Annotated in this window: 62 protein-coding genes and 1 tRNA gene (1 of these 63 cut by a window edge); 29 read left to right on the top strand and 34 right to left on the bottom strand. The window is 61.3% G+C overall.

Translation table 11 applies throughout. The annotated features are described in order from the left end of the window. Positions 1–5 precede the first annotated feature (5 nt). On the top strand, positions 6–227 hold the full coding sequence (locus SynA1562_RS08720) for a hypothetical protein (protein ID WP_255445618.1): 222 nt from the start codon (positions 6–8) through the stop codon (positions 225–227). Here SynA1562_RS08720 and SynA1562_RS08725 read toward each other — a convergent pair. After that, positions 206–1,768: a SulP family inorganic anion transporter gene (locus SynA1562_RS08725; protein WP_186493556.1), complete on the bottom strand. Its 1,563-nt coding sequence runs from the start codon at positions 1,766–1,768 to the stop codon at positions 206–208. The genes SynA1562_RS08720 and SynA1562_RS08725 overlap by 22 nt on opposite strands. A gap of 30 nt (positions 1,769–1,798) precedes the next feature. Beyond that, a complete protein-coding gene (locus SynA1562_RS08730) occupies positions 1,799–3,004 on the bottom strand; it encodes an FAD-binding oxidoreductase (protein WP_186493557.1) in 1,206 nt (401 codons plus the stop codon). A 48-nt stretch (positions 3,005–3,052) separates the two neighbouring features. Between SynA1562_RS08730 and SynA1562_RS08735 the strand changes: the two genes are divergently transcribed. Further along, complete coding sequence (locus tag SynA1562_RS08735) at positions 3,053–4,150, top strand: sirohydrochlorin chelatase (protein ID WP_186493558.1); 1,098 nt, start codon at positions 3,053–3,055, stop codon at positions 4,148–4,150. Between the two features lie 405 nt (positions 4,151–4,555). Then, the gene (locus SynA1562_RS08740; protein ID WP_186493559.1) at positions 4,556–4,822 is read left to right on the top strand and encodes a DUF2811 domain-containing protein; all 267 of its coding nucleotides are present in this window, start codon (positions 4,556–4,558) and stop codon (positions 4,820–4,822) included. Here the strand turns inward: SynA1562_RS08740 and SynA1562_RS08745 are convergent. From SynA1562_RS08745 to SynA1562_RS08770, 6 genes are all read right to left on the bottom strand, one after another. Beyond that, a complete protein-coding gene (locus tag SynA1562_RS08745; protein ID WP_186493560.1) occupies positions 4,803–6,446 on the bottom strand; it encodes a GMC oxidoreductase in 1,644 nt (547 codons plus the stop codon). The two genes, SynA1562_RS08740 and SynA1562_RS08745, sit on opposite strands and share 20 nt — an antisense overlap. Positions 6,447–6,505: 59 nt before the next feature. Beyond that, positions 6,506–6,582 (bottom strand) — tRNA-Met (locus SynA1562_RS08750). Positions 6,583–6,627: 45 nt separating this feature from the next. Beyond that, positions 6,628–7,596: an asparaginase gene (locus SynA1562_RS08755; RefSeq protein WP_186493561.1), complete on the bottom strand. Its 969-nt coding sequence runs from the start codon at positions 7,594–7,596 to the stop codon at positions 6,628–6,630. 16 nt (positions 7,597–7,612) lie between these two features. Beyond that, complete coding sequence (locus SynA1562_RS08760) at positions 7,613–8,107, bottom strand: CGLD27 family protein (RefSeq protein ID WP_186493562.1); 495 nt, start codon at positions 8,105–8,107, stop codon at positions 7,613–7,615. Positions 8,108–8,118: 11 nt separating this feature from the next. Beyond that, positions 8,119–8,475, bottom strand: a complete 357-nt coding sequence (gene rsfS, locus SynA1562_RS08765; protein ID WP_006850633.1) for a ribosome silencing factor — start codon at positions 8,473–8,475, stop codon at positions 8,119–8,121. Further along, the gene (locus SynA1562_RS08770; protein ID WP_011364772.1) at positions 8,468–9,103 is read right to left on the bottom strand and encodes a DUF3318 domain-containing protein; all 636 of its coding nucleotides are present in this window, start codon (positions 9,101–9,103) and stop codon (positions 8,468–8,470) included. Before SynA1562_RS08770 ends, rsfS begins: the two co-directional genes overlap by 8 nt. Positions 9,104–9,207: 104 nt before the next feature. On the opposite strand from SynA1562_RS08770, the gene carB reads away from it, so the two are divergent. Genes carB through SynA1562_RS08785 form a run of 3 tightly spaced genes read left to right on the top strand, consistent with a single transcriptional unit; the run spans position 9,208 to position 14,641 of the window. Then, a complete protein-coding gene (gene carB, locus SynA1562_RS08775; protein WP_186493563.1) occupies positions 9,208–12,531 on the top strand; it encodes a carbamoyl-phosphate synthase large subunit in 3,324 nt (1,107 codons plus the stop codon). A gap of 35 nt (positions 12,532–12,566) precedes the next feature. Next, positions 12,567–13,232: a DUF3386 domain-containing protein gene (locus SynA1562_RS08780; RefSeq protein ID WP_186493564.1), complete on the top strand. Its 666-nt coding sequence runs from the start codon at positions 12,567–12,569 to the stop codon at positions 13,230–13,232. A gap of 56 nt (positions 13,233–13,288) precedes the next feature. Next, entirely contained in the window at positions 13,289–14,641 is a 1,353-nt protein-coding gene (locus SynA1562_RS08785; RefSeq protein WP_186493565.1) for a sodium:alanine symporter family protein, read from the top strand. Between the two features lie 59 nt (positions 14,642–14,700). Here the strand turns inward: SynA1562_RS08785 and SynA1562_RS08790 are convergent, their stop codons facing one another. Then, positions 14,701–14,931 (bottom strand): DUF6447 family protein, encoded by a 231-nt coding sequence (locus SynA1562_RS08790; protein WP_006850098.1) that lies wholly within the window; start codon positions 14,929–14,931, stop codon positions 14,701–14,703. A 49-nt stretch (positions 14,932–14,980) separates the two neighbouring features. Continuing rightward, positions 14,981–16,726, bottom strand: coding sequence for an ABC transporter ATP-binding protein (locus SynA1562_RS08795; RefSeq protein WP_186493566.1), 1,746 nt, complete (start codon positions 16,724–16,726; stop codon positions 14,981–14,983). Between the two features lie 39 nt (positions 16,727–16,765). Between SynA1562_RS08795 and SynA1562_RS08800 the strand changes: the two genes are divergently transcribed. Genes SynA1562_RS08800 through SynA1562_RS08815 form a run of 4 tightly spaced genes read left to right on the top strand, consistent with a single transcriptional unit; the run spans position 16,766 to position 19,530 of the window. Continuing rightward, the gene (locus SynA1562_RS08800; protein ID WP_041435023.1) at positions 16,766–16,963 is read left to right on the top strand and encodes an RNA-binding S4 domain-containing protein; all 198 of its coding nucleotides are present in this window, start codon (positions 16,766–16,768) and stop codon (positions 16,961–16,963) included. 32 nt (positions 16,964–16,995) lie between these two features. Beyond that, entirely contained in the window at positions 16,996–17,727 is a 732-nt protein-coding gene (gene tpiA, locus SynA1562_RS08805; RefSeq protein ID WP_186495377.1) for a triose-phosphate isomerase, read from the top strand. Further along, on the top strand, positions 17,705–18,550 hold the full coding sequence (gene folP, locus SynA1562_RS08810) for a dihydropteroate synthase (protein ID WP_255445619.1): 846 nt from the start codon (positions 17,705–17,707) through the stop codon (positions 18,548–18,550). The genes tpiA and folP overlap by 23 nt, the downstream gene beginning before the upstream one ends. Further along, positions 18,547–19,530: a GlcNAc-transferase family protein gene (locus tag SynA1562_RS08815; RefSeq protein ID WP_186493568.1), complete on the top strand. Its 984-nt coding sequence runs from the start codon at positions 18,547–18,549 to the stop codon at positions 19,528–19,530. Before folP ends, SynA1562_RS08815 begins: the two co-directional genes overlap by 4 nt. Before the next feature lie 86 nt (positions 19,531–19,616). Here the strand turns inward: SynA1562_RS08815 and SynA1562_RS08820 are convergent, their stop codons facing one another. Further along, positions 19,617–23,627, bottom strand: a complete 4,011-nt coding sequence (locus SynA1562_RS08820; RefSeq protein ID WP_186493569.1) for a magnesium chelatase subunit H — start codon at positions 23,625–23,627, stop codon at positions 19,617–19,619. Between the two features lie 117 nt (positions 23,628–23,744). Here SynA1562_RS08820 and dapB point away from each other — a divergent pair, with 117 nt between their 5' ends. From dapB to SynA1562_RS08845, 5 genes are all read left to right on the top strand, one after another. Then, positions 23,745–24,578 (top strand): 4-hydroxy-tetrahydrodipicolinate reductase, encoded by an 834-nt coding sequence (gene dapB, locus SynA1562_RS08825; RefSeq protein WP_186493570.1) that lies wholly within the window; start codon positions 23,745–23,747, stop codon positions 24,576–24,578. A 10-nt stretch (positions 24,579–24,588) separates the two neighbouring features. Beyond that, positions 24,589–25,245, top strand: coding sequence for a hypothetical protein (locus SynA1562_RS08830; protein ID WP_186493571.1), 657 nt, complete (start codon positions 24,589–24,591; stop codon positions 25,243–25,245). 79 nt (positions 25,246–25,324) lie between these two features. Then, positions 25,325–25,576, top strand: coding sequence for a high light inducible protein (locus SynA1562_RS08835; RefSeq protein ID WP_186493572.1), 252 nt, complete (start codon positions 25,325–25,327; stop codon positions 25,574–25,576). A 41-nt stretch (positions 25,577–25,617) separates the two neighbouring features. Next, complete coding sequence (locus SynA1562_RS08840) at positions 25,618–26,763, top strand: FAD-dependent monooxygenase (protein WP_186493573.1); 1,146 nt, start codon at positions 25,618–25,620, stop codon at positions 26,761–26,763. A gap of 20 nt (positions 26,764–26,783) precedes the next feature. Next, positions 26,784–26,996 (top strand): DUF2949 domain-containing protein, encoded by a 213-nt coding sequence (locus SynA1562_RS08845; protein ID WP_011364787.1) that lies wholly within the window; start codon positions 26,784–26,786, stop codon positions 26,994–26,996. On the opposite strand, the gene SynA1562_RS08850 is transcribed toward SynA1562_RS08845, so the two are convergent. Next, the gene (locus tag SynA1562_RS08850) at positions 26,987–27,541 is read right to left on the bottom strand and encodes an adenine phosphoribosyltransferase (RefSeq protein WP_186495378.1); all 555 of its coding nucleotides are present in this window, start codon (positions 27,539–27,541) and stop codon (positions 26,987–26,989) included. The two genes, SynA1562_RS08845 and SynA1562_RS08850, sit on opposite strands and share 10 nt — an antisense overlap. 7 nt (positions 27,542–27,548) lie before the next feature. Between SynA1562_RS08850 and SynA1562_RS08855 the strand changes: the two genes are divergently transcribed. The 3 genes from SynA1562_RS08855 to SynA1562_RS08865 are packed head-to-tail and all read left to right on the top strand — an operon-like array spanning position 27,549 to position 29,147. After that, positions 27,549–28,097: a DUF3038 domain-containing protein gene (locus SynA1562_RS08855; protein WP_186493574.1), complete on the top strand. Its 549-nt coding sequence runs from the start codon at positions 27,549–27,551 to the stop codon at positions 28,095–28,097. Between the two features lie 7 nt (positions 28,098–28,104). Further along, entirely contained in the window at positions 28,105–28,719 is a 615-nt protein-coding gene (locus tag SynA1562_RS08860; protein WP_186493575.1) for a DUF4335 domain-containing protein, read from the top strand. 59 nt (positions 28,720–28,778) lie between these two features. Further along, on the top strand, positions 28,779–29,147 hold the full coding sequence (locus SynA1562_RS08865) for a hypothetical protein (protein ID WP_186493576.1): 369 nt from the start codon (positions 28,779–28,781) through the stop codon (positions 29,145–29,147). On the opposite strand, the gene SynA1562_RS08870 is transcribed toward SynA1562_RS08865, so the two are convergent. Further along, positions 29,144–29,596, bottom strand: coding sequence for an EF-hand domain-containing protein (locus SynA1562_RS08870; protein ID WP_186493577.1), 453 nt, complete (start codon positions 29,594–29,596; stop codon positions 29,144–29,146). The genes SynA1562_RS08865 and SynA1562_RS08870 overlap by 4 nt on opposite strands. 136 nt (positions 29,597–29,732) lie before the next feature. On the opposite strand from SynA1562_RS08870, the gene SynA1562_RS08875 reads away from it, so the two are divergent. From SynA1562_RS08875 to ppk2, 3 genes are all read left to right on the top strand, one after another. Then, a complete protein-coding gene (locus SynA1562_RS08875; RefSeq protein ID WP_186493578.1) occupies positions 29,733–30,458 on the top strand; it encodes a response regulator in 726 nt (241 codons plus the stop codon). A 1-nt stretch (position 30,459) separates the two neighbouring features. Continuing rightward, positions 30,460–31,785, top strand: a complete 1,326-nt coding sequence (locus tag SynA1562_RS08880) for an ATP-binding protein (RefSeq protein ID WP_186495379.1) — start codon at positions 30,460–30,462, stop codon at positions 31,783–31,785. Positions 31,786–31,943: 158 nt separating this feature from the next. Next, positions 31,944–32,768, top strand: coding sequence for a polyphosphate kinase 2 (gene ppk2, locus SynA1562_RS08885; protein WP_255445783.1), 825 nt, complete (start codon positions 31,944–31,946; stop codon positions 32,766–32,768). Positions 32,769–32,887: 119 nt separating this feature from the next. On the opposite strand, the gene SynA1562_RS08890 is transcribed toward ppk2, so the two are convergent. Then, positions 32,888–33,199: a hypothetical protein gene (locus SynA1562_RS08890; RefSeq protein WP_186493579.1), complete on the bottom strand. Its 312-nt coding sequence runs from the start codon at positions 33,197–33,199 to the stop codon at positions 32,888–32,890. Between the two features lie 162 nt (positions 33,200–33,361). Between SynA1562_RS08890 and SynA1562_RS08895 the strand changes: the two genes are divergently transcribed. Continuing rightward, positions 33,362–33,574, top strand: coding sequence for a hypothetical protein (locus SynA1562_RS08895; RefSeq protein ID WP_011364797.1), 213 nt, complete (start codon positions 33,362–33,364; stop codon positions 33,572–33,574). A 165-nt stretch (positions 33,575–33,739) separates the two neighbouring features. On the opposite strand, the gene SynA1562_RS08900 is transcribed toward SynA1562_RS08895, so the two are convergent. The 3 genes from SynA1562_RS08900 to SynA1562_RS08910 form a co-directional block, all read right to left on the bottom strand. Continuing rightward, positions 33,740–33,961: a hypothetical protein gene (locus SynA1562_RS08900; protein ID WP_041435027.1), complete on the bottom strand. Its 222-nt coding sequence runs from the start codon at positions 33,959–33,961 to the stop codon at positions 33,740–33,742. A 129-nt stretch (positions 33,962–34,090) separates the two neighbouring features. After that, complete coding sequence (gene arsJ / locus SynA1562_RS08905; RefSeq protein WP_186493580.1) at positions 34,091–35,341, bottom strand: organoarsenical effux MFS transporter ArsJ; 1,251 nt, start codon at positions 35,339–35,341, stop codon at positions 34,091–34,093. Beyond that, positions 35,338–36,360, bottom strand: a complete 1,023-nt coding sequence (locus SynA1562_RS08910; RefSeq protein WP_186493581.1) for an ArsJ-associated glyceraldehyde-3-phosphate dehydrogenase — start codon at positions 36,358–36,360, stop codon at positions 35,338–35,340. The genes arsJ and SynA1562_RS08910 overlap by 4 nt, the downstream gene beginning before the upstream one ends. Positions 36,361–36,420: 60 nt before the next feature. Here SynA1562_RS08910 and SynA1562_RS08915 point away from each other — a divergent pair, with 60 nt between their 5' ends. The 3 genes from SynA1562_RS08915 (at position 36,421) to SynA1562_RS08925 (ending at position 38,448) form a co-directional block, all read left to right on the top strand. Then, complete coding sequence (locus SynA1562_RS08915; RefSeq protein WP_186493582.1) at positions 36,421–36,738, top strand: metalloregulator ArsR/SmtB family transcription factor; 318 nt, start codon at positions 36,421–36,423, stop codon at positions 36,736–36,738. Between the two features lie 2 nt (positions 36,739–36,740). Then, positions 36,741–37,358 carry a DUF938 domain-containing protein gene (locus SynA1562_RS08920; protein WP_186493583.1) on the top strand — a complete coding sequence of 206 codons (618 nt, stop codon included), beginning with the start codon at positions 36,741–36,743 and terminating at the stop codon, positions 37,356–37,358. Positions 37,359–37,422: 64 nt separating this feature from the next. Beyond that, a complete protein-coding gene (locus SynA1562_RS08925; RefSeq protein ID WP_186493584.1) occupies positions 37,423–38,448 on the top strand; it encodes a mechanosensitive ion channel family protein in 1,026 nt (341 codons plus the stop codon). Here SynA1562_RS08925 and SynA1562_RS08930 read toward each other — a convergent pair. Then, entirely contained in the window at positions 38,409–38,723 is a 315-nt protein-coding gene (locus SynA1562_RS08930; RefSeq protein ID WP_186493585.1) for a Tat pathway signal protein, read from the bottom strand. The genes SynA1562_RS08925 and SynA1562_RS08930 overlap by 40 nt on opposite strands. 38 nt (positions 38,724–38,761) lie before the next feature. Beyond that, entirely contained in the window at positions 38,762–39,151 is a 390-nt protein-coding gene (locus SynA1562_RS08935; protein WP_186493586.1) for a hypothetical protein, read from the bottom strand. Positions 39,152–39,221: 70 nt separating this feature from the next. Here SynA1562_RS08935 and purS point away from each other — a divergent pair, with 70 nt between their 5' ends. From purS to SynA1562_RS08955, 4 genes are read left to right on the top strand one after another with little or no spacing between them, the layout of a single operon-like run. After that, on the top strand, positions 39,222–39,476 hold the full coding sequence (gene purS, locus SynA1562_RS08940; RefSeq protein WP_011364806.1) for a phosphoribosylformylglycinamidine synthase subunit PurS: 255 nt from the start codon (positions 39,222–39,224) through the stop codon (positions 39,474–39,476). Beyond that, a complete protein-coding gene (gene purQ / locus SynA1562_RS08945) occupies positions 39,473–40,123 on the top strand; it encodes a phosphoribosylformylglycinamidine synthase subunit PurQ (RefSeq protein WP_114987919.1) in 651 nt (216 codons plus the stop codon). Before purS ends, purQ begins: the two co-directional genes overlap by 4 nt. Further along, positions 40,123–41,076 (top strand): LD-carboxypeptidase, encoded by a 954-nt coding sequence (locus SynA1562_RS08950; RefSeq protein WP_186493587.1) that lies wholly within the window; start codon positions 40,123–40,125, stop codon positions 41,074–41,076. Before purQ ends, SynA1562_RS08950 begins: the two co-directional genes overlap by 1 nt. Positions 41,077–41,120: 44 nt before the next feature. Then, the gene (locus tag SynA1562_RS08955; RefSeq protein ID WP_255445622.1) at positions 41,121–42,269 is read left to right on the top strand and encodes a CARDB domain-containing protein; all 1,149 of its coding nucleotides are present in this window, start codon (positions 41,121–41,123) and stop codon (positions 42,267–42,269) included. An 82-nt stretch (positions 42,270–42,351) separates the two neighbouring features. On the opposite strand, the gene fba is transcribed toward SynA1562_RS08955, so the two are convergent. From fba to SynA1562_RS09030, 15 genes are all read right to left on the bottom strand, one after another. Then, positions 42,352–43,425 carry a class II fructose-bisphosphate aldolase gene (gene fba, locus SynA1562_RS08960; protein WP_114987921.1) on the bottom strand — a complete coding sequence of 358 codons (1,074 nt, stop codon included), beginning with the start codon at positions 43,423–43,425 and terminating at the stop codon, positions 42,352–42,354. Positions 43,426–43,485: 60 nt separating this feature from the next. Beyond that, the gene (locus SynA1562_RS08965; protein ID WP_186493588.1) at positions 43,486–44,571 is read right to left on the bottom strand and encodes a Gfo/Idh/MocA family protein; all 1,086 of its coding nucleotides are present in this window, start codon (positions 44,569–44,571) and stop codon (positions 43,486–43,488) included. A 1-nt stretch (position 44,572) separates the two neighbouring features. After that, complete coding sequence (locus SynA1562_RS08970) at positions 44,573–44,944, bottom strand: hypothetical protein (RefSeq protein ID WP_186493589.1); 372 nt, start codon at positions 44,942–44,944, stop codon at positions 44,573–44,575. Continuing rightward, entirely contained in the window at positions 44,941–45,822 is an 882-nt protein-coding gene (gene accD / locus SynA1562_RS08975; RefSeq protein ID WP_186493590.1) for an acetyl-CoA carboxylase, carboxyltransferase subunit beta, read from the bottom strand. Before accD ends, SynA1562_RS08970 begins: the two co-directional genes overlap by 4 nt. A 56-nt stretch (positions 45,823–45,878) precedes the next feature. Then, a complete protein-coding gene (locus SynA1562_RS08980; RefSeq protein WP_186493591.1) occupies positions 45,879–46,676 on the bottom strand; it encodes an A24 family peptidase in 798 nt (265 codons plus the stop codon). Further along, positions 46,664–46,951, bottom strand: coding sequence for a hypothetical protein (locus SynA1562_RS08985; protein ID WP_186493592.1), 288 nt, complete (start codon positions 46,949–46,951; stop codon positions 46,664–46,666). The genes SynA1562_RS08980 and SynA1562_RS08985 overlap by 13 nt, the downstream gene beginning before the upstream one ends. 67 nt (positions 46,952–47,018) lie before the next feature. After that, positions 47,019–47,921: a phosphoribulokinase gene (locus tag SynA1562_RS08990; RefSeq protein WP_114987927.1), complete on the bottom strand. Its 903-nt coding sequence runs from the start codon at positions 47,919–47,921 to the stop codon at positions 47,019–47,021. A gap of 64 nt (positions 47,922–47,985) precedes the next feature. After that, positions 47,986–49,059 (bottom strand): 3-isopropylmalate dehydrogenase, encoded by a 1,074-nt coding sequence (gene leuB / locus SynA1562_RS08995; protein ID WP_186493593.1) that lies wholly within the window; start codon positions 49,057–49,059, stop codon positions 47,986–47,988. A gap of 32 nt (positions 49,060–49,091) precedes the next feature. Next, the gene (gene lpxD / locus SynA1562_RS09000; protein ID WP_186493594.1) at positions 49,092–50,135 is read right to left on the bottom strand and encodes a UDP-3-O-(3-hydroxymyristoyl)glucosamine N-acyltransferase; all 1,044 of its coding nucleotides are present in this window, start codon (positions 50,133–50,135) and stop codon (positions 49,092–49,094) included. Between the two features lie 35 nt (positions 50,136–50,170). Further along, complete coding sequence (proB, locus tag SynA1562_RS09005; RefSeq protein WP_186493595.1) at positions 50,171–51,244, bottom strand: glutamate 5-kinase; 1,074 nt, start codon at positions 51,242–51,244, stop codon at positions 50,171–50,173. Further along, positions 51,241–51,762 carry a YqeG family HAD IIIA-type phosphatase gene (locus SynA1562_RS09010; protein WP_186493596.1) on the bottom strand — a complete coding sequence of 174 codons (522 nt, stop codon included), beginning with the start codon at positions 51,760–51,762 and terminating at the stop codon, positions 51,241–51,243. Before SynA1562_RS09010 ends, proB begins: the two co-directional genes overlap by 4 nt. Continuing rightward, on the bottom strand, positions 51,750–52,304 hold the full coding sequence (locus tag SynA1562_RS09015; RefSeq protein ID WP_186493597.1) for a DUF3727 domain-containing protein: 555 nt from the start codon (positions 52,302–52,304) through the stop codon (positions 51,750–51,752). Before SynA1562_RS09015 ends, SynA1562_RS09010 begins: the two co-directional genes overlap by 13 nt. A gap of 20 nt (positions 52,305–52,324) precedes the next feature. Beyond that, positions 52,325–52,801, bottom strand: a complete 477-nt coding sequence (ruvX, locus tag SynA1562_RS09020; RefSeq protein WP_186493598.1) for a Holliday junction resolvase RuvX — start codon at positions 52,799–52,801, stop codon at positions 52,325–52,327. After that, entirely contained in the window at positions 52,801–53,832 is a 1,032-nt protein-coding gene (locus SynA1562_RS09025) for a hypothetical protein (RefSeq protein WP_186493599.1), read from the bottom strand. Before SynA1562_RS09025 ends, ruvX begins: the two co-directional genes overlap by 1 nt. A gap of 38 nt (positions 53,833–53,870) precedes the next feature. Beyond that, on the bottom strand, positions 53,871–54,315 hold the end of the coding sequence (locus SynA1562_RS09030) for a F420-0:Gamma-glutamyl ligase (protein ID WP_186493600.1). Its footprint extends 716 nt past the window's final position; 445 of the gene's 1,161 nt are visible here — the last part of the coding sequence; the start codon falls outside the window, past its right edge; it ends in the stop codon at positions 53,871–53,873.

Genomic DNA, 54,315 nt, shown 5'->3' on the forward strand with positions numbered 1-54,315 from the left:
ACAAGATGGCGCTGTTGAGCTTTCTTCTCGAGAGTGCTCAGCAACGGGCTGGCAGTGATGTTCAGACCCTTTGCATGTTGATGAGCATCAGCAAGGACGTCACCGAGCGGTACGTGGCGACCAACCCCGAGGACGTGCAGATTCAGCAGAGGCTCATGGCGATGCGCCAGGACCTCAGGGCCTGTCTCGCCAACCAAGCAGAGGCTCATGCATGGGCTGATTCCTGACCGCCGATCCGCTCGAACAGATCAAGGCTTTCCTCGTTCAGGCCAATCACGCTGACAACAGACCCACCGCTGCGGTACTTCCGGATGACCTGATCCAGAGCAGCCACGCCGCTCTGGTCCCAGATATGGGCTTGAGAGAGGTCAATCGTGATGCGCTCGGGATGGTCGTGAAGGTCGAATCCCTGGAGGAAATACACCTTGCTGACGAAGAACAGCTGCCCCTGCACGCGGTACAGGCGCTCCAGATCACTGACCTCGACTGCTTCCACCTGGATCACCTTGGCCACCTTGCGGCTGAACAGAATTCCTGCCAGCGCCACACCAGCCAGCACGCCTAGGGCGAGGTTGTGAGGGGTGGTGAGCATCGTGACGGCGAAGGTCATCAGCATCACCGAGGTGTCGCTCTTGGGGATGCGACGCAGGTTGCGCAGACCGTTGATGTCAGCGGTGCTGACGGCGATGCTGATCATCACGGCCACCAGGGCCGCCATCGGAATTTGCTTGAGCCAGGGCCCAGCCAGCAGGATCATCGCCAGCAGGCTCACCCCTGAGAACAGGGTCGACAGTCGCGTGCGACCGCCGTTGTCCACATTCATCACGGACTGGCCCACGAGGGCACAACCGGCCATGCCACCAAACAGGGACGAGACGATGTTGGCGATGCCTTGACCCCGGGCCTCGACGTTTTTGTTGGTGGTGGTGTCGGTCTTGTCGTCGAGGATGTCCTGGGTCAGGAAGGTTTCCATCAGACCCACCAGGGAGATGGCCAAGGCGGTGGGAAGCACCAAGCCAAGGGTGTCCAAGCTGAAGGGAACACCGCCTTCACTGAAGGGAAGACTGAAGGAGGGCAGACCTGCAGGAAGGGTGCCGAGGCTGCTGACCGTGGGGATGTCGAAGCTGAATCCCACGCTGATGGCGGTCAACACAATGATGGCCACCAGCTGTGAAGGCACCACCCGGGTCAACCGGGGAAGGCCATAAATGATCACCAGGCCCAGCAGGACCAAGCCCCAGACGACGGGAATCTGGACGCCATGGGGAAGCAACGACGAGGCCCCATGGTCACCATCTCCAGCGTGAAGGTTGAGGCCGAGCTGGGGCAGCTGGGCCTGAAAAATCAGCAAGGCCAGCGCATTGACGAAACCGCTGAGCACCCCTTGGGGAACAAAGCGCATCTGATAGGCAAGACGCAGATACCCCCAGAGGATCTGCAGCAGACCCGTCACCAGTCCCGCCACCATCAGGTACTGGACGCCCAGGCCTGGCCCCCGGGCTTCACCGGTGGCCACAAGACCTGTCATCAACAGGGCCGTGGAGCCAGTGGCAGAGGTGATCATGGCCATGCGACCACCCACGACGGCGATGGTCAGCGACAGGCAGAAGGCTCCGAACAGGCCAACTTTGGGGTCCACCCCAGCGATCCCCGAGAAGGCAATCGCCTCAGGAATCATCGCGAAAGCCACCACCAGACCCGAGAGCAGGTCTTTGCTGGGGTTAGCCAACCACTGATTTGCCAGGGTTGGTTTGGATCGCTTGGCCATCAATGGATGCCGGTTAGCGGCGACCGTAAATCAGAGCGTCGGCAGGGTGCCTGCTGGATCCAAGCGCTGTTTCAGATTTCGCAAGTCGGACAACCAAGGGCCGAACGCTGCCTCCAACTCCTTGTGATGGAAGGGCAGATGGTCATGAAACTGCGCCAGATGCACACCAGGGCAGACCGGCTTGAGGATCTGCCAGACCGCCTCCAACCAAGCAAGGCTGCGCCTTTGGCCATGGGCATCTCCCGGAGTCCAGGCGGCCGTGATCCATGGTTTCCACTCGGCATTGCGGTGCACGAACGAGCTGGTCTCCACGGCAGCCTTTTGCGTCGCGCCCCCAAGCTGCTGGCAGGCCAGGCTGCAGAACGGATGAGGACGGTGCTGCAGCAGACGGCGTAAATCCGGCATCAAAGCTCCCCAGAGCTCAGCAGCTGCCGGCCCCAGCAAACCAACCACCTCCGTATGAGATCGAGGAGGCATCGGGGCTGATCCCCGCAAGGGTGGGAGCTGATGCAGGCCTTCGATCTTCTGTGCATTGGTCCAAGGGGCATCAGCAATCCGGAGCAACTGCACCGCGTCAGCGCTCTCCCAATGCCACTGCAAACAGGCGCTAAAGTCGTTCTTTTCCGCCTGGAGCATGAGCTCAGGCAGTTGGTTGGGAGACACCACGCGTTGCTCCAGCCAAAGCGGCACGAGCGGCTGGGTGGCCATGCGCAGCGCGCTCACCACGCCCAGAAATGGCGCAGCACCACAGAGGCCCCTCCACTCCAACGATCCAGCATCGACCACACGAGACAACGCAAAGGGGCTGCCATCACCCCAGACCCCCTGGATCTCGAGCACTTGATCAACCGCGAGACCCACCTGCCGGCTCAGCGGCCCCATGCCGCCCGTGAGCACGTAGCCAAGCCCAGGCAACCCAGACAAACCCGCAGCCACGGTTCGGCCATGGGGAAGCAAAGCCTCCAACACCGCTCCCATGCGGCAGCCCGCTCCAATCCAGATCGACTGATCCGCGGGCTGCCACTGCAGACGTTGGAAATGGGTTTGAAGATCGAGGGTCCAGTGGTCAGCCACAGCGGCGCGAGATGTGGTGCCCCCGCCACAGATACGGAGCGGCCGGGGGCCGGACCAGTTCTGAACCAAAGCCGCCAACTCCGCTGGCCGGGGGGAGAGCAGACCGGATCGCCGCGCATCAGCCGCCTGCGCACTGAAGAAAACGGGACGGTCTGAATCCATTGCGATGCGACCGATATCGTCAAACCATTGGAACAGCAGAGCGACCTTTTGGCCGAACAGCACGCGGAAACTGGCAACGAGCGTCTTGGCGTTCTGATCTGCGGCCACGGCAGTCGCAACCGACTGGCCGTTGAAGAGTTCGCCCAGATGGTGGACGCCCTGCGACCTCGGCTCGCCCCGATGCCGGTGGAACACGGCTACCTGGAATTTGCCCATCCCATCCTTCGCGATGGCCTTGAAGCCCTGCGGCAGAAAGGCGTCACCAAGGTGCTGGCCATACCAGCCATGCTTTTCGCCGCAGGGCATGCCAAGAACGACATCCCCTCTGTTCTGAACACCTACACGGCCGAAACGGGTTTACCGATCGATTACGGCCGGGAACTGGGTGTAGACCGGTTGATGGTGTCGGCCGCCGGAGCCCGAGTTCAGGAGTGCCTGGATGCGGCAAAGCACGACGTTCCTCTAGCCGAAACCCTGCTTGTGGTGGTGGGTCGAGGTTCCTCGGATCCAGACGCCAACTCCAACGTGGCCAAGGTGACGCGGCTGTTGGTGGAGGGATTTGGCTTTGGCTGGGGAGAAACGGTGTACTCGGGCGTGACCTTCCCCCTGGTGGAACCGGGGCTGCGTCATGCCGTGAAGCTGGGCTTTCGCCGGGTGGTGGTGGTGCCCTATTTCCTCTTTTCAGGGGTTCTGGTGAGCCGAATCCGCCAACACACCGAGCTGGTGGCTGCTGATCATCCCGAAGTGGAGTTTCTCTCTGCGGGCTATCTGGGCGATCACACCCTGGTGGTGGACACCTTCAAAGAACGGGTCGATGAGGTGTTGCGGGGGGACACCGCCATGAACTGCTCACTCTGCAAGTACCGCGCCCAGGTGCTGGGCTTCGAACAGGACGTGGGACGTGCCCAGGAAAGCCACCACCACCACGTGGAGGGACTTGCGGAAAGCTGCACGCTCTGCGAACTGGAGTGCACGGGTGCCTGCCAACCCGACGGGATCCCGATTGCCCATGACCACAGCCACCCTTCAGACCACAGCCATGGTTCAGACCACAGCCATGACCACCACCATCCCCCTTATCCCCACGCCGACCATCCCCTGGGACCTACCACGCTGAGGCGGAACAATGGCATCCCTAAAGATTGATTCCATGGATCCAAAGAGAACCTGCTGCTGACTTGTCGCCAATGACACGGTTCTCGAAAGCGACAGCAGCGACGGAGCAAAGATCAGGCTTTCTTATCGAAATCGCTTCGCCAAGTTTCGCCCGCTTTTTCCACACAAAAAACGTCTTTTTCCACAGGCCGAAGTTGCATTGCCGGCTGTGACGGTCAGCCTGTGAATTTCCGAGGGAATCGCGCCACCGGGTTGACAGACCGTCTATCCGGCCTATATCAACCCAGCTTCGGCATTTTCCATGCGCTCAAACCCAGTCGCAGACTGCTGTCTCATCTCGTCTCACCTGCAATTCAACAAATGGCGACGGCTTTGACGCAAGCACCTGTTGTGTGGCTTTCTTGGTGAGCGTTGGACAGGGACAAGCTGTACGGAATGGATCGAAATCACCTTGAGCGATGCCATGAAATGGGGGCCACGGAGCGCGGGAGCGCTTCAAAAGCCAACTACGTGAGCCTCGAGACGGAAATCCCCGAGGTGCTCTATCGAGGCATGAAGGATTTCATCGGGGAGAACCCCACCTGGGACCAATACCGCGTGATGAGTTCTGCTCTTGCCCACTTTCTGTTTCAGAACGGCTGTGACGACCGCGCTGTGACCGAGCGCTATCTCGACGATCTGTTCATCCGCCCCGACCACTGAGGGCCAACAGGCAGGCCCGACGGCTTAAGGCCATCATCGTCAGCGTTGGGCTCTGCCAGGCCGACGTGGGCCAGCAGGCACCATCCACAACAAGAACGTTGGGAGCACGCCAGAGACGGTTGGAGGAATCAACGACGCTGCTGCCCTCGCTTAGCCCCATCGCAGCCCCTCCCACCTCATGGATGTAATAACCCGGAGGAGCTGCCCCTTCAGACAGCGCAACAGCACCTTCCAAAAAAGGCTCAACCAAGGGGAGGCGAAAGAGGTCTTTGATCGATTTGGCTTCGCCCCCGGCGGCGGTAATGCAGGCCTGGATCGAGGTGCGCATGTGCCTCACCATGGCCAATTCATTGCTGCTCCAACGGCAGGCAATCGAGGGGACACGCACGCCCCAGCGATCCGTGCGCTCACTCAAGGTCACCCTGTTGTCAGCCCGCGGGAGAACTTCGCCATGACCAATCAGGAACCCGGTGATGCTCGAAGGGCGACGCCGTAACCATCGCGGCGGATCAAATCGTCCAATGCCACCCCAAAGGCCATAGCCGCCCTGAAAATCAGCCGATGGCAAGTGTCGGCCAAAGGGAACAAAAAAGCTTCCAGCCCCCGTGAGCATCGGCTGTTCCCCCGGAACAGGCTCGGGGAAGGCAAAAAACTGCGATGTGGAGACATGGTCCATCAAGCGTGTGCCCAGTCGTCCAGAAGGGTCGTCCAAACCGTTGCTCTGTTCGCCACAACGGGAGCGCAACAGGATGGAGACAGTCTGAATGGTGGAAGCAGCCAGGACCACGAGATCCGCCTTCAACTCCCTGCGGTTGCCATTGGATTGGTCAACGGCAACCACACCGATGGCTTTATCTCCGCCGGCATCCATCAACAGATGCTCGACCAAATGCGCAGAGAGCAGCTGGGTGCGTCCTGTGGCCATGGCGCGAGGAAGGCTGCTGCCGCGACTGCTGGAACGGGGCCAGGCGGGATCCTCTCCCTGCGGCGCCGGACCAAACCCCCTTGAGGGAATCACGGGATACCCCAACCGTTGCCGCACAGCATCTGCAAAACGCTGTTCCGCCGGCGTCGCCGCCAGAGCCGGTTGCATGTCGCCATCCGGCAGATGATTCAAACCATCGCGCCCACCGTGTACACCCAGCCAGCGCTCCAGTTCGGAGTAGTGAGGAGTCAGCTCACCGCTGCGCAACGGCCAACTGACCTGTTCACCCTCCACATCCACACCGGCCAGATCCTCATCCGAGAGACGCAGGGTGATGCCACCCCAGGTGAGGCTGCGGCCGCCAACCTGCAGGCCTCGCGTCCACAGAAACGGCTGATCCGCCGGGTGCTCGTAGGGATGCAGACGCTCGTCGGCATACAGACGAGGGTTGGCTTTCCAATAGCCGGGATGCTGGGACTGCTGGCGATGACTGCCGCTGGTCAAGCCCACGATCCGCCGCAGCAGATTTCCTGGTTCAGTCCCGAAGGCTTGGGTGCTGCTGAGGTCAGGTCCTGCCTCCACCACGAGCACCCTCGCTCCTGCTTCGGCCAGGGTCATGGCGGCCACGCCGCCACTCGCTCCTGAGCCAACAACAATGGCGTCCCAGGGGCCATCGCAGTTCATGGAGCGACTGCTCATGGGGGTACGAAAGACAAAAAAAAATCTCCCGGAAGGGAGATTGTTGATTCAATCAGATTTGGTGGCGGGGGGGAGATTTGAACTCCCGACCTTCGGGTTATGAGCCCGACGAGCTACCAGACTGCTCTACCCCGCGACGACCCAAAAATCATACATGTCGGTGTCGCAGGTGACAGCAAAGTCACGCCTGCAAGGCACCGGACACGCTGAGTTTGACGCTTGGGTTCACGACCAGCACCTGCTCATCGAGCTCATCAAGCCCCATGGGTGTGAGCCACTCGAGTTGACGCAAGAGATGCAGCGCAACCGCTTGCTTGGCACGACGGGAGCCATCTTCCACCTTGATGGCTACTCCAAGACCTTCGCCAACGCGACTGAGGCATTGAATGCCCTCTGCACCGCCCTTGCTCAAGACCTGACCGTGGCTGCGCCGCATCAGCTCGGTGTCGAAGCGACCCTCACCGGCCACAATGTCGGGGTGACTCAGCATCGCACGACTGATCTGCTCGAGTTCGGCATGTTGTGAGGCACCGAGGTGGGCATAGAGCAAGGCCATCTGAGCCAACTGCAACACCAGGGTGGGAGCTCCACAGTCATCCCGCTCGGCAACCAATTCCTCAGCAGGCAAGCCGATCAGTTCAGCGACCCTGCGGTTCACCTCAACCTGCAGTGGATGGTCCTGCTGGAGATAGGTCTCGATCGGCCAGCCCATCTTTCGGCTGGTGGCCAGGAAGGCAGCGTGCTTGCCGGAACAATTGTGCTGAAGGGGACTATCAGCCCCATTCGGCACAGGGCATTGAAGTGATGAGCTGTCCAACTCCGCTTTCCAGAGCAACCGGAAGGCTTCGCGGGCGTGGGCATTTGTGCCCGCATGGGACGCGCAGCTGATGGCGATGCCCCGTTCATCAACATCCAGCTGGTCGGCTGTTCCACTGCTGAGAAACGGCATGGCCTGAAAGGGCTTCAGAGCCGAGCGAATGAAGCTTTCCAACCCAGCATTCCCCGCCGACATCAACACCCGTCCTCGGCCATCACAGACCACGGCATGGACGCGGTGCACCGATTCCGTGATCGATCCGCGCCGCAAGCAAACCTCAAGGGGGGCTGACCTGGACCGGGCTGCAGGGCTGAAGCCCGAGGGCAAAGTCATCGGAACCCCGATTGGTTCAGAGAGCCTGACAGAGACTGGCACCGGCCAGCATCAAACCCGCTGAGGTGGCCATGGCTCGTCCCAGACGACCCAGGATCGGACGAACCTCATGCCGGGCCACCAGCAGGTCGCGTTCCCGCCATGACAAAGGCTTTTCCCAGGTCTGTCCGTCGTACCAGCCTGATTCCTCATAGTCGACGGATTCACGCAGAAGCCGCTGCATTACATAGGTCCAGCCCAGCCATTGCCGCACCAGCAACAGCAGAGGGAGCACAAGAGCGGCCACAGCGGCTGCAGCCAGAAGCCGGGGCGGGTCCTGCTTCAGGGTCCAGCTCCCACTGGCAATCAGGCTGCACACCGGCAGCATCAGCAACCAGAAGCCCGCAAGGCGTTGCCCGAGACTAGGTTCCTGACCCGCTGGCCAGGAGAAGAACCATGACTCACAGAGTTGCTGGAACTCTTCAAGAGGCCGCTGCTCCGGTGGAACGGGGCAGGACACCGCTTCAGACATGGATCAAGCGGTTACTGCACCGACGGTAAGAAGGTTCGGCTTTCGCCGTGACTCCAGAAGGCCTCAAGGTCGTAGTAGCCGCGCTCATCGGGCATCAGCACGTGAACGATCACATCGCCGTAATCAAGAAGAGCCCAGCGCCCCTCATTCAGCCCTTCTTTGCGCAAGGGAAGCAGGTCTGCCTCAGTCTCCAGGCGATCTTCAACCGACCGGGCAATGGCACGCACCTGAACGTCGGACTGACCGCCCGCGATCACCATCCAATCGGCCAGGCTGGACACCTCATCGACACGGATCAGACGGATGTCGGTGGCCTTGCGGTCATCACAGGCATCGGCCACCAGTTCAGCAAGCTTTTCGCTATCCATAAACGTTCTCGCTGGTAACGGAGCTGCGTGAGCCCTCCTGCTGGGCCATTTCAGCTCTGGCCTTGCTGGCACTCTTGCGCAGCGCCTCCAGACGGTCTTCGTAGTAGCTGCGGCGGCGCTTCTTGCGGGTCTTTTCGACCAGCTCCTTCAACGCGCCCCCAAGACTGCGATAGGCGTTGGGCACGCTGTACCCGAATCGGCAGGCCAGGTCGATCGCCCGCTCGTCGGCACTGATGGCGTCTTGCAGGCGTTTCTCGGAATTGTTCTTCAGGTAGAGCCGATACCCCGCAAAGCCGGACAAGCCAAGAGCCATCAACAGCAGCAGGCCGTCTTGAACCCACAATTCACCGATAGCACCTCCTAGGCCGATGGCCAGAGCCGCCATCTCCCACCCATCCCGGGGAATCGTGTCGTTCTGGATCCGACCGACCTCATGCCAGAACAGCAAGTTGCGGTGATCCAACGCAAGGGCATCCCATTCATCGAGATCCACCTGGATCTCCACTTCATCCCTGCCAATCTCCTCAAGGGTGATGAGGGGAGGATCGACTGCAGCAGCTGATTCCACAAACACCCAGCTCTGCATTTCCGGTGGCAGCAGCCCCTTCAGGCGCTGGAGCTCACTCATTGCAACTCTGGTGCTGATCTCCCATCACCGTAGCGAGGCCAAGTCCCTCGGTCGCGGCAAGGCCGCGTGAGAGGCTTGATCTGTTTGGCCAAGGACGATTTCCCATGCCGAGGCGGTCTGATCTGCGTCGCATTCTCCTGGTGGGATCTGGTCCGATCGTGATCGGCCAGGCCTGTGAGTTCGATTACTCAGGAACCCAGGCCTGCAAGGCACTCAGAGCCGAGGGATATGAAGTCATCCTGATCAACTCCAATCCGGCGTCGATCATGACCGACCCGGAGATGGCGGACCGCACCTATATCGAGCCACTCACGCCGGACGTCGTGACGCGGGTGATCGAAAAAGAGCGGCCAGATGCTCTGCTGCCAACCATGGGGGGGCAGACCGCCCTCAACCTGGCGGTCACCCTGGCGGAAAACGGCACCCTCGAACGCTTTGGCATCGAGTTGATCGGTGCCGACCTCAAGGCGATCCAGAAGGCGGAAGACCGTCTGCTGTTCAAGCAGGCCATGGAGCGCATCGGGGTGAAGGTCTGCCCTTCGGGCATTGCCTCATCCCAGGAAGAAGCTGAAGCCGTGGGGGCCGCGATCGGAAGTTTCCCCCGGATCATCAGGCCCGCCTTCACCCTGGGGGGAAGTGGCGGGGGCATTGCCTACAACCCCGAGGAATACGCAGCAATCTGCAAGAGCGGACTTGAAGCGAGTCCGGTGTCTCAGATTCTGATCGAGCAATCGCTCCTGGGCTGGAAGGAATTCGAGCTTGAGGTGATGCGTGATCTGGCAGACAACGTCGTGATCGTCTGCAGCATCGAAAACCTCGACCCCATGGGGGTGCATACGGGGGATTCGATCACGGTGGCTCCGGCCCAGACCCTCACGGATAGGGAGTACCAGCGGTTGCGCGACCAGTCGATCGCCATCATTCGGGAAATCGGTGTCGCAACGGGCGGAAGCAACATTCAGTTCGCAATCAATCCCGACAACGGCGACGTTGTGGTGATCGAAATGAATCCCAGGGTGAGCCGATCATCAGCCCTGGCCAGCAAGGCCACCGGATTCCCGATCGCCAAGATCGCCGCTCGCCTCGCCGTCGGCTACACCCTCGACGAAATCCTCAACGACATCACCGGCAAGACACCTGCCTGCTTCGAGCCGACGATTGATTACGTCGTCACCAAAATCCCCCGCTTCGCCTTCGAAAAATTCCGAGGCAGTCCGGCCGTGCTCACCACTTCAATGAAATCGGTGGGAGAAGCGATGGCCATCGGCCGCTGTTTCGAAGAGTCGTTCCAGAAAGCCATGCGTTCCCTGGAAACGGGGTTCTCGGGCTGGGGAGGCGACCGGGAGGAACCGGGGCTCACTGATAGTGAATTGGATCGTCAGCTGAGGACCCCCTCTCCGGAGCGCATCCTCAGCGTGCGAACGGCGATGGTGCGAGGACGCAGCGATGAGGAGATTCATCGGATCAGCAAGATTGATCCTTGGTTCCTCGCCAAACTGCGTCGGATCATTGAGGCGGAGGCCAGGCTGATCAAAGGCAAAAGCCTGGATCAGCTGGATGCCGACAGCCTGTTTGAAGCCAAGCAACTGGGTTTTTCAGACCGACAGATCGCCTGGCACACCAACAGCGACGAATTGTCTGTGCGTCAGCGGCGCCATCAGCTCGAGGTTCGCACCGTCTTCAAAACCGTCGACACCTGCGCAGCGGAGTTCGCCTCTTCCACTCCCTATCACTACTCGACCTACGAACGTCCCTTGCAGACCCTGCAGGCTGACGGATCCCTCAAGCCCCTTCCCGCTTCATCTGAGGTGAGTCGCCGTGAGGACGGCCGCAAGATGATGATCCTCGGTGGTGGACCCAACCGGATCGGGCAAGGCATCGAATTCGACTACTGCTGCTGTCATGCCTCCTTTGCGGGGCAGGACCAGGGGATCACCACGGTGATGGTGAACAGCAATCCGGAAACGGTGTCCACCGATTACGACACCAGCGACAGCCTTTACTTCGAACCGCTCACCCTGGAGGACGTTCTCAATGTGATCGAAGCGGAGCGTCCTGATGGCGTGGTGGTGCAATTCGGTGGACAGACGCCTCTGAAACTCGCGATTCCCCTGCTGCGCTGGCTGGACAGTGATGAGGGGCGCGCAACGGGCACCAGCATCTGGGGCACCTCCCCTGAATCAATCGACCGGGCCGAGGACCGCGAGCAATTCGAAGCCATCCTCCGCGATCTGAACATCCGCCAACCTCGCAACGGATTAGCACGCAGCGAGGAGGAAGCACGGGCCGTGGCCACACGAGTGGGCTACCCGGTCGTCGTGCGTCCCTCCTACGTCTTGGGCGGGCGGGCCATGGAGGTGGTGTTCGACGAAGAGGAACTCAACCGCTACATGCGCGAAGCCGTGCAGGTGGAGCCAGACCATCCGGTGCTGATTGACCAGTACCTCGAAAATGCTGTTGAAGTGGACGTGGACGCTCTCTGCGATCACACCGGAGCTGTGATCGTCGGTGGGCTGATGGAGCACATCGAACCGGCGGGAATCCATTCCGGAGACTCAGCTTGCTGCTTGCCCGCGGTTTCCCTCGGCGAGGCGGCACTGAACACGATTCGTGAGTGGAGTCGCTCCCTGGCGCAAACGCTCGAAGTGCGGGGTCTGATCAACCTCCAGTTCGCCGTGCAGCGCAACACCGATGGATCGGAAGTGGTTTACATCATCGAAGCCAACCCCCGCGCCTCCAGGACGGTCCCCTTCGTCGCCAAGGCCACAGGTCAACCTCTCGCTCGCCTGGCAACCCGACTGATGGCGGGCGAAACCCTGACCGACATCGGCATGACCAGCGAGCCAAAGCCGCCGCTGCAATCGATCAAGGAGGCGGTGCTGCCGTTCCGGCGCTTCCCGGGGGCCGACACGGTGCTCGGACCGGAAATGCGCTCCACGGGAGAGGTGATGGGATCCGCCGACAGTTTCGGCATGGCCTATGCCAAGGCTGAACTCGGCGCTGGAGAAGCACTGCCCACCCAGGGGACAGTGTTCCTCTCCACCCACGACCGCGACAAACAGGCTCTGGTGCCCATCGCCGCTCGGCTGATCGAACTCGGGTTCGATGTGACGGCCACCTCAGGCACGGCTCAGGCGCTCGCCAACGCCGGGTTGAAGGTGCAATCGGTGCTCAAGGTTCATGAGGGGCGCCCCAACATCGAGGATCAGATCCGCTCCAATCAGGTGCAGCTGGTGATCAACACACCGATCGGCCGTCAAGCTGCCCATGACGACAAGTACCTGCGTCGGGCAGCGCTCGATTACGCCGTTCCAACGGTGACGACCCTTGCAGGAGCGCGGGCAGCGGTGGAGGCGATCTCTGCGCTCCAGCAACAGCCGAGGCTCAGCATCCACGCCCTGCAAGACGTGCACGCCATGCAGCGTTAGGCCACCGGTAGGGTTGCTGAAGCCACCTCACCGTTGTGACAGCCTCCGTTCCCGTTAAGCCTGGAAGCGACCTGCGTGATGACTTCCGTCGCGCCTACGAGAACCGCTACACCTGGGAGCCTGGATTCTCCGGCTATCGCGGCCGCTGCACATGGCAACAGGGCGATCAACGGGTCGAGGGCACGTTTGAGATCGGCGCCGATCTCAAAGCCAAGGTGGACGGCATTGAAAACGAAGAGATTCTCAAGGCAGTGAATTCCCAGCTCTGGGAAGTCGCGATCCATCGCGTGCGGCGCAGCTTCGAGCAGACCCACGGTGAGAACACCTTCACTGCCGGCGACACCAACGATGTGGGAACCGAAGTGCTCGTCGGTGGTAAGGGAGCCGGGGACAAGTACCGCATCAAGGATGACGTGGTGACCATGGTTCACCGTCACATCCACGGCACAGTCGTGACGATCTACACCACAGATGTCACCGACACGGGTGCGGGCTACCTCAGCCACACCTACACCAGTCAGTACGCCGACCCAGAGACGGGAGAAGCCCGGGGCGGCCGCAGCAGCTTCCAAGACAGCTTCGCTCCTCTGCCTGGGGATGGCCCCTGGGTGCTGACCGAGCGGGTCGTGAGCACCGAGGTCCATGGCGATACCCCCGCCGGAAGCCAGACCTTCCGTTTTGAAGATCTCGAATCGCTCTGAGTTGATTGCCGGTACAAGCCGGCTATGAGACCATCCGCCCAAACCTGTTGAAAGGCATGGGCGGAGTCGAGTCGACCATTCAGGCCATCAATGGCCCGATCAACAGCATTGTCTGGGGATGGCCCACCGTCCTTTTGATCGCCGCGACGGGCATTCTTTTGATGGTGGGCCTGCGGTTCATGCCGCTGCAACGACTGGGCTATGGCATCTCGATGATGCTGCGGCCGGCTGCATCACAAACGGAAGGGGAGATCACCCCCTTTCAAGCGCTGATGACGTCGTTGTCGGCCACGATCGGGACGGGAAACATCGCCGGTGTTGCCGGGGCCATCGCCGTTGGTGGACCCGGAGCCGTCTTTTGGATGTGGATCATCGCGATCTTCGGCATCGCGACCAAATACGCCGAAGCAGTGCTCGCGGTTCAGTTCCGCGAAACCGATGGAGACGGCAACCACGTTGGTGGGCCGATGTACTACATCCGCAACGGACTCGGCAGCGGCTGGAGCTGGATGGCCGGCCTGTTTGCCCTCTTCGGCATGTTGGCGGGATTTGGCATCGGCAATGGGGTTCAGGCCTTTGAGGTGTCATCTGCCCTAAGCCTGATCGGCATCCCGAAGCTGGCCACCGGAGTCGTTTTGGCGGCCCTGGTCTTTGCTGTCGTTATCGGGGGGATCAAGCGCATCGCCCAGGCGGCCTCCGCCATTGTTCCGTTGATGTCGATCCTCTACGTCGCTGCATGCCTGCTGGTGTTGTTGGCCAATCTGGGCAGCGTGCCTGAAGCCTTCGCCACGATTTTCTCCAACGCCTTCTCCGGCCAAGCCGCTGCCGGTGGTGCCCTCGGTCAGGTGGTGCTGATGGGCTTTAAAAGGGGCATTTTCTCCAATGAAGCGGGCCTCGGCAGCGCTCCGATCGCTCACGCGGCCGCCAAAACCGATGATCCCGTTCGCCAGGGCACGGTGGCCATGCTGGGCACCTTCATCGACACCCTGATCATCTGCACGATGACCGCCCTGGTGATCATCACCACCAAAGCCAATCTGATCCTCGATGCAGCCGGCGACAAACTCAGTGGAGCAGACCTCTCCATCGCTGCCTTCAACACCGGCATCGCCGGCAGCGGCGTGGTGGTGACCCTGGGCTTGGTGGTCTTCGCCTTCACCACCATTCTCGGCTGGAGCTTCTACGGCGAGCGCTGCACCACCTATCTGTTCGGCGACTCCGCAGTTCTGCCCTTTCGTCTGGCCTGGGTGGCTGTTGTCGTGATTGGTGCTGTTGCCGGCGACCGCGGCGTGATCTGGTCGATTGCCGACACCCTGAACGGTCTGATGGCTCTCCCTAACCTCGTGGCCTTGATCCTGCTGTCCGGAACTGTGTTCAAACTCACCAAGGCCTACAGCTTCAGCGACTGAGCACAGCGGCGAGCAATAAAAAAGGGGGCTGTTGAGCCCCCCTTTTTGTCGTCAGACGATCAACCCTGATCGGGCAACGGAGTGACGGACTTGAGCTTTTCATTGAGCTCAGTGGCCAGGCTCTGACGGCCCACCGCCAGAACCTTGAGGGTGTCTTCGTGCATCCGCAGCTGAGCGTCGGCAACCTGCATGCCACGCACAAGCTCCTTGAGCTCATTGGGAAGCGTATTCAGGTCGTAGCGCTTGCCCTCAAAGGTCAACACAGGGTTCTGGGCTGCAGAGTCAGTCATCGTTAATCGCCGGGATGGCGGTGTACCGGCGGCCAGATCGTAGAGGGATTCAGGACTTTTGCCGATCTCGAATGAACTGTCGTTCGCACAGTTCGCGGTAACGCCCACCACGCTGCATCAAGTCGTCGTGGGTTCCTCGATCGACAACCGCTCCTTTTTCAAGAACCACAATGCGATCGGCCTCCTGAACCGTGGCCAGACGGTGGGCGATCACCAACACCGTTCGTCCCTTCATCGCCTGCTTCAGGCCGAGTTGCACCGCAGCCTCCGCTTCAGCATCGAGAGCACTGGTGGCTTCATCCAGCAGCAGCAGCGCTGGATTGCCAAGCACTGCCCGGGCAATGGCGATCCGCTGGAGTTGTCCACCGGAAACATTGGTTCCCCGTTCCTCGAGCTGAGTGTCATACCCCTGGGGCAAGGCACGGATGAAATCATCCGCATTGGCCAAGCGAGCCGCATCGCAAACCTCGTCATCGGTCGCACGACGCCCGAACCGAATCGCCTCGGCAATGGTTCCAGAGAACACGGTGGTGCGCTGCGGAACCAGGGCCACCTGCTGACGCAGCTCACGGGACCTCATCAAGCTGATGTCCGTGCCGTCGAGACGAATCTCTCCCTGTTGCACCGTGTTGAACCGGAGCAGGAGCGACAGCAAGGTGCTTTTGCCAGCACCGGAGGGACCAACAATGGCCAGCACCTGCCCTGCATCCACCCGCAGATTGAGTTGATGCAGCACCGGCTGGGCTGGGTCATAACCAAAGCTCACCTGTTCAAAGACCAGATCACCCCGGAGAGCACCGATGGATTGCGCCTCGGCTTGGTCAGCGGCTTCCTGAGGCTCTCTCTCGATCTCCCGCAGACGTCGCAGCGACGCCTGACCCTGCTGGAATTCGTTGAAGTTGTTGGTGACGTGGGCAATGGGATCGATCAGCACGATCAGCCCCGTCAGGTAACTGCTCAGCCCGGCAATGCTCAGGTCACCGGTCTGGATCCGCCAGGCTCCGAGGGCCAGCACGGCAAACAGACCCACCACCTCGATGATGCCAACCACCGGATGCTGCAGCGCCACAAGGCTGTAGGTGCGATGGCGAGCCTGTCGGTGCTGGTCGATTTCTGTCTCGAAGCGGTCCTGCAACCAGGGCTCAGCAGCAAACGCACGCACGAGAGGCAACCCTTCGATGGCCTCACCCAGCAGACCAGCCAGTTCGCTCACCTTTTTCTGACTGCGTTCCGTGGCCGCCATCACGCGCGCACCAAACAGGCTGATCAGCCAGACGATCACCGGCGCCAGCAACAGGATGGCCAGCGTCAGTTTCCAATCGAGCCAAAGCATCATCCCCAGCACAGCAACCAGCTGAAGCACGCTGGGGACCGTGTCGTGAATGGTCTTGTAGAGCACCTCGCTAACGCGATCCGCGTCTTCGGTGAAGCGGTACGTGAGGTCGCCGGCCGAAAGCTTCTCCAACGCCCCGAGCTCCACGGTCTGCAGGCGGCGGAACAGATCGCGCCGTAAGTCCTGGCTCACCAGCAGTGCAGGCCCGGCAAGGAGAGAGTCCTGACCGAACTGGGCGATTTTCTGAACAGCAAAGATCAGTAATGCCAGCCCGATCAGCTGAAGCACGCGGACAAGATCACCCGATCCCAACGCAGGAAACAAATCTCCAGCCAGCTGGACGAGCAGCGGAAAGCTGCCGACGTAAATCACCATGCAGCAGCCCCCCCAGAGCAGTTCCCGCAGGTGGGGGCGAAGTAACGGCAGCAGCCGGCGGAATCCGGCCTGGGATGGGGTCAGCATCGCGGCACAGTATCAATGGTGAGCTCAGAACTCTCTCCAATGAAGCTGGATCAGTTCCTGAAATGGAAGGGATGGGTCTCTACCGGCGGTGAAGCGAAGCAACGCATCCAGATGGGTGAAGTGGAGGTGAATGGAAGCGTTGAAACCCGGCGGGGACGTCAGCTTTCCCCGGGAGATCGGGTTGTGCTTGCTGGTGAGGAGTCCGTTGTTGGGGATGAAAACGCGACCGGGCCGTAAGTTGGCTGCCACATTCCATGGGGAAGCAAGGCGTGCGCAGACCGGTGATCGCTGGCAACTGGAAGATGCACATGACCTGTGCCCAGTCGCGGGAGTTCATGGAAGCCTTCCTGCCATTGATTGCTGACACCCCGGACGACCGCGACCTGGTGCTGGCACCGCCCTTCACGGCGCTGTCGACCATGGCGGAACTCAGCCAGAACTCCCGCCTCTGCCTGTCGAGCCAGAACGTGCACTGGGAAGGCCAGGGAGCCTTCACCGGGGAGATCTCTCCAGCCATGCTCAAGGAGCACGGGGTGACCCACACGATCGTGGGCCACAGCGAACCACGGAAATATTTCAGTGAAAGCGACGAGCAGATCAACCACCGGGCCAGGTCATCCCAGTCCAACGGTCTGATTCCGATCGTTTGCGTTGGCGAAAGCGATGAGCAGCGAGAGCGGGGCGAAGCTGAACGGGTGATCCGCCGCCAGATCGAGCAGGGCCTGGAGGGTCTCGATGCCGAGAAATTGGTGGTGGCCTACGAACCGATCTGGGCGATCGGCACTGGCAAAACCTGTGCAGCTGAGGAAGCGAACCGCATCTGCGGTCTGATTCGGAGTTGGGTGGGCTCACCCGATCTGGTGATTCAGTACGGCGGCTCCGTTAAACCCAGCAACATTGATGAGTTGATGGGCATGAGCGATATCGACGGGGTGCTGGTGGGGGGTGCTTCTTTGGAGCCTGAAAGCTTTGGAAGGATTGCCAACTACCAAGCGGCTTGATTCAGGCGGCTGGCCTCAGGGTTGGCGCCAACGCACAGCCGTGATGGGGGTGATCAACGTCACCCCGGATTCCTTCAGTGATGGAGGGAGATTTCTAGCGAGCGAACGGGCCCTTGCTGAAGCTCAGCGGCAGCTGAACCGTGGTGCGGACGTGTTGGATCTTGGGGCGCAAAGCACCCGACCCGGAGCAGAGGAGGTGGGCGCCGAAGAGGAGTTGCGGCGGCTCCTACCTGCACTGAAGAGCATCCGGCAGCACTGCCCAGAGGCGCTGATCTCCATCGACACGTTTCTAGCGCCGGTGGCCGCCAAGGCACTGGACGCAGGTGCGAACTGGATCAATGATGTGAGCGGTGGCCGGCGGGATCCGGATCTGCTGCGGGTGGTCGCCGATGTGGGCTGTCCAGTGGTGCTGATGCACAGCCGCGGTGACAGCCGAACCATGGATCAGCTCACGACCTATGCCGATGTCGTGGCAGATGTGAAAGAGGCGTTGCTGGAGCGCAGTGAAGCCGCGCTTCAAGCCGGCGTTGATGAGAGCCAAATCATCTGGGATCCCGGTCTCGGCTTCGCCAAGACCCATGAGCAGAACCTGCAGCTGCTGAGGGATCTGGAACAACTGACAGCAGGGCCACGACCAGTGCTGATCGGTCCTTCACGCAAACGCTTCATCGGTGCCGTGCTCGATGAGCCACGCCCGAAGGCGCGGCTCTGGGGAACTGCTGCCGTGGCCTGCCGCTGCGCCCAGGCGGGTGCTGCCGTGCTGCGGGTGCACGATGTGGGCCCCATCAGTCAGACGCTGCGCATGGCGGCTGCACTCTGGTGAGCTCGACGATCTTTGTTCAGATCGCGGCTTACCGGGATCCCGATCTCCCGGCCACACTGCACAACCTGATTGAGCGGGCGGCCCAGCCAGAGCGCCTGCATTTCGGCATCTGCCTGCAACTGGCTGCTGATGATCCGCCGCACTTGGGAACAAGCGCATTTCCGGATCATCCACACCTCACGAGCATCCGGTTCGATGCAACTGAAAGCCGCGGAGCCTGCTGGGCCCGACGCCAGGCTCAAGATGTTTACGGCGGGGAAGACTTTCTGCTGCAGATCGACAGTCACATGCGGGCTGTGGAGCACTGGGATGACCTGCTTCTGAAGACCTGGAAGGAATGCAGCGATGCACGTGCCGTTCTCAGTGTTTACCCCAACGGCTTTCAACAACCGTGCTGTTTGCAGACATCAACTCTGCCTGTGATGGCAGCTGCCGGTTTCGATGCCAACGGCATCCTTAAGCTGCGAGGCATCAGCCGATTTCAACTTCCAGAAGAACAACCTGAGCGACCGATCCCTGGGGCGTTTATCGCCGGAGGCTTCCTATTCGGTCCAGGATCAATCGTGCGCGAAGTGCCGTACGACCCCGATCTCTATTTCCATGGGGAAGAGGTTGCCATGTCGGCACGACTGTGGACGTCTGGTTTCAACATCTACGCCCCGAATCGCCTGCTGCTGTTTCATCTCTACAAGACAGAACGTACAGACAAAGAGCATTCAGCCACCCATTGGGGCGATCACAGCAATTGGCACCTTTACAACCTTCGGTCACTCAAACGCGTACACACACTGCTTGGCAGTCTCAACAACGCACCGGAGTCAATCCGTTGTTTCAATGATCAACCTGACGAACTTCAACCCTTTGGATTAGGGAAAAAACGCAAATTAAGCATCTATCAACAGTGGGCTGGCGTTGATTTCAAAACAGCAGAGATCAGCCAAACTGCAAGGCATGCAGAGTTCAACGTATTGCAACCCTGAATTGCAATTGCAACTCATTCATCGCCAATAAAAAAGCCAGAGCCCGTAAGGAGCTCTGGCGTCGGTATTCATCAGTTGATCGGAGATCAGTCGGTGACAACACCCTCAATCCGATCCTCAACCTCCTGATACAGCTCCTGCAGCTGCTCAATGTTTTCGTCTGAGGTCTCCCAGTATCCACGACCATGCACCTCGAGCAGGGTGCCCACGATCTGGCGGAAGCTGTTGGGATTGAGTTCCAACAGACGCTTGCGCATCTCGGGGTCATTGATGAAGGTCTCGTTGGCTTCTTCGTACACGAAGTTATCAACGGCACCACTGGTGGCACTCCAACCAAGAGTGAAGTTGAGGCGCTTGGCCACCTCTCGCACACCCTCGTAGCCGGAGTCGAGCATGCCTTCGTACCACTTGGGATTAAGCAACTTGGTGCGTGAATCCAGGCGGATCGTTTCACTCAGCGAACGCACCTGAGCGTTGGCCGTGGTGGTGTCAGCGATGTAGCTGGTGGGAGCTTTGCCGTCATCACGCAGGCCAGCGATCAACTTGGTGGGGTCGGAGTCGAAGTAGTGGCTCACATCGGTGAGGGAGATCTCAGCCGAATCGAGGTTCTGGAAGGTGACATCCGCCGTCTTCATCACGTTCTCGAACACCTCACGCTTCTGGTTCATCTCACCAGGGTTGTCGGCATTGAAGGCGAAGGTCTTGCGGGAGAGGTACATCTCCTGCAGTTCCCCTTCTTCCTCCCAGGTGCTGTTCTCCACCGCGAGGTTCACGTTGGAGCTGTAGCTGCCGCTGGCGTTGGAGAACACCCGGCACGCCGCATCCCGCAGGCTCGTGCCCTCTTTCTCCGCCTGCTCGAGGGCGTGCTTACGAACGAAATTCTGCTCCAGAGGCTCGTCGGCCTCGGCAGCCATCTTCACGGCCTGATCGATCAGCGCCATCTGGTTGATGAACAGATCGCGGAACACACCTGAGCAGTTCACCACCACGTCAACGCGGGGGCGGCCGAGTTCTTCAAGGGGAATCAGCTCAAGCTTGTTCACCCGACCCACGGAGTCCGGCATCGGCTTCACGCCAACGAACCAGAGGATCTGAGCCAGGGACTCGCCGTAGGTCTTGATGTTGTCGGTTCCCCAGAGAACGCAGGCGATGGTTTCTGGCCAGGTGCCCTGCTCCTCGCGCTGACGCTCAATCAACTTGTCGACAACACTTTTTGCTGCAGCCACCGCGGCACGGGTGGGAATCGCCTGCGGGTCGAGGGCGTGGATGTTCTTGCCGCTGGGCAACACACCAGGATTCCGGATCGGATCACCACCAGGGCCCGGAAGGATGTATTCACCATCGAGAGCCTTCAACAGACTCTCCATCTCCATGTCGGCACACACCTGCTCGAGGCAGAAGCGCAGATAGGCAAAGAGCTTGTCGAGCTCGGTGGAATCGATCTGCACGAAGCCAGCACTGCAGCAGGCCCTCAGCCACGGGGAGGGAAGTTTGAAGCCGAACTTGGCAAGCAGGTCGTAGAACCAACCGAAGCTGTTGCGCAGGCTGACCCGACCATCACGACCGGTAAGCGTGCGAACCATGGCGCCAATGGCAGCGCGGGATGTCTCCGTGATCGTGCGGTTCAGCTCAACATCGGCGAGTACACCCTCGTCATTGCCTTTATAGATGTCTTCGATCGAGCGGCCCATCGCCTCAGCCAGCAGGCCGGGGAGTGAGCGAAGACCATCCTCCTCGCGTTCGAGAGCAGCGATGTTCACCAAGGTGGCAACGGCTTCCTCAGCGGTGGGAGGCTTGCCAATGGTGTGCAGGCCACATGGAAGGAGACGGCTTTCGATCTCCATCAACTGCCGGTAGACGGCACCCACCAGGGCATCGCGTCCCTCCAGTTCAAGGGTCGAGGCGTCCTCCTCAGGAAGGTCGACGTCCTTATCAAGGTTGCACTGACGTGCCGTCTCAATGATCGTGTTGACGATCTGAATCCCGCGGCCACCCTCACGCAGCTGCTGGTAAGAGCCCACCAGCTCACCGAGTTCCTTCAGACCCTTGTAAAGACCGGCGTTTTCAGCCGGAGGGGTGAGGTAGCTGATGGTGGAGGCGTAACCACGCCGCTTGGCGATGGTGGCCTCGGAGGGGTTATTGGCGGCGTAGTAGTAAAGGTTAGGCAGCGCACCGATCAATGAATCGGGGTAGCAGGTTTCGCTCATGCCCATCTGCTTGCCGGGCATGAATTCGAGCGAGCCGTGGGTGCCGAAGTGCAGCACCGCATCAGCCTTCCAGATCTTCTGCAGATAGGTGTAGTAAGCGGCGAAGCCGTGGTGAGGGCTGGCGCTGCGGGAATAGAGCAGGCGCATCGGATCACCCTCGTAGCCGAAGGTGGGCTGAACGCCAACGAAGACGTTGCCGAAGTGGCGACCAAAAACCAGCAGGTTCTGGCCATCGCTGTTGAGGTTGCCGGGGGGCTTGCCCCAGTTCTCTTCCAGGCGTTCGGAGTAAGGCGTCAGACGCTCGTACTCCTCGACGCTCATCCGATGGGCGATGGACAGCTCCGGAGAACCCTGCATCGCATCGGCGTCATTGATGACGGCCTCCAACAGTTCTCGAGGCGTGGAGGGCAAGTCTTGTACGTCGTAGCCCTTCGCCTTCATCTCCTGCATCACCCGATGGATGGAGCCGAAAACGTCGAGGTAAGCCGCGGTGCCGACATTGCCCTTGTCGGGAGGGAAGCTGAACACGGTGATCGCCAGCTTCTTTTCGGTGCGGGGCTTGATCCGCAGCGATGACCAGCGGATGGCCCGCTCAGCAATGGCATCAACCCGATCTTGAAGGGTGTGCGCCTTGCCGGTGGCATCGTCACGGCCCGAGAGAACGATGGGCTCGATGGCGCCATCCAGTTCCGGAATGGCGATCTGTAGAGCCACCTGCACCGGATGCAGGCCAAGGTCGCTCTGTTCCCACTCCTGGGTGGTCTGGAAGACGAGGGGGAGCGCCACCATGTAAGGGCGGTTGAGCTTCTTCAGCGACTCAATCGCCTTGGGGTGGTCCTGACGGGCAGGGCCTCCAACCAGCGCAAAACCGGTGAGGGAGACGATGCCGTCCACCAGCGGGTGCTCAGGATTCAGGGGGTCGTAGAAGAAGGCATTGACCGGCTTGGAGAAGTCGAGACCGCCGCAGAAGATCGGAATCACACGGGCGCCGCGGAACTCCAGCTCCTGGATGGTGGCCACGTAATGGGCATCGTCACCAGTGACGATGTGGCTGCGCTGCAGCACCAAACCGATCACCGGCCCTTTGCGGGCCTCCTCAGACAAGTCTGTGCGGCTAGACGTCCAGTTCAGATATTCCTTGAGGTCCTCGAACATCGAGGGAGCCAGGGGATGCCAGATGCCGAGGTCGGGGAACACTTCAGGCTCAGCCACCTCCATGGCTGGACGTTCCTCTCCTTCTGCAGCTGGGAAGACATACTTGTCCGCCAGCATCAACAGGAAGTTGCGCAGGTTGTCGGGGGTACCGCCCAGCCAGTACTGGAAGCTGAGCATGAAGCTGCGGGCATCCTGAGCCTTCTCAACCGGCAGATACTTGAGAACGGTGGGGAGCGTGTTCAGCAGCTTGAGCATCGCGTCCTGGAAGCCAGCACCTCCGGCTTCCTTCCGCTTCTTCATGAAGCCTGCGATGGCGCTCTTGCTCTGACCGAGCTGGGCCATCGAGAAGCTGCCCAGCTTGTTCAGCCGCATCACTTCGGGCATGGACGGGAAGACCACAGCCGCTTTGAGTCGGTCGCGGTGCGGGGCAACGGCGTCCACAACCTTCTGCGCCAGATCTTCAATGAAGATCAAGGAGGCGACGAAGACATCAGCCTCAGCCACATCGGCACAGAAACCGGCGTAGTTGTCGTCGTCGCGGAGTTCTTCAATCAGATAGCCGCTCAGCTCGATCCCAAGATCGCCACCGGAAGCATTGAGAGCCGTTGCGGCCTGGGTGAGGGCGTTTTGGTATTGGGGCTCCAGCACCACATAAACCGCTTTCATGACGGACTTGTGGTTCTGGCCCTCCACAGGAGCAACGCGGCGATCGGCGGAGCGGACCTGTGTGAACATCAGCGCGCTTTGAGCAATGTGAAGAACCTTACGGCGACTGGCCCTCAGGGCGCGAAGATTTCTGATCGGCCGTTACACGAGCTGACCCATAGGCTTTGAAGCGTCTGCTGCGCTTTCATGTCCGCTCCGATTCCCGTCGTTGTTGCCGGTGCCCTGGGGCGCATGGGCGCCGAGGTAATCAAGGCTGTGGTGGGAGCCGAAGACTGCAGCCTGGTTGGCGCCATCGACAACACCCCCGGCAAAGAGGGGGCAGACGTGGGCCTGGAGCTGGGCCTGGGCGAACTGGAGGTGGTCGTGACGGCTGATTTCGAAGGCTGTCTCTGCGCTGTGAGCCAATCGGTGCGGGACAGCGGCAGCGGAGCTGTGTTAGTGGATTTCACCCACCCCTCCGTTGTTTATGAGCACACCCGTGCGGCGATCGCCTACGGCGTTCACCCCGTGATCGGAACCACAGGGCTCTCTCCTGAACAACTCAACGACCTCACCGAGTTCTCGGCCAAAGCGTCCGTGGGTGGGGCCGTAATCCCCAATTTCTCTGTGGGCATGGTGCTCTTGCAGCAAGCCGCAGCCGCTGCGGCGCGCTTCTACGACCACGCGGAACTGACGGAACTGCACCACAACCGCAAGGCGGATGCCCCCAGCGGCACCTGCATCAAAACCGCTGAGCTGATGGAGGAGCTGGGAAAGAGCTTCAATCCCGAGGAAGTGGACGAGCACGAATCCCTGGCGGGCTGCCGCGGCGGACAGCGGGACAGTGGCCTGCGGCTGCACTCCATTCGGCTGCCGGGCCTGGTGGCTCACCAAGAGGTGATGTTCGGTGCCCCCGGGGAGACCTACACCCTGCGTCACGACACCATTGATCGTTCCGCTTACATGCCCGGCGTGCTGCTCACGGTGCGCAAAGTGGGCAGCCTCGGCAGCCTTGTGTATGGCCTTGAGCGCCTGATCTGAAGGCGACACCATGCTTATTCCGCTCCGCCCCGGCGAACTGCAACGGCTGATCCCTGCTGTTGCTACCGGCACCCAGTTCCGCGTTGCCCTCGGCAACCCTCAGGAGGTGCTGCAGCGCCTGATGATCGCCGCCATCGGCGGGGTGATCACGTTCCTGATCTACAACCAGGCGCAGCTGGGCAGCCGCTGGGGTCCCGTCTGGCTGGTGATCAGCGTTGTGTTCTTCCTCTATGTGCTTTGGGGCCCGATCGTTCAGGCCGGCCAACGCAACGCCACCTTGCGGCGCTATCCCGCGGCTGCCCTGTTTGAGGGCGAGGTGGCGGATGTGATCACGCGAGAGCGGGTGGAAAACCGCCATGAGCAGGCCGACAGCCGCGGGCGACTGGAACTCGTGGAGAACCGACGCACCTGGATGCTGCTCGAACTCGAAGACGAGGAGGGGTATCTCGGCCGGGTGGCCTTTCCGATGGAGAAAAAGCACCAGTCGATCCGCCGCGGCAGCCTGATCCGCTGCCTAGTGCTCAGTGAGCGCAAGGACTTCTCAAAGATCGGAGCCCTCAGCGATGCCTGGCTGCCGGGCATGAGGATGTGGGTTGGCGAGTACCCCTTCTTGCTCCGCCCCGCCTTTGAGGAGCTTTGCCAACTCCGCCTGAGCAGTCGCCGTTGAACAGCCGTTGGTGAAAAGTCACCGCTGAATATTTCTTAAACCTGGTTTACACTTCTTAGCAATTCAACCGGTGGCACCGATGTCCCAGTCCTCACCTTCCACTCCTGTCGTGCGCGGTGCACAGGTCACCATGGAAGACGGCGGCCGCCTCAACGCCTTTGCCACAGAACCCCGCATGGAAGTGGTTGAAGCAACGCAGGGCTGGGGCTTCCACGACCGCGCCGAAAAACTGAACGGCCGCATGGCCATGCTCGGGTTCATTGCTCTGCTCGCCACCGAGCTGGCCCTGGGCGGCGAATCCTTCGTTCACGGGCTCCTGGGCCTGGGCTGATTGCCTCGCGCTGGATTGGGATGGATGGCCAGACTCTTTGGATGGCTCCATCCCCTCCAGAGATTCATGTCTTAGGCGCTGGTCCCACCGGCGCCCTTACAGCTCTTGCCCTCGGCCTCCAAGGTCAGCGAGTGGTCCTGTTTGACCCGCTGACTGGATCAGAACTTCGAGCCAGAAGCCGGGCGTATGCCATCACTCACTCCAGCCGCAGGTTGTTATTAAATCTCGGGTTGTGGGACGACCTATGCGATGCCTTGGTGCCCTTCCGTGACCTGGATTTGCGGGACGGGGCCACCAACGCCCGCGTTCTCTTCGGCCAGGACGACCTGGCATCAGCCAATCGGAACCATGACGGCATTGGCTGGATCCTCGATCACCTGCCCTTGATGGAGCTGCTGCTGTCCCGCCTGGAGGCCAATGGCAACGTCGCCATGCACCTGGCCGAACCATGCCCTGATCCAGGCGCTGATGCCCTGATCGTGGCGGCTGATGGACCGCGCTCCCCCACACGAGAGGCCTGGGGCATCCGTCACTGGGGCATCCGCTATCGCCAGGGGTGTCTCACCGCCAAAGTTGCCCTGCGGGGACTCCCCCACGACAGGGCCTGCGAGTTGTTTCGTCCGGAAGGTCCTTTCGCCGTTTTGCCCTTGGGGAAGGGAACCTTCCAGGTGGTGTGGAGTGCACCCTGGCAGCGTTGCCAGCAGCGCAGCGAGCTGCAGCACAGTGCGTTTCTCGATCAGCTGGCCGCTGTTCTGCCGGAGGGGATTGAGCCGGATCGCCTGCTCGATCAACCCCGAGCGTTCCCGCAACAATGGCTGTTGGCTCACCGCTTCCATCGCGGAAGGGGCGTGCTCATCGGTGAGGCAGGCCACCGCTGCCATCCCGTTGGAGGCCAGGGGCTCAATCTCTGCTGGCGTGATGTGGAAGGCTTGCTGCGCGCCGTGGAGCGGGGCGGCAGCGCCGCAACAATCGCTCGGCACTACGGGATGAGCCGCTGGCTCGATGTGCTCCAGGTGGGTGTGGCGACGGATCTCCTGGTGCGGGTGTTCTCAAACCGCCAACCGCTGTTGCTTCCCCTAAGGCGCCTGGCTCTGCTGCTGCTGAAACGGTTCTCTGGGTTGCGTCAACTGAGCTTGCGGGCCATGAGTGACGGCCCCATGCAGCTCTGGCGGGCGTTGCCAAACTGAGCCAAGCGTGGGTCGCGACCATGGTCATGTCCAGCCAGCGACAACCCCCAGCGACGGACGCGCTGCTGCAGTTCCTTCAGCTCCGTTTGGGGTTGAGTCCCAGCGCCCTGGACCTGGGGCAACGCCAGGCTGAACTGGAACAAGCCCCTCTCCCAATCGTGCTGTGGAGCTTCGGGTTGTTGAGTTTGCAGCAGTTAGAAGAGGTCTTCGACTGGCAGAACAATCAGCCGTAGCGCAACAACGCTTCCACGGGTTGGCCCGCGGGCAACGCCTGACGACCTCCAAGCCCCTCCAGCTCGATCACAAAGGCGAAGCCCACCAAACAACCACCGGCCTGCTCCACCAGCTGTCCCGTCGCTGCAGCCGTTCCACCGGTGGCGAGCAAGTCGTCCACCACCAGGACCCGGGGAGAATGTTCAAGGGCATCAGCTTGAATCTCCAGCCGATCGGTGCCGTACTCCAGGGCGTAATCCAGACCGACCACCTCACCGGGGAGCTTTCCGGGCTTCCGCACAGGCACAAAGCCAAGCCGTCGGTCGCTGGCCAAGGGTGCCCCGAAAATGAACCCCCGGGATTCAATCCCCACGATCAGATCAGGCTTCACCTGGTCGCAAATCCGGCCCAACTGGCTGATCACCTCGGCCATGGCCTCGGGCGACCGCAGGAGCGGATTGATGTCTCGAAACAGAATTCCAGGCTTGGGAAAGTCTGGAATTGAGCGAATGTGCGACTGAAGATCCAAATCCAGGTGACGCAATGGCGGTGCCCCTGGCATCATCGCAGCCATGACTGAAGCTCCAGCCCCCAGCGCACCCACCGACGGCGCGCGCCTCAGCCGGCGGGGCGTCGAGCGCCTCGACCTCTTGCTGCTGACCATCGAGGCTTTGGATCTCAACGGTGGGGAGGCGATGGTCTGGACCAGCCAGCAGATGGGCCTTCAGGCGCAATTCCCCAACCGAGTTGAACTCTGGAAGCGACGCTGTCATAACCCCCTCCGGCGCACCACCCGGCGGGACCAGCTCAACCCGGTGGACGCCGAATCACTGATCTGCCTGGTGTGTGCCATGGCAGATCGGCTCTACCCCATGCTCCACCAACTCCTCTCGAGCCGCGAACCGGAACAGCTCACCCAACAGCGTTGGCAGTTGTTCCATGAGCGCCTGCGCGACCTCATCGAAGAGCGCATGAATCAGCGCCGGGAAGCCGTTGTTCGCCTCCTGACCATGGAGCCGGCAGGCCCTCTGCACCGTCAGCTGATCAGCACCCTGGCGTTCTGCGCAGGCCCGGGAGGAATCGATCGACTCCGCGCAACCCTGCTCGACCCAACGCCCTAGGCCGACCATGTTGAAAACGACCTACCAATACGAACAGACCGCAGCACGGCTGGTGGTGGAAGGCTTTCCCGACCTCTCCGCAGGCCATTCCAATGAAGCAATCGGCATCCTGTCGTCCTGGCGGCTGCAGTTGATCGGAGCACCGGAACTGGAAGGAAACCGTGATCACCTCGAGGCGCTGATGGCAGCGGTGATGCCCTATGCCAGACATCGCTTGTCCGGTGTGCGGCGCCGTTTTGGCCAGGAGAGCGGGTTTGTGAGCATCGCCCCGGATCAGACCAACCATCGGCTGGAACTGCGCAGCAGCCGAGAAGGCGTTGAGCCGTTGCAGCTCAGGCTCGATGACGCCGAACTGGCCGATCTGGTGCGTTGCCTCGATCGCTTGCGGCTCGACAACCGCGTCAAGCTCACCTGGACGTTCCCCGAGGACCGCCCTTTGAAGCGTCAAGAGATCGTCGATCGCGTTCCTCTGCAGAAACGCCTCGGACCACCCCTTCTGGCCGGGGTCGCCCTGGCATGCACCATCGCCACGGCATGGCTTGTTCCTCTGCCTCCGGAGACCAAGGAGACATCGCCGGCAGCAGCACCGGTGGACAAACCTGAAACGCAGGCCGACCGTTGACGTGCAGGAAACACGCTTCAGAATCGCCGGAGTGACGGCACTCTGATCACACCGATGCCATGAGGAAGGCGCGCCGTAACAGCAAACTCGACCAACGACGGGTCTTCCGCCCCCGCCGCCGCTTCCCCTATGGCGCCGTCCTTCGCCAACTGACAGTCGTCGTTCTGATGCTGGCTGCTGTCGCTGGCATCGCTGTGCTTCTGCACCAGTTGCCGCAGCAGGTCGACATCATGCTGCTGCTGAGCAAGGCCATCGATGATCTGATCGGTGGTGTTCAGCAACTGCTGGAAGCCATGCTTGGGCTCGCCGCCATTGTGCTGATCACGGCCATCGCGGTCCTGGCGGGCATCCTCCTGCTTGGTGCGCTCTGGAGGTTGATTCGCATTATCCGACTGGTGATCGCTCCTCCCGCCAAGGGCCGCCGCTAACGCGGCGCCAGGGAGCGCTGATGGTTCCACAACTCCTGCAGGGTCACGGTTCCATCTCGATCACCATCCAAGACCTTAAAGTTGCGACTGATCCAGGGGATGCGCTTCGCTTCCTTTCGATCCAGGCGACGGTTCCGATCACGGTCGGCTTTCTTGAAATGCCGCTTCAGGCGCGGGCCGCTCGGGGATGAGTCCTGTAGACGCAAATCCTTCAGGAGGAGATAGGTGCGATTGTTCTGGCGTTTGAGCACCCGCCTCAGGGCACGTCGACCCTTCACTTCCGATGCATCCAATCGACCGTCTCTGTTGACGTCCAAACGGATGAACAGGGTTTCCATCCTGGTGCTGTAAACACGCATGGTCTTGTCGCCCGGGGCGGCCTGCAACGCCATGGGGCTCAGCACCAAAGCCAACGGGCCGAGCACACGGAGGGCGTTTGGCGCAGTCATGCCACCAGCCTATGGAGCCTGAGCAGCTCTGACGATGACTGATGCATGACCAGCGATTACTGAGCTGTGACTGGGTCCTACCGAGCAGGGACAGAGGCCAATCCGCTCAATACCATCAGCCCATCCGCAGATGGGCATGGCCAGGGACACCATGATCTGGGTGGTGGACGACGACCCGGAGCTGAGAAAGATGGTCGGCACTTACTTGATCGACCAGGGCTACGACGTGCGCAGCCTCTGCGATGTGAAGCAATTCGAGGCACGTCTGGAATGCCAACGCCCAGATCTGGTGGTCCTTGATTTGATGCTTCCCGGCGACGACGGATTGACGGCACTGCGGAGGCTTCGGGATGCCGGTGATGATCTGCCCGTGGTGATGCTGACCGCGCGCGCCGATGGGGTTGATCGGATCATCGGCCTCGAACAGGGTGCCGATGACTACCTGGCCAAACCGTTCCTGCCCAGGGAACTGACGGCCCGAATAGAAGCCGTGCTCAGGCGGCGCAATGCCATGCCGGCGGGAACACCGGTGGAAGGTGGGGAATGCATCCGCTTTGGCGACAACCAACTGGATCTCTCCGCCCGCACCTTGCTGCAGAACAACCAGCCGGTAGTGATCACCAGCGGTGAGTTCAGCCTTCTGGCCGCCTTTGTGCGTCATCCCCATCGCCCCCTCTCGCGGGAACGCCTGATTGAACTGGCCCGAGGCCCGGGGAGCGACACCGACAGCCGCAGCATGGACGTTCAGGTGTCGCGGGTGCGCAAGCTGGTGGAACCGGATCCAACCCGCCCGCGCTATGTGCAGACGGTTTGGGGCTATGGCTACGTGTTTGTACCAGATGGCACGCCGAGATCCCGCTGAGATGCCTCGCCAACGGGGAGTGAGTAGAGATCTGGCTCGCTTCGGTGCCTGGGGAACGACCCTGCTGGCCTGTTGGATGCTGGCCCTGTTGCTGCTGCAGGCTCTGTTCGGCCGGCAACTGGAGCGAATTCAGACGCTGCAACTGGGGCGGGATCTGGCGTTGAACATCCGCCTCGCTGAATTGACCCTGGAGCGTTATCCCCCTGCACTGATCAGCGAACTGACCGGTCTGGAACTTCAAGTAAGCGAACGACCAGCAGCTCCAGGTCGAGAAACGCAGGCCTCAGCCCAGCGGCGCCAGGAGCTAAGGCAGGTGCTCTGCTCTCGCCTCTCGTACTGCCGTGTGCTCCGGGCTGCCCCCAGCAGGGCAGGCACACCAGAGGTGTGGATTGAACTGTTCTCTCCGCTGGAACCGGTCTGGCTGCGCACCCCCCTGCCCATGGCGCGCGCCTGGCCGCCGCCACCAACACTGCTGCTGCTGGCCCTGGTGGGCGCTGTGGTGATGACCGGGGTGTTGTACCTGCTGGTGGATGTCGCCCGTCCTCTTCGCAAGCTTGAGGACGCGGTCTCGCGGGTGGGTGAAGACATCAACCGCGATCCTGTCCCCGAAGAAGGTTCAGCAGAAGTCCGCCGGATCTCCCGGCGCTTCAACGCAATGGTGCGCCGCCTGGCTGAGGGGGATAAAGAGCGCTCAACGATGCTGGCTGGCATCGCCCACGATCTGCGAGCACCCCTAACCCGGCTGCAGTTTCGTTTGTCGATACCGGAGCTGAACGCCGAGGAACGAACCCGCTGCCAAAGCGATCTGGAGGCTTTGGAGCGCATTACAGGCCAGTTTCTGCTGTACGCCGGAGGCGGTGAACGGGAGGAGTGCGTTGCCTGTCCGTTGGATCAGTGGCTGGCTGAAACCGTGGCAGGGCACCCGAAGGACCAACTGGAGCTCGAGCTCAGTCCGATCCATTTACGGATTCGACCGGTTGCCCTCGGCCGCGCGGTGAGCAACCTGATCGACAACGCCTTCAGCCATGGCACCGCACCGGTTGTCGTTCGGCTGCGCAAACAAGGCGCTGAGGTCGCCATTGAAGTGTGGGACCAGGGGCAGGGAATACCCACCAACGCCTGGGAACGGGCCCTGCAACCTTTTCAGCGCCTGGATTCAGCACGAGGGCGTCAAGGCCATTGCGGCCTGGGGCTGGCGATCGTGAACCATGTGGTTCGCAACCATGCCGGACGGCTCAGTTTTCGCCAGGGGAACGGCGATCCAGGCCGCTTTGCCGTGATCATCAACCTTCCACTAAGTGAGACGAAAGAGCCAGACATTCCGTAAAAACCCAGTTTGGATCCTGCCCTCAGATGGCATCACTGGAAGAACTGAACTGGCGATCCACCTCAAGCATGAGCCAGTCCAGCGACCACGACATGACAGCCGTTCTCGAGGCCATCGATCACTACAGCGATGGCGATGTCGACCGGCCGCAGGAAATCATGGTAGAACTGCAAGTGGGGTTTTCCAACAAGCACAAACGGCTGAATAAAAAGGTCTACGAAAAAGAGCTGGCCAAACTCCAGACAGAACTGGTCAAAATGCAGTACTGGGTGAAAGCCACCGGCTTTCGCATAATCATCCTGTTTGAAGGGCGAGACGCCGCAGGCAAGGGAGGATCGATCAAACGGCTGACGGAACCCTTGAACCCAAGGGGATGTCGGGTGGTGGCCCTGGGCACGCCTTCAGAACATCAGAAAAGCCAGTGGTACTTCCAGCGCTATGTGGAGCATTTTCCAAGTGCTGGAGAAATCGTTATTTTTGACCGGAGCTGGTACAACCGCGCCGGTGTGGAAAAGGTGATGGGCTTCGCGACACGCGAACAGGTGGAGCAGTTTTATGTGTCATGTCCACAGTTTGAGCAGATGCTGGTGCAGGACGGAATCCTGCTGCTCAAATACTGGTTCTCCATCAACGATGACGAACAGGAGAAGCGTTTCCAGGAACGCATCGATAACGAAGAGCGTCGCTGGAAGATGAGTCCGATGGACATCGAGTCACGCAACCGCTGGGTGGAGTACTCGAAAGCGAAGGACACCATGTTTGCCAAGACGCACATCCCGGAAGCTCCATGGTTCACCGTGGAGGCCAATGACAAGCGCCGCGCCCGCCTGAATTGCCTGCGTCACATTCTCAGCAAGGTGCCCTATGAAGACATGACGCCGCCACCCATCAAGATGGCCAAGCGCCCAAAGCAAGGAAGCTACAAACGGCCTCCTTTTAACGAGCAATTCTTTGTTCCCAACAACTATCCCTACAATGACTAAACAAGCGACTCCACCATAAAAGATTGGTTCTTGAGGCTGATCAACCCATCGATCCGACTCCCTCAGACAGACCGATGGGCTCGACCAGGCTGAAGCGACTGAAATCCATACACGTCAAATCAATACACAAACCAACAGAACAAATAGATCAAGAGTGACAAGCCAAAGATCAACATCCCGATTGAGGTTTTTATTCGCATCCACTTTTTGTCCCACTTGTAGGGAGCCATCACCACGATCGTAAAAAATGTCAAAGCGGCATACACAACCAAGGTGTGCTTCGGATGCTCCTTGGCCACCAACATGCTCACTCCATGCCAGAAGAATGTGAGCATCGAGGCATAGGACGAAATCGCTCCGAGGTTGTAAAGCAACTCTTTGCGCTTTTTAAGTTGACCACCAATCGTTTTCTGAAGGCCCATCAGGGACATCCAAGGGATGAGAACTTCAACTTAGCGATTCGATCTTGTTATTCACATTCCAAGAAGTACTGGGCATGTGATCTGAAGCGGACTTGAGTCCAGACAGCAGCACGCTTTAAGGTGATCGACCATCCAGCTCAGCAGGCTTTGCTCGGTTCCTGGCAAGTCTTAATGCGGTGTATCGCCAGCGCACTGTTCCTGGTGGCCCATGGTCTGCTGGTGCTGGAGCACATCACCATTGGAACGGCGCTGCATGGGATTGCGGAGTTGTTCCTTGCCCCCTGGGCCATCCGCCACAAAGCCTGGGACATCATCGTTATCGGGCTGATTTTCTGCGTCTTCGACCTGTGGGGAACGCTGCGCTTGACCGGAGTGTTGGTTTAACGCCCCTCAACCACTGAGTCGCTGGGACCAGAAACCAAAGAGCTGCCACGACGACCAGAGGAACATTCCAAGGAAGACCCAGTTGAGCCAGGCGGGACGTCGGTCGTTTTCAAACATCCCTTGGAGAGCGGAAGGCGATATCTGACCTTATCGGTGCAACCCGGATCACTTCGCCGAGGAACTCCAATCGGCCGAACGAAACGACACATTGGCGCCACCACTGCGTTTGAGATCGTGCATGCCCTCCAGTTGGTTGTACACCGAAAGCAGCTGCCGGCGCATGTGGTCGGTATGGGGCAGATCAGCGATCAAACGCAGCACATCCTCCAAGGATCGTTTGGCGTCAATGACCAAACGACAATCGGGGCTGCCAGGTTCGTCACGCATCAGTTCAAATACGAATGCATCCATTCAGCAGAAAATCCCTGTTCGCGGGTGTCTGAATGCCTACCAACTCAGCGATATTCAGCAGAAATTCAGAGTTTGACCCCGCCCTGCGCATCGCCCATGCCTTGATCAAGTGGCGTTCCGCACAGCCGGCAGCCTGAGGCTGCTGAGCCAGGACAACACCACCAGCAGGGATGAAGCCCAGAGACAGGCCTGCATACCAGCGGCTTCGGTTTTGCCGAGCATGAACACCGCCCCCGAGAGCAAGGTTCCTACCAAGCGCCCTGCAGCATTGGCCATGTAGTAGAAGCCCACGTTGAGGCTGACGCTCTCGGCATCGGTGTAAGCCAGCACCATGTAGGAGTGGATCGATGAATTCATCGCGAACACCACCCCAAAGGCGGCAAGGCCTGCGGTGATGGCGACCGACACATCCACCTGGCGCCACAGCGCCACAGCGATCAGGGCGGGAATGGAGGTGAGCAGAGCACTCCAGAACTGCACCGCAGACACTCCCAGGGACGTGGTCCGCCCCCAGAGTCGTCTCAGGCCAGGCGCTGATCCCTGGACGATGCCGTAGCAAATCACCCACAGACCGAGAAAACCGCCGATCTCCCAGAAACTCCAGCCCAAAGAAGCCTCGAGAAACACCGGCAAGGCCACCACGAACCAGACATCCCGGGCACCAAACAAAAAGAAGCGCGCCAGAGACAGCACGTTGATGCCCTGGGATTTGGAGAACAGCGACGAAAAGGCCGGCTTGGACTTCATCTTTCCGATCTCCCCGGGCAGCACCAAGGTGAGCAGGAAGGCGAGGGTGAGGCCTGCCGCCATCCAGCCCACGGCAGCATTGAAGCCAAAGGCGGTCAGCAGCACCCCACCGAGAAAGAACCCCACACCCTTGAGGGCATTCTTGGACCCCGTGAGGATCGCCACCCACTTGAACAGCTGCTGCTGCCCCTGCTGCTGGTCCTCCGGTGTTTCCGGCACCACCGTCTTAATGGCGCTCTTGGCACTCATCTTGTTGAGGTCTTTGGCGATGCCGCTGATGGCCTGAGCGACCATCACGTAGATCACGCTCAACAGTTTCGGCCAACTGGCGGCGACGGGCATCAACATCAGCAGCGCAAGAATCTGAAGCAGCGTCCCCGCCCAGAGGGTGAGCCGAAGCCCGTAGCGGGCACCGATCCAACCGCCATAGAGATTGGTGACCACCCCGAACAACTCATAAAAGAGAAACAGGAAGGCGATCTCGAGGGTGGTGTAGCCGAGCTGATGAAAATGGAACACCACCAGCATCCGCAGGGCGCCGTCGGTGAGAGTGAAGGCCCAGTAGTTGGCGGTGACGATGCCGTACTGCTGCAGAGGGGAAAGCTTCATGCCTCCAGCCCCACCACGTGGCAGGTGAGATCGGCCATGCGGCAGCTGTAGCCCCATTCGTTGTCGTACCAGGCAAACACCTTCAGCTGGTTGCCATCCACCACCATCGTCGAGAGGGCATCGACAATCGAGCTGCGGTTGTCGTTGGTGTAATCGCACGACACCAACGGGCGTTCCTCGTAACCCAGGATCCCCTTCAACGGCCCTTCAGCAGCTGCATGGAAGGCAGCATTCACCTGCTCCACCGTGACGCTCTGCTTGAGCTCGAACACCGCATCGGTCAGCGATCCATTCAGCAGAGGAACACGAACGGCATGACCGTTGAGCTTGCCCTTCAACTCGGGGAAGATCATCGCGATCGCCTTGGCCGAGCCGGTGGTGGTGGGGATCAAGGAGGTGAGCCCGGAGCGCGCCCGGCGCAGATCGGTTTTGAAGGAATCGATCGGCACCTGGGTGTTGGTGATGTCGTGAATGGTGGTGATCAGGCCGTGTTCGATGCCGAAGCTTTCGTGCACCACTTTCACCACCGGCGCCAGACAATTGGTGGTGCAGGAGGCGGCCGTCACCAACTTGTGCCGCGCCGGCTCATAGAGGTGGTGATTGATCCCATAAACGATGTTGAGCGCGTCCTCACCGGCGACGACACCCTTCACGGGACAGGCCACCACAACACGCTTCAAACCCACCTGCTCGAAATAGGGGTTAAGGGTCTCCGGCGTTTTGATCTTGCCGCTGGCTTCAAGCACCATCTCCACGCCCCGATCGCTCCACGGCACTGCGGTGGGGTCTTTCTCGCTGGACCAGGTGAGTGCGGATCCCTCCACGCTGAATCCATCAGCGCTGCTGGTGATTCCTCGATCCCAGCGACCATGGACGGAATCAAACTCCAGCAGGTGGGCCGCCGTTGCTGCATCGCCGGCGGGATCATTGACATGCACCAGTTCAATGCCAGGCCGGCCCCAGAGGGCTCGGAACACCAGGCGACCAATCCGTCCAAAGCCGTTGATGCCAATCCTCATACCAGCTCCCTTTATCCATCAAATTATGTTGATCCAAGCAGAGCGGGGGACACTGCTCTTGTGATCCAGAACACCCTCAATCGTGAGCAGTCGAGGCAGCTGCTGAAAGCACTGGCCGACCCGATCCGCCTCGACGTGATCCATGCACTGGCGCAGGGTGAACGCTGCGTCTGTGACCTCACCGGTGATCTCAACCTCCCCCAGTCGAAGCTCTCGTTTCATCTCAGGGTGCTTCGCGAGGCGGGGCTGCTGACGGATCGGCAGAGCGGCCGCTGGATTTACTACAGCCTCCAACCGGATGCCCTTGCAGCACTGGAGGCCTGGCTGGCCGAACTGCGCCGCCACTGCACGCAAAGCGCTGCCCCCTGCCCGAGCTGACCATGGATCAACGGCTTTTTTTCCCGGCCACGGAACGCAATCGCGGCCCGATCGGAGACCTGCTGAGCCAGCTTTTGCCCGCCTCAGGAGCTGTGCTGGAACTGGCCAGCGGCAGTGGTGAGCATGCCGTCTGCTTCCAGCAACGTTTCCCCCATCTGCTCTGGCAGGCCAGCGATCCGGATCCAGACCATCGCGCCAGCATCAACGCCTGGATCCAGCACCAGGGTCTGAGCCCGGTGATGCCAGAAGCGCTCAACCTTGATGTTGAAAGGCAGCCCTGGCCCCTTCCCCAGACGGTCCGAGGGGCATTGAAGGCTGTGGTTTGCATCAACCTGCTGCACATCAGTCCAGCCAGCTGCACGGATGCCGTCTTCAAAGAATCCGCCCAGCTGCTGCCCAACGGCGCTCCCTTGATCATCTACGGCCCGTTCATGCGCAATGGGGCTCACACGAGTGCAAGCAATGCTGCCTTCGACCAATCCCTGAAGGAACGCAACGATCAGTGGGGATTGAGAGAACTGAACCAGGTGATAGCCGTTGCCGCCAAGGCAGGCTTCAAAACCGACGACGTGGTCTCCATGCCCGCCAACAATCTGACTCTGGTGTTTCAGCGCGGTTGAATTCGATCTGCTTGCCAGCTTCAGGAATGCCATCGACAATCACGCAAGAACGCAGGCGTAAGCGATGGATCTTGTTGATTTGTTAGCGAAGCTGCTGATCGGCATCGCCGTCACTCTGTTCCTTTCATTCCTATTGCGGAGCGTTCTGCCTCGGCTTTCCAAACGAAGCAAAACCAGCTTCGATGATTTTTTACTCAATGCCCTGGCAGATTCAGTCATACCCTTTGGATTTGTTGTCATCCTGATTCTCACGGAAAAGGAACTCGGCCTACCCATCAATGCCGAAAAAGCCTACGACGTTGTTCTAAGAATTATTGGAACAATTGTGCTGATTAGGCTTGTGAACCGTGTGGGCTCACGTTTCCTGAACGGCCTCACCCGTCGTTCGGGCAATGAAGATCTTGAGCAGCTTCTTCCAAACATTCTTCCACTGCTCAAGGCCTTGGTGTGGGCCATTGGCAGCCTTGTATTGCTGCAAAGCCTCGGGGTCAAGATGACCATTATCTGGGGATTACTCAGTGCCGGTGGCATTGGTATCGGCCTAGCACTCAAAGAGCCGGCCCAGGAGTTGTTTGCCTATTTGATGATTCTGCTGGACAAGCCTTTCACCGTTGGGCAATTCATCTCAGTGGGATCCACCTCAGCAACGGTGGAACGCATCGGTGTTCGCTCCACCCTTCTGCGCAGCCTGCGGGGCGAACAAGTGGTGATGAGCAACTCAACCCTTACAAGCTCCACCATCCTTAATTTCGCCGCGATGGCGCAACGCCGGATGATCTATTCGATTGGCGTCACCTACGACACATCGGTCGAACAGATGAAGGCGATCCCGACGATGATTCAAGCCATTATCGATTCCAAGGAGCACAGCACATTTAACCGCTGCTACTTCACTGAATTCGCTGATTCAAGTTTGAACTTTGAACTGGTTTACTACATCGACACCCGCGATTTCACCGTCGCTCTGAACGAGCAGCAAGCGATCAACCTCGAAATCATGGAGGCCTTCGCCCGCGAAGGCATCAGCTTTGCCTTCCCGAGCCAGACGCTCTATCTGGAGGGGGATTCACTCGCCGGCAAAACCTCCTGAGCCGTCGGCACGGCAGAACGCCAGACGACCCCACCGATCAACAGGGCCAAGGCCGCAACAGCGGCGGTGAAAGGAATCAAGCGACGCTGATCAGGCCTGGTTCCGAGAGCGATCTGACCAGAGATGTTGTCGCGTCGTGAGGCCACAAATGCACCCTGGCGACATTGGGTGCACAGCGTGTTGGTGACGCCGGCATTTTTCAACTTGAAGCCGTAACGACCCGGGATCTCAACGGGTGTTCCGCAGCTGGAACAAGGGAGAGAAAAAACTGGCATCGGGAATCAGCCCTCAGTTCAGATTTATCACCCCGGTTTCACTCCAGCGGGATGGCACCCGTGGCACAAACAGCACCCCAACAGAGGCTGTGGTCCGCCGTCCAGAAAGGTTCCACCTCGCGCCAGTTCTCAGCCTGACCAACCCGCATCCTCATCTGGCCCGTGCCGTCATGGACGAATTCAACGCGCCGTTGCTTCCAGATCAACACCCAGCGCTCTCCAGGACGTGCAGCGACCATCCGGCAGGGACTCCAGGCCTGCTGATTAATCCGGCAGCGCATCGTGGCCGCTGCGGCTGAGCTGGCACCGGCAGAGCTGCCGATGAACAGCAGAACAGCGGTCCAAAACTGGATGCGAAACACAGACACGGCCTGAGCGACACGCTGGAGTAGGGCCTCCTCGTCACCATGCGGCTCGGCAAGGGCCAAACCGGTGGGGCGCCCCGGATCTCTTCAGGGTTTGGTGTCTGTCAGGATTTGATCAGACCAGTTGCTGATCGTGCCGCGTTTTCAAGCCCGCGTCCTCGTGCGTCTGCGCCCCTCTGTGCTCGATCCAGCCGGAGAAGCTGCGCGTGGTGCCGCTGAACGACTTGGGGTGGAAGGCCTCAGCAAACTGCGGATCGGTAAAGCCGTGGAAATGGAACTGGAGGCTCCAGACGAGGCCGAGGCCCGCCGCAGATTGGAACTTCTCAGTGATCGCCTGCTGGCCAACCCGGTGATCGAGGACTGGAGCCTGGAGCTGGAGCAGTCATGAGCATCGGGGTCATCGTTTTTCCGGGATCCAACTGCGATCGGGATGTGCAATGGGCAACCGAGGGTTGCCTGGGCATGAGCACGCGCCGGGTCTGGCATGAGGAGACCGACCTGAGCGGTTTTGACGCCATCGTTCTGCCTGGCGGGTTCAGCTATGGCGACTACCTGCGTTGCGGCGCCATTGCCCGCTTCGCACCAGCCCTGCAGTCATTGATCGATTTTGCGGCCAAGGGTGGTCGCGTGCTCGGCATCTGCAACGGATTCCAGGTGCTCACAGAGCTGGGCCTTCTCCCCGGTGCTCTCACCCGCAACCGAGATCTGCACTTCATCTGTGAGGACGCCCCGCTCAAGGTGGTGAGCCAACGCACGGCCTGGATGCAGGGGTACAACGACGGAGCTCTGACCCTGCCGATTGCCCACGGTGAAGGCCGCTACCAGTGCAGCGATGACACGCTCAAGCAGCTTCAGGACGACGACGCCATCGCCCTGAGCTACGGCAACAACCCCAATGGGTCGGTGTCCGACATCGCGGGCATCACCAATGCCAGCGGCAGCGTTCTGGGCCTGATGCCCCACCCCGAGCGGGCCTGCGATCCGGCCACGGGAGGCACCGACGGCCGCCGCATGCTGGAAGCCCTGCTGGGCTGATGCCAACCCGCCGGACGCTGCTGATTTCAGGGGCGTCCACGGTCATCACGGCCCTGCTTTCCCCCGGGGCCATTGCTGCCCAGCGCAAGCTGAAACCCCTGAAGCCTGGATCACGCATCCGCGCCGTGAACCCTGGCACCTGGATGGATCCGGACACCGATCTTCAGGCCTTGCGCGAACGCTGTGATCAACAGCAATGGCATCTTGAGATTCCTGCCACCGTCACCCGTCAATGGCGCTATTTCTCGGGAACGGACCAGGAACGGGTTGAGGATCTGAGATCAGCCTGGAACGATCCAACGGTGGATGCCGTGGTAACCGTTGGCGGTGGCTGGGGCGCCGCCCGCGTGCTCGAAGCCGGTTTTCGCTTTCCGCGACGTCCCAAATGGAGCCTGGGCTTCTCCGACATCAGCTCCCTGCTGCTGGCCCAGTGGGCCGCTGGCCTGCCGGGAGCCATCCATGGATCCAGCGGTGGTAGTGAGGCGCAGTGGCAACGCACGGTGGATTTGCTCCGTGGCCGTCCCGTGGCACCCCTGCTGGGCGACCCACGACGACGGGGAATCGCCCGCGGGCCCTTGGTGGTTACCAACCTGACCGTGGCGACGCACCTGATCGGCACCCCCTGGCTGCCCTCCCTGAAGGGGGCCATCCTGGTGCTGGAAGATGTGGGCGAAGCGCCCTACCGGGTTGATCGGATGCTGACCCAGTGGCGCAGCGCAGGCCTGTTGCAGCACTTGGCAGGGGTCGCCTGCGGTCGCTTCAGCTGGGCTGAAGACGACATCCTTCCCGGGGATTTCTCGATGGACGAGATCCTGGAAGAACGCCTTGGCGATCTTGGGATTCCACTGGTGCTGAATCTGCCGCTGGGCCATGGTCGGCCCAACCAGGCTTTGCCTTTGGGAGTGCAGGCGCAACTGGATGGCAACAACGGCCTGCTCAGCCTGTTGGCCTGATCGCAGGATGAAACCGTGGTGCTTGGAGGCCTTTGCCGCTAGCGATGGAGCAGTGCAGCCTCACCCCGTTGGCCGACCTCACCATTGCAAACACGGTGTCCGATCTGATCCAGGGGGATATACGGGAGCACCTGCCGCTGGAACGGATTCCCCTAAATGGCGACGTGCTGGGGCTTGGCACCACTTCAAGTTTGGAGAACGGGGAACTCAGTTTTCTTCGCAACGCTTCCGGTAACTCGGACATCTGGCGCTGCATCGCCCACAACGGCAGCATCATTCGGCTGCAGCCTGGCGACGGTAGCGGTCATTTTCCTTACGTCTGCTTCACCGGGGATGTCACGGCCCTGCGTCATACCGTGGACCTCGGCCCACTCAAGCAGCAGGCGCATCGTCCAACTCAGGAGCTGATCAGTGCCGCAATCGAGCAGGAATGCAAGCGCGGGGCCCTGGCAGAAGCACCCATCTACGGCATCCGCCTGCTGGCGCACTGGGATGAGCTGGTGATCACCGTGGCCTCCAAGCTCTGCATGGGGCAACAGCAACGCAACCATTCGTTCTCCCGTGATTCAGACGCGGGAAGCCAAGCCGAGACGAGCATCTACGACAGACTCCAGCACTACCGCCTGGCGCCACTACCACCAGAGAAGCCCGGCGATCCGATCCGCTATCTCGGCAAATCGATGCAATGGGATTGCTGCGGGTTCTTCGACTGTGAGCCTGAACGGGGGCGCGTGACGGTGCCCAAGGCAGGCGATCATCTGCATCTGCACGGCTGCAGCACCGACCTGGCCTACGGGGGGCATGTTCTCCACGATCACCCCAACACCCGCCTCGGAAGCATCCAACAGCTGGTGCTTTACCCACTGCAGACGATTGAGTCGCTCTGCAGTGATCTCGCCATCCAAACGCTCACGTACAGAGATGAGCAGATCCACTTCAGTTTCAGCAATGCCGGTGCACTTGATGTGAGTGATGTGGGGGTAGCTGTGGTCGTCGACGATCGCTTCAGCGATCACCGCTACCTGCAGATCCCCTGGATGAATGCGGGAGCAAGCGAGAGCTACAGCCTGTCCTGGCCGCTCCCCCCGGGGGAGCACTCAATCGCCGTGATCGCCGATCCCCAGGAGCTGGTGATCGAGCCGCGGAACCGCCGCCAGAACAATCGGATGGATCTGAAGGTGAACATCCCCTGAATCCACCAGGCTCAGCTCCTGGACTCAGAGCAAAAAAAAGGGGCCTTTCGGCCCCTGGTGATGAATCGTTTGATCGTGAAGATCAGGCAGCGACGGCAGCCTTGGGATCAAGAGCACCCTTGGCGTAAAGGCCGGCGTAGTAGGTGATGCTCTGCTGCTGGATCTTGCTGGCGTTGCCGGCAGCCCAGAACTGCTGGTAACGGTCAAGGCAGACCTGCTTCATGTACTTGCGAGCCGGCTTGTTGAAGTGGCGGGGGTCGAAGTTGGAAGGATCGGCCATGGCCGCTTCACGCACAGCTGCGGTGAAGGCCAGGCGGTTATCGGTGTCGATGTTCACCTTGCGCACACCGTTGCGGATGCCTTCCTGAATTTCCTCGACGGGAACGCCGTAGGTCTCGGGGATGGCACCACCGTGCTTGTTGATCATCTCCAGCCATTCCTGGGGAACGGAGGAGGAGCCGTGCATCACCAGGTGGGTGTTGGGGATGGCCTTGTGGATCTCAGCGATACGGCTGATGGCCAGCACTTCACCCGTGGGCTTGCGGGTGAACTTGTAAGCGCCGTGGCTGGTGCCGATGGCGATGGCCAGGGCATCGCACTTGGTCTTGGCAACGAAGTCGGCAGCCTCAGCTGGATCGGTGAGCAGCATGTCCTTGGACAGCTCACCCTCGAAACCGTGGCCATCTTCGGCTTCACCCTTGCCGGTTTCCAGGGAGCCCAGGCAACCCAGCTCACCCTCAACGCTCACACCCACGGAGTGGGCGAAGTCCACAACCTGCTTGGTGACGTTGACGTTGTAGTCGTAGCTGGCGGGAGTCTTGGCGTCGGCTTCCAGGGAGCCGTCCATCATCACGGAGGTGAAACCGTTGATGGCAGCGGAGTAGCAGGTGTCAGGGGCGTTGCCGTGGTCCTGGTGCATCACCACGGGGATGTGGGGATAGGTCTCGGTCGCGGCCAGGATCAGGTGACGCAGGAAGATCTCACCGGCGTAGCTGCGGGCGCCGCGGGAGGCCTGAAGGATCACCGGGCTGTCGGTCTCGTCAGCCGCTTCCATGATGGCCTGGACCTGCTCCAGATTGTTCACGTTGAACGCAGGAATGCCGTAGCCGTTCTCAGCGGCGTGGTCGAGCAGGAGCCGAAGCGGAACGAGCGCCATGGATAAATCCTCGGAGGGTTGGGGTCGTCAAAGACGAATCGCCGGCAATTTTACCGCGTGTTACGCAAGATCCAATGTGCCCCCTGCTGCTGCTTGATCGCAGGCCACACGACTGGCCACGCCCTCAGCCAGTCCAGGCAGCATCGGTTGCCCACTGCGAATGCTTTCGGCCCACCAGCCCAGCACCCGCACCACAGGGGCGATGCGACCATCCGTCCAGGTTTGCGGGAAGGCGAGGTCGGCATCGGCTTCCACCGCGCGGAAGGGCTCACCGAGCGGGGAGTGCTGCAACTCAAAGCCATGGACGTAGTCCTTCTGATTGGTGCTGCTGAGCAGCAGCGATCCCGAGGAGCCCACCACATCAAGGCAGAAACCGCGGCCGTTGCGTGACACGGAACTGAGGCTGACCTGTGCCGGCACCGGCAGGTCCTGCCTGCCCTGCCAATGGGCAACGGTCTGCAGCAGCGACACATCGGGGGCATCCACGGCGGCCAGACCACCATCGGGGTGAGGGCGTTGCTTGATCGAAACGCCGTTCAGGGCCTGAACAGCCCCGAGGGGGCCGATCAGCCAGGCCAGCATGTCCACGGCATGGGTTCCCAGGGCTCCGATCACGCCGCCGCCCTGATCCGCCTGGGCATACCAGTTCCAGCCGCGCTGGGGATCGGCACGGCTGCCCATCAACCAGTCGAGCTTCACCAGCCAGGGCGTGCCGACAGCGCCGGCCTGCAGCAGGCGTGCGGCCTGCATGAACAGGGGAACTGCCCTGTACTCGTAATCCACAGCCACTGACAGTCCCCGGGCCAGGGCCAGCCGCTGCAGATCGCGGGCTTGATCGGCATGCAGCGCGATGGGCTTTTCCAGCAGCAGGTGCTTGCCCGCCTCCAGGGCCCGGCGGGCCAGATCAAAGCGAGGTGCGGGGGGAGTGGCGATGATCACCGCGTCCACCGCGGGATCGGCCAGCAGGGCATCCCAATCGCCGAATCCCTTCAAGCCATGGGCGGCTGTGGCGGCATCCAGGCGCTCCTGGCGCGGGTGCCAAAGGGCCACCGCCTCAAGATCAGTCGCTGCCGCAAGGGCCGGCAGGTGAACCTTCTCCCCAAAGCCGAGACCGGCTATGGCAACACCAAGGGGCTGTGGAGACATCTCAGCTGGAGAGGGGTTCGGTGCAGACAGCCTCGATCACAGAGGTGATCAGCCCGTCATCCCCCGCCGGCTGCCATTGGGCACGAAAACGCGGCAAACCGTTCACCTGTTTGTCGCGATACAGCTGCTGGGAGCAGTCCAGCTGCATCACATAGAGCTCTCCTGAGGGCTGATCCCCGACCTCGCTGGCCGCTGGGGTGAACCGGCTCAGCACGGTTCGATATCCATCCCGATCGATGCGCACACTGCCGCGGTCCCACCACTGCTGGCCAGCCTCGGTGGCAGGCACCTCAATCCATTCCACGGGGCCCGCCAGCACGGGGGCGACCCAGCAGAGCAAGGCCAGGATCAAAACACAACCAGCTCGGATCATGCGCTGGTGAGCTCCATCGGTTTGCAGCCGTGCAGGCGCAGAAGATTGGCCAGGGTGGAGCGCAGCTGGGTGCGGGGAACGATCGTGTCCACGAAACCGTGCTCCTGCAGATATTCAGCCGTCTGAAAATTGTCGGGCAGCTTCTCGCGCAGGGTCTGCTCGATCACCCGGCGCCCCGCGAAACCAATCAACGCCTTCGGTTCCGCCAGGATCAGATCGCCCAGCATGGCGAAACTGGCGGTCACACCCCCCGTGGTGGGGTGGGTGAGCAAGGGCATGTAGAGCAGCTCGGCTTCACGGTGGCGTTCCAGCGCGCCCGAGATCTTCGCCATCTGCATCAGGCTGAGCATCCCCTCCTGCATCCGGGCACCGCCGGAGGCACAGACGATCAGCAGCGGCAGCTTGCGGGCGGTGGACTCCTCGATCAGACGGGTGATCTTCTCGCCGACCACGGAGCCCATCGATCCACCCATGAAGCGGAAGTCCATCGCTGCCAGGCCCATGGGGATGCCTTCCACCCGGCAGAGCCCGGTGACCACACCATCCCGCAGCCCCGTCGAGGCCTGACTTTCCCGCAACCGGTCGGCATAGGCACGCCGGTCTTTGAATCCGAGGGGATCCACCGGTGCCAGATCCGCGTTTAGCACCTGAAAGCTGTCGGGATCTGCAATCAGTGCGATGCGTTCAGCACTGTCGATCCGGTGGTGATGGCCACAGTTGGCGCAGACACTGGCGTTGAGTTTCAGGTCTTTGAGATAGACGACCTGACCACATTCGGGACATTTGCTCCACAGACCATCGCCCTCATCCGGTTCCTGCTTGACGTTGGCGACGTACTGACCCTTGCGGCGATCAGCAAACCAATCGAACAGAGACACACAGGGCCGTCAGCTCACACCATTAAAAGCCGGCGCGGGGAATAGACGCTGATCCATCAAGCGCCCAGCAGCGTCAACCAGGTGCTCCACCACCACTGCGGACCGGTCAACCAGACCAGCCAAATGCCCAGAGCGATGAAGGGACCGAAGGGGAACGGTTCCCTGGGGCCCAACCGGCCACTGAGACGCGCGGCGCTGCCGAACAAGGCTCCCGAGACAACCGCAAGGGCCATTGCCGCTGCGATGCCCCCAGGCCCCAACCAGGCGCCGCCCAGCGCCGCCAACTTGGCATCGCCCAAGCCCAGCGCAGGCTGTCCCAACAACCGTTCGGCCAGGGCACTGAGACCTTCCAACAGCAGCAGGGCCAGCACCGCGGCGATCAAATGGCTGGCCAGAACAGAGATCCCAGCAGCCGTGCTGACGAGCAAGCCCAGCACCAACCCCCAGCGGCACAGAGGCTCCGGCAACCAAAGGTGGTCCAAATCGATCAACACCAGTGGCAGCAGCAGCGCGATCAGAGGCAGCCCGGCCCAGGGGAGCCAGAGTTCAGGCAGGCCCCCGCCAGCACCAGGCCACACCAACAGCGCCGAGATCCAGAGACCGGCACTCAGGGCCTCCACGGCGGGGTAACGCCAGCTGATCACCGCATCACAATCACGGCAGCGCCCCCTCAGCAGCAGCCAACCGAGCACCGGAAGATTGTCATGCCAGCGGATGGCATGGCCGCATTTGGGGCAGTGGCTGCCGGGGAAGACCACCGATTCCTGGCGGGGCAAACGCCAGGCCACCACGTTGGTGAGGCTGCCGACGCAGGCGCCCAGCAGGCCTGTCCAAACCAGGATCAACCCTTCCATCGGGTCCGGCCACGGCTCGTGCGCCCCCGGATCAGATCGATGGCAATGAACTCCTCATCCGGCAGAAGAACAGGGGTCTCGAAAACCACACGACCATCGGGTTCCTGCGGATCCACCACCACGCCGAGAGGCTCCTGCCCCGCAGGACTGCTGGAGAGATAGGCGAAATAAATGCGACGGGCCTGGGCGATCAGCGAGCGGCTGTCAATGCGATCCCAGCGGGGAGCCGAGAGCGCCCCCGATGCTCCACGGATTTCAAAGGAGGGCGTTGACAAAGAAATAGAGCCCACCTGATCACTCAGATGAGCCCATTGTAGAGACGATTGTTGTTAAGAGAAGCGATCAGCTGAGCTTGTTCTTCTCTTCGATCATGCGGTGAATGATCGGAGTGAGGATCAGTTCCATAGCGAAGCCCATCTTGCCGCCGTTCACCACGATGCTGGTGGGGCTGGACATGAAGGAATCGTGGATCATGTTCAGCAGGTAACCGAAGTCGATCCCCCACTTCTCACGAGCACCCTTGCGGAAGTGGATGATCACGAAGCTTTCATCCGGGGTCGGGATGTTCCGGCAGATGAAGGGGTTGGAGGTGTCCACGGTGGGAACACGCTGGAAGTTGATGTCGGTCTGGCTGAACTGCGGGCAGATGTGATTGATGTAATCAGGCATCCGGCGCAGGATCGTGTCAACGATCGCTTCAGCGGAATAACCACGCTCAGCGTTGTCGCGGTGGATTTTCTGAATCCACTCGAGATTGGTGATCGGCACCACACCCACCAGAAGGTCGGCCAGGGCGGCCACGTCGTAGCCCTCGCCCTTCACACCGCCATGAAGACCTTCGTAGAACAGCACGTCAGTGCCGGTCGGGATGTCTTCCCAAGGCGTGAACTGACCCGGCTCAAGGTTGACGCCCAGACGGGCGTTGTGTTCAGCCGCTTCTTCAACGCTGTGGAGGTAGTAGCGCTTCTGACCAGCACCGGTTTCGCCATAGGTGCGGAACAGTTCCTCGAGCTTGTCGAAGAGGTTGGCCTCAGGGCCGAAGTGGGAGAAGTTCTCACCCTTGGCCAGGGCATCCGCCATGGCCTGTTTCATGGGCATCCGCTCGTAGCGGTGGTAGCTGTCGCCTTCCACCACTGCAGGGGTAATGCCTTCCCTCGCAAAGATGTGCTCGAAGGCGCGCTTGACGGTGCTGGTTCCAGCTCCGGAAGAACCGGTAACAGCGACAACCGGATGACGCTTCGACATCGACGCAGGGACTACGGGCCCGGCGATCCTGCCAGATCAGGGCCCAATTGCACCAATCTCTGGCTTACAGAGCTTTGAGCAATTGCTCACCCATGGCGCGACAACCCAGCTGGGTGCAGCCTTCTGCCATGAGATCACCCGTACGGAAGCCACCGGCCAGAACGGCATCCACAGCGACCTCAAGATCATCGGCAGCCGCGGCCTGTTTGAGGCCGATGCGCAGCATCATTGCGGCCGACAGCACCATGGCCATGGGATTGGCCTTGTCCTGACAGGCGATATCGGGAGCTGAACCGTGCACAGGCTCAAACAAACCAGGGCCCTCACTGCCGAGGGAGGCGGAGGGCAGCATGCCGATGGAGCCGGTGAGCATCGCCGCCTCATCGCTGAGGATGTCGCCGAAGAGGTTGCCGGTGAGCAGCACATCGAACTGACGGGGATCACGCACCAGCTGCATCGCCGCGTTGTCCACATACATGTGGCTCACCTCCACAGCGCCGTAGCTGGGCGCCATGGCATCCACGCGGTCCCGCCAGAGCTGGCTCACATCGAGCACATTCGCCTTGTCCACCGAGCAGAGCCGGCCCCGCCGCTCCTGGGCGATCTCAAAGGCCACCTTTGCGATCCGATCCACCTCCGAGGCGGAATAGGTCATGGTGTTGAAGCCGCGCTCGTCCCCCTCGGTCTCAATGCGTCCCTTGGGCTGACCGAAGTAGATCCCCCCGGTGAGTTCCCGCACCACCATCAGGTCCACCCCCTCGATCACCTCACGCTTGAGGCTGCTGGCATCGATGAGGGCCGGAACAATCTTCACCGGCCGCAGATTGGCAAACAGCTCCATGCCGGCTCTCAGGCCGAGCAGGCCGGTTTCCGGGCGTTTCTCGCGGGGGAGGCTGTCGAAACGGGGGCTGCCGATGGCTGCCAGCAACACCGCATCGGCTGCCTTGCAGGCTTCCAAGGTGCTGGCGGGCAGCGGCTCACCGGTGGCATCGATGGCACTGCCGCCGATGGGCTGTTCTTCGAAGCTCAGCGAAAAGCCATGGCGCTGGCTCACCACCTCCAGCAGCTGGCGGGCGACAGCGGTGATCTCGGGGCCGATGCCATCACCGGGCAGGAGAACAACGCGGTGCTGAGCCATGACGATGCGGTGCGGCAGGTCGACCGCTGAGGTTACTGAGGGGTGTCCCGCTTGAGCTCCCGCAGGGTCTTGGCCATTTCCGGCAATTTGCTGAAAGTGGCGGAGCAGCGCAACCAGAGACGGTTGGGGATCGCGGGATAGCCGCTCACCACCACTCCAGGGGCCACCTCACCGTGAATGCCGCTCTTGGAGCTGGCGATGGCGCGGTCTCCGACCACAGCGCGATTGGCGACCCCCACCTGGCCCGCCAGGATCACCCCCTGGCCAATCTGAGCTCCCCCAGCGATGCCCACCTGGGAGGCGAAGGCACAGCCACGGCCGGTGGTGACGCCATGGCCGATCTGTACAAGGTTGTCGATCTTGGTGCCGGCACCAATGCGGGTCTCTCCAACGGACGGGCGATCGATGGTGGTGCCGCAACCCACCTCAACACCGTCCTCAAGAACCACCTGGCCGGTCTGCGGCATTTTTCGCCAGCCCTTCGCCGTCGGCACAAAGCCGAATCCCTCGGAGCCGACAACGGCATTGGAGTTCACCACACAGCCACGGCCGAGTCGGCTGCCGGGGTGAAGCACGGCATTGGCGTGCAGCTCGCAGCCATCACCCACCACCACGTCGTCGTAGATCACCACCCCGGGGTGAACGATGCAGTCGGCGCCAAGACGGCTTCCCTCCCCGATGCAGACCCGCGGGCCCACCGCTGTGCCGGGCCCGACCACAGCTCGTTCATCGATCACTGCCGAGGGGTGAATCTCCGCCAAGGGCCGGCGGCGGGGATGCAACTGATCGAGGGCTTCAGCAAAGGCAAGACGCGGATCGGCGAAGACCGCAAAGGCGATGCCACGCTGCGACGCCAGATCAATCAAATCCTGTTGGTCGGGCAGCAACAGGGCACCCACACCGCTGGCGCCCAGAGCCGCCGTGAGGGCGTTGCCCTTCTCCAGAAAGCTGAGCTGCGCCGCTGAGGCCTGATCGAGGGAAGCGGCACCCTCAACCCATGGGTCCAACCCCGGCTGGCTCCAACGCAGGCCTGCATCACCGGTCTGCAGAACCTTGATCAGGGTGCTGAAACGCATGGAGGCCAGGGCAGTCCGGCGGATCGTAGACGTGGTTAACGGCTGCGCAGCACCAGGCCATCGCGATGCACCACCACCGGAGAGGACTCTCCGGGAGATGGGTCATTCATCGCGGCCCGCAACTGGTCGCTGTCCATCGAACAGAGGCCACGGCCCAGATCCTCACCATCAGGGTCCAGCAACTGAACGGGTTGATTGGCGGCGAAGTCACCCCGCACCGCCGTCACACCCACCAGCAGCAGGGACGCACCACGGTGCTGCAGCGCCGCACAGGCTCCCGCATCCAGCTGCAGTTCACCCTCGGGTCGAAGCACATGGGCAAGCCAACTGCGTCGATTGCCCAGGGGTTCAGGGTGGGGATGAAACACCGTCCCTCCCCGTTCTCCCTGCAACAAAGCCTCAAGGCGAGCGGGATCGCGGCCGTCGGCGAGCTGCACGGTGATGCCACTGGCGGTGGCGATGCGGGCTGCCGCCAGCTTCGTGGTCATTCCCCCGGTGCCCCAGCGCCCCCCGTCGCCGGCCCCCTGTTCCAACGAGTCCAGCTCCCGAGGGTGGCGAACATCCGAGATCGGTTCGGCGTTGGCATCAACCCGTGGATCCGAGGAATAGAGGCGATCAACATCCGTGAGCAGGATCAGTTGCTGCGCTTCAACGGCGGCGGCCACCAACGCCGAGAGGGTGTCGTTGTCGCCGAAGCGCAACTCAGCCGGCGAAAGGGCATCGTTCTCATTGATCACCGGCAGCACCCCCCAGCTCAGCAGCTGCCGCAAGGTGCCCGAAGCATTTTGGTAGCGACGGCGATCGGCCAGGTCGGAGCGGGTCAGCAGCACCTGGGCCACGGAACGACCATGGCGGGCCATGGACCGTTCATAGAGCGCCATCAACGCCCCCTGGCCAATGGCTGCAGCCGCCTGCAGGGCCACCACCGTGTCGGGTCGGTTGGTGAGGGCCAGCTTCTGGCAGCCCAGCCCGACGGCACCACTGGTGACCAGCACCACCTGATCACCGCGGTCCATGGCCCCTGCGAAGCAGCGGGCATAGCCATCAATCATGGTAGCGGTCTCCCCCCGAAGCAGGCTGGTGCCGATTTTCACGACCCACAGGGTCATGCTGAAGGCGCCCCCATCACGCGGGCCATGGCGCGTTCAAACCGCTGCACCCGGTCATGGCTGCAGGGCTTGCCGTCCTCTCTAACCGGGCGCACCAGCACGGTGTAGAGCCCCATTCGATTGCCACAGAGCACATCCGTGAACAGGCGGTCGCCGATCATCGCGATCGCCTCCGGTGGCAGCGCAAGATCACGAACCACGCTGCGCAGGGCACCACGGCGGGGCTTGCCGGCACCAAAGGTGAAGCTGACCTGCAGCTGATCCGCCACAGCAGCAATCCGCTCGCGGGAGGGGTTGTTGCTGAACAGATGCAATTGCAGGCGGCGGCCGGCATCCACCAGCCAGTCGCGCACCGGCCCTGGGAGGGTCACGTCGCGACCGGGCAGAAGGGTTCGGTCGACGTCAATCACGGCGGCCTTTAGGCCATGGGCCGTGAGGTGGGGAAGCGAAAGCTGGGCGATGGTGAGATGGGGATCCCAATCGGGGATCAACCAGTGCTGTGCCGTCAATCCGGCCATTCACGCTCCTCCAGTTCCGCCTCAATCAAGGGTTGAATGCGATCGAGCTCATCGTCGCTCAGCAGCACGGCCTGGCCATCCACCATTCGCACCAACACCAGGAACGGATCGAGCGGGATGTAGAGGCCGTATTCCTCCGCTTCAACCATGAAGCTCACCAGCAGTTCAAAGGTCTCGGCGTCCTCATCAACGTCGTCGTCCTCCTCCAGCTCGTCGAGCTCGTCCTGATCCGGCTCCTCCAATTCACCACTGACGGTGAGGGTGATCGCCGATCGCACCAGAACCAGATCGTGCTCCTGGAGCACCACATCAGCCACCGAGAGAATCGGCTCGCTGCTGGCAACTTCCGTAATCGGCACCGGCTCAGCATCGTCATTGAGCCGAAACAGCGAGACCGGTGTATCAACCGGCGAGAGCAGGGCGTAGTCCTGCCCCTCGATGGGGATCAGATGCTCGAGGAAACACAGCAGGTCATGGCCCTCGCGGTCGCGGACCAGCAGGGTGGGGTGATCGCTGCTCTTACCGGGGCCCGACTCAGACATCGACGCGGCTCTGACTGGGCTCAGGATCCACCATCGCTCGCCCCGGCGCCCGACCTTGACGCAGTCTGTTGGGCCGGTTTGAGCTCCGGACCCTCCGCCAACCACTGCTCCAGCAGCAGGGCGGCGGCTGCACTGTCGAGACGTCCGCTGCGGTCGCCCGTCAGCCCGAAATGTTCACCGGCCGCCCAGGTGCTGCTGTGTTCATTCACCCAGGCCAGGGGCAGATCGAGGGCGGCAGCCAGGCGCAGGCCATAACGCTGGCAATGCTCCGCCTGGGCCGTGGGCTGGCCCGCGGCATCCAGGGGCAAGCCCACCACGAGCCCCTGCACCGACCGTTCGCAGCAGTGAGCCCGCAGAACGACCAGATCGGCATCAAAGCGACCGCGGCGCAGGGCAGCGAGGGGCGTGACGCTGATGCCGAGGGCATCGCAACCGGCCAGGCCGATGCGCCGCCGGCCCACATCCAGGCTGAGGATCGAACAGGGACGGGGCCGCATCAGTGCCGATCACCCAGGCTTGGCGTGGGCAGGGGTGTGCCCTGGGGCCGTAAGCGACCGAGAACCTGATCAAGCGATCGGGTCAGCTGCAGGTTGCGCTGGGGTGATTGACGCCGCCACATGCTGCGTCCAAGCAGCAGCTGCTCATCGCCGCGGGTCCAGCCCGCCGCCTCCAGGATCCGGCTCAGGGGTGCATCGTCAAAAGCCGTGAGCAGCCCGCGGGGGCGGCCGCGCTGAAGGATCCCGTTCAACACATGCGGAAGGGCCTGATCCAGCCGGGGATCCCAGGCGAGATCGCGCATGAGCTCAAGAACGCCGGCCTCTCCCGCATCGGGTAGGCGGATGCAGCCCGCCAACACAGCGTCTCCGGCCATGAGCACGCCGCAACCGGGGCCGTTCCGATCCAGCAAATCCAGCCAATGGCGGTCAGTGATCTGACGCAGGTGGCTGTGGCTACCGCCCTGCTCGATCGGCCAGAGCAACTGGGCAGTGCGGCGGTTCAAGGCCGCCCAGCGCAGACCCGCAGGCAGCTGATCGCTGCTTGATGGCTCAAGCTCAGTCCCTGGTGGACACCAGCACTGATACGGGCGGAGCGGTTGAAAGCCCAGCTCCCGCAACAGGGCAATGGCATCGGCATCGGTGGCCGGGCAGCGGATCACCCAGCTGCAGATCTGGGCCGTCCAGGACTGCAGAGCCTGCTGAAGCAGGGACTGCTGAATGGTGCGATGGCTTTGATCGTCCAGCGGACCCAGCAGCTCCGGCAAATGGAGGATCCAGCAGCTGCCGCGACGGTTGAACGGCCGGGCCACCACACTTGCCACCGGACGATCTCCGGCAATGGCGATCAGGCAACGGGGCGAGCGGCTTGGGAGCAGATCAGGAAAGCGCTGCTCAACTCTTGAGAGCCATTCACCGATCAGAAAGCCCTGAAAGCGTGAGAGCTGATCCAGCGGGCCGTTTTGCCCCCACTGCGCCAGATGGGCCGGATTGAGGGGCTCAATGCGGATGGAGGTGGTCTTGGGTTCTGTCACCGGACACCCTCCAACCCCAACTGATCACAATGTATCGCTCATTCCAGGCCTGGCCGCACCAACACCATGGGAGTGCGTTCATTGGCATTGCCAGCGGGGTTGGGGCGCAGGGCCCGGCCCAGCAAGCCCTCGTCACAACCGGGGCTGGAGGCCAGCACCTTCACGCGGCCGAGGTCGTTGACATCGACGATGGCAACGTCGACCCCGAGTTCAGCGGAGGCATCACGGCAGAACTGCTCAGCCCGGGATGGCCCCAGAACAATGGTCTGGTCGTAGGGCGGTGTTGTACCGGTGATGTCGTCGATCAAGCGGGCCTGGTCGCCGGCGAGGCGATAGAAGCCACCGGGGATGCCCACCAGCTTCATCAGCAGCCCCCCAATCCAGGCGGCCAGCACCCGGGTGGGCCCCACCAGATCGATCAAGGTCTGCATGCCGCAGGCCGTGGCCAAGCTGCTGGTGGGGTGGAACACACGGCAGGCCAGA

The organism is Synechococcus sp. A15-62, assembly GCF_014280075.1.
GTDB lineage: Bacteria > Cyanobacteriota > Cyanobacteriia > PCC-6307 > Cyanobiaceae > Parasynechococcus.

Excerpts from the sequence above, each read along its gene's own strand:
- SynA1562_RS08720 (WP_255445618.1), top strand. The coding sequence starts at position 6 with ATGGCGCTGTTGAGCTTTCTTCTCGAGAGTGCTCAGCAACGGGCTGGC.
- SynA1562_RS08725 (WP_186493556.1), bottom strand. The coding sequence starts at position 1,768 with ATGGCCAAGCGATCCAAACCAACCCTGGCAAATCAGTGGTTGGCTAAC.
- SynA1562_RS08730 (WP_186493557.1), bottom strand. The coding sequence starts at position 3,004 with ATGGATTCAGACCGTCCCGTTTTCTTCAGTGCGCAGGCGGCTGATGCG.
- SynA1562_RS08740 (WP_186493559.1), top strand. The coding sequence starts at position 4,556 with ATGGATCGAAATCACCTTGAGCGATGCCATGAAATGGGGGCCACGGAG.
- SynA1562_RS08745 (WP_186493560.1), bottom strand. The coding sequence starts at position 6,446 with ATGAGCAGTCGCTCCATGAACTGCGATGGCCCCTGGGACGCCATTGTT.
- SynA1562_RS08755 (WP_186493561.1), bottom strand. The coding sequence starts at position 7,596 with ATGACTTTGCCCTCGGGCTTCAGCCCTGCAGCCCGGTCCAGGTCAGCC.
- SynA1562_RS08760 (WP_186493562.1), bottom strand. The coding sequence starts at position 8,107 with ATGTCTGAAGCGGTGTCCTGCCCCGTTCCACCGGAGCAGCGGCCTCTT.
- rsfS (WP_006850633.1), bottom strand. The coding sequence starts at position 8,475 with ATGGATAGCGAAAAGCTTGCTGAACTGGTGGCCGATGCCTGTGATGAC.
- SynA1562_RS08770 (WP_011364772.1), bottom strand. The coding sequence starts at position 9,103 with ATGAGTGAGCTCCAGCGCCTGAAGGGGCTGCTGCCACCGGAAATGCAG.
- carB (WP_186493563.1), top strand. The coding sequence starts at position 9,208 with ATGCCGAGGCGGTCTGATCTGCGTCGCATTCTCCTGGTGGGATCTGGT.
- SynA1562_RS08785 (WP_186493565.1), top strand. The coding sequence starts at position 13,289 with ATGGGCGGAGTCGAGTCGACCATTCAGGCCATCAATGGCCCGATCAAC.
- SynA1562_RS08790 (WP_006850098.1), bottom strand. The coding sequence starts at position 14,931 with ATGACTGACTCTGCAGCCCAGAACCCTGTGTTGACCTTTGAGGGCAAG.
- SynA1562_RS08795 (WP_186493566.1), bottom strand. The coding sequence starts at position 16,726 with ATGCTGACCCCATCCCAGGCCGGATTCCGCCGGCTGCTGCCGTTACTT.
- SynA1562_RS08800 (WP_041435023.1), top strand. The coding sequence starts at position 16,766 with ATGAAGCTGGATCAGTTCCTGAAATGGAAGGGATGGGTCTCTACCGGC.
- SynA1562_RS08820 (WP_186493569.1), bottom strand. The coding sequence starts at position 23,627 with ATGTTCACACAGGTCCGCTCCGCCGATCGCCGCGTTGCTCCTGTGGAG.
- dapB (WP_186493570.1), top strand. The coding sequence starts at position 23,745 with ATGTCCGCTCCGATTCCCGTCGTTGTTGCCGGTGCCCTGGGGCGCATG.
- SynA1562_RS08830 (WP_186493571.1), top strand. The coding sequence starts at position 24,589 with ATGCTTATTCCGCTCCGCCCCGGCGAACTGCAACGGCTGATCCCTGCT.
- SynA1562_RS08835 (WP_186493572.1), top strand. The coding sequence starts at position 25,325 with ATGTCCCAGTCCTCACCTTCCACTCCTGTCGTGCGCGGTGCACAGGTC.
- SynA1562_RS08840 (WP_186493573.1), top strand. The coding sequence starts at position 25,618 with ATGGCTCCATCCCCTCCAGAGATTCATGTCTTAGGCGCTGGTCCCACC.
- SynA1562_RS08845 (WP_011364787.1), top strand. The coding sequence starts at position 26,784 with ATGGTCATGTCCAGCCAGCGACAACCCCCAGCGACGGACGCGCTGCTG.
- SynA1562_RS08850 (WP_186495378.1), bottom strand. The coding sequence starts at position 27,541 with ATGATGCCAGGGGCACCGCCATTGCGTCACCTGGATTTGGATCTTCAG.
- SynA1562_RS08855 (WP_186493574.1), top strand. The coding sequence starts at position 27,549 with ATGACTGAAGCTCCAGCCCCCAGCGCACCCACCGACGGCGCGCGCCTC.
- SynA1562_RS08860 (WP_186493575.1), top strand. The coding sequence starts at position 28,105 with ATGTTGAAAACGACCTACCAATACGAACAGACCGCAGCACGGCTGGTG.
- SynA1562_RS08865 (WP_186493576.1), top strand. The coding sequence starts at position 28,779 with ATGAGGAAGGCGCGCCGTAACAGCAAACTCGACCAACGACGGGTCTTC.
- SynA1562_RS08870 (WP_186493577.1), bottom strand. The coding sequence starts at position 29,596 with ATGACTGCGCCAAACGCCCTCCGTGTGCTCGGCCCGTTGGCTTTGGTG.
- SynA1562_RS08875 (WP_186493578.1), top strand. The coding sequence starts at position 29,733 with ATGGCCAGGGACACCATGATCTGGGTGGTGGACGACGACCCGGAGCTG.
- SynA1562_RS08880 (WP_186495379.1), top strand. The coding sequence starts at position 30,460 with ATGCCTCGCCAACGGGGAGTGAGTAGAGATCTGGCTCGCTTCGGTGCC.
- ppk2 (WP_255445783.1), top strand. The coding sequence starts at position 31,944 with ATGGTAGAACTGCAAGTGGGGTTTTCCAACAAGCACAAACGGCTGAAT.
- SynA1562_RS08890 (WP_186493579.1), bottom strand. The coding sequence starts at position 33,199 with ATGTCCCTGATGGGCCTTCAGAAAACGATTGGTGGTCAACTTAAAAAG.
- SynA1562_RS08895 (WP_011364797.1), top strand. The coding sequence starts at position 33,362 with ATGCGGTGTATCGCCAGCGCACTGTTCCTGGTGGCCCATGGTCTGCTG.
- SynA1562_RS08900 (WP_041435027.1), bottom strand. The coding sequence starts at position 33,961 with ATGCGTGACGAACCTGGCAGCCCCGATTGTCGTTTGGTCATTGACGCC.
- arsJ (WP_186493580.1), bottom strand. The coding sequence starts at position 35,341 with ATGAAGCTTTCCCCTCTGCAGCAGTACGGCATCGTCACCGCCAACTAC.
- SynA1562_RS08910 (WP_186493581.1), bottom strand. The coding sequence starts at position 36,360 with ATGAGGATTGGCATCAACGGCTTTGGACGGATTGGTCGCCTGGTGTTC.
- SynA1562_RS08920 (WP_186493583.1), top strand. The coding sequence starts at position 36,741 with ATGGATCAACGGCTTTTTTTCCCGGCCACGGAACGCAATCGCGGCCCG.
- SynA1562_RS08925 (WP_186493584.1), top strand. The coding sequence starts at position 37,423 with ATGGATCTTGTTGATTTGTTAGCGAAGCTGCTGATCGGCATCGCCGTC.
- SynA1562_RS08930 (WP_186493585.1), bottom strand. The coding sequence starts at position 38,723 with ATGCCAGTTTTTTCTCTCCCTTGTTCCAGCTGCGGAACACCCGTTGAG.
- purQ (WP_114987919.1), top strand. The coding sequence starts at position 39,473 with ATGAGCATCGGGGTCATCGTTTTTCCGGGATCCAACTGCGATCGGGAT.
- SynA1562_RS08950 (WP_186493587.1), top strand. The coding sequence starts at position 40,123 with ATGCCAACCCGCCGGACGCTGCTGATTTCAGGGGCGTCCACGGTCATC.
- SynA1562_RS08955 (WP_255445622.1), top strand. The coding sequence starts at position 41,121 with ATGGAGCAGTGCAGCCTCACCCCGTTGGCCGACCTCACCATTGCAAAC.
- fba (WP_114987921.1), bottom strand. The coding sequence starts at position 43,425 with ATGGCGCTCGTTCCGCTTCGGCTCCTGCTCGACCACGCCGCTGAGAAC.
- SynA1562_RS08965 (WP_186493588.1), bottom strand. The coding sequence starts at position 44,571 with ATGTCTCCACAGCCCCTTGGTGTTGCCATAGCCGGTCTCGGCTTTGGG.
- SynA1562_RS08970 (WP_186493589.1), bottom strand. The coding sequence starts at position 44,944 with ATGATCCGAGCTGGTTGTGTTTTGATCCTGGCCTTGCTCTGCTGGGTC.
- SynA1562_RS08980 (WP_186493591.1), bottom strand. The coding sequence starts at position 46,676 with ATGGAAGGGTTGATCCTGGTTTGGACAGGCCTGCTGGGCGCCTGCGTC.
- SynA1562_RS08990 (WP_114987927.1), bottom strand. The coding sequence starts at position 47,921 with ATGTCGAAGCGTCATCCGGTTGTCGCTGTTACCGGTTCTTCCGGAGCT.
- leuB (WP_186493593.1), bottom strand. The coding sequence starts at position 49,059 with ATGGCTCAGCACCGCGTTGTTCTCCTGCCCGGTGATGGCATCGGCCCC.
- lpxD (WP_186493594.1), bottom strand. The coding sequence starts at position 50,135 with ATGCGTTTCAGCACCCTGATCAAGGTTCTGCAGACCGGTGATGCAGGC.
- proB (WP_186493595.1), bottom strand. The coding sequence starts at position 51,244 with ATGACCCTGTGGGTCGTGAAAATCGGCACCAGCCTGCTTCGGGGGGAG.
- SynA1562_RS09010 (WP_186493596.1), bottom strand. The coding sequence starts at position 51,762 with ATGGCCGGATTGACGGCACAGCACTGGTTGATCCCCGATTGGGATCCC.
- SynA1562_RS09015 (WP_186493597.1), bottom strand. The coding sequence starts at position 52,304 with ATGTCTGAGTCGGGCCCCGGTAAGAGCAGCGATCACCCCACCCTGCTG.
- ruvX (WP_186493598.1), bottom strand. The coding sequence starts at position 52,801 with ATGCGGCCCCGTCCCTGTTCGATCCTCAGCCTGGATGTGGGCCGGCGG.